This window comes from Nitrosomonas sp. (assembly GCF_019752095.1).
Classification (GTDB): Bacteria; Pseudomonadota; Gammaproteobacteria; order Burkholderiales; family Nitrosomonadaceae; genus Nitrosomonas.
Genome location: NZ_JAIEMO010000034.1, coordinates 1 through 57,671, shown reverse-complemented (window position 1 = coordinate 57,671; position 57,671 = coordinate 1). Strand labels below are relative to the sequence as shown.

Here is a 57,671-nt window from a genome sequence, read left to right as displayed (position 1 = left end):
ACATGCAGCAAAAGCTTCCAAGGGTTTAATGAAATATCGTGACGAACCAAACGGAGAGGAGCAATGCAGTAACTGCATGCAATTCATTCCGGGTAAAACACCAGAAACTAATGGCGAGTGCAAAGTTTTGAAAGGCAGTGTTAGTCCTAATGGGTGGTGCACTGCTTATGCCAAGAAAACATAACTGTATCTATAATGTTGCCATTTAATTTTATTTCATCCAAGGGTCACGCCCGCTGACTGGTGCGAAGCATATGCTCGCAGAAGTAAGCAGTCCAATCCCTCAAGCATTTTTCTTTATTCGCCAGTTTGTTGAAAATAAGCTTAGTGTGATAGTTGAAATGAAAAAAAGTTTGAGCTTGCACATCAATATCTCGGTCGGTTGCGGCCGAGATATTGATCTTGGCCTTTATTCCTTTCTGCTAGGCGGTTTTATTAGAATGTAAATAGATTCCGCAAAAAATAGTTTCCTCTATCGGCGCTAATTGAATAGCGCTGGATCAACTATTAATTTGTTTACAACTTTCTTTACACCATCCACGGAATGCGCAATATTGTGCACAATCTCTTCTTCGGCTTTTGATTTCACGGCACCAGTAAGTACCACAACCCCATTATTATCTGTATCTACTTTGATGTGCAAAGAATCAATATCCTTTTCTCCAAGTAACTTGGCTTTAATTTGAGTAGTAATAGCTGAGTCTGTAACAAATTCGCCTACGCTAGAATCAGCTGCAGAAACAACGGCAGGAATAAAGAATATGCTGATGAAGAACAAAGTAACAATTAGTTTTATAGATTTCATTTTGTTTACCTCGATTATTTAAAATCTAAATATATCGCAGTTGTCAGGCGCAGTCTGTGCGCTTACCAACTATAGTCGTTTTTACTTATGGCCGTATTACTGGCCGTCTAGCTGATACAATTGCCCTGATTGCATCAAATGAAGAGGGAAAAATAATTTATCAACATAGGAAAGCGAATCGGCACCTGGCAGCGTAATGCCGGTATCGCAACCTGTCATCGCATTTCAAGCACAAGAGAATCGCTCTCAATGCTATTTGATGCGGTCGATTAGTCGCAAGTTGCTGCATGCGTTTCCAGCAAAGCAAACTGCATTTGCTATGGTCACAAAGCGCAACGTTTAAACATTGTTCCAGATACCTGCGATGCAGCTATTAATTATGGGTGGATTGCCGCAAATAAACTTTAGAGCAGAGATATCAATACCGTTACTAAATTATTTTGGTGGAAGGGCAATTATGCAAGCTGCGATATTAATCCGGACAAAACTAAATGATCAATTTGTAGTTTGTTATCCCTACTCAACTATTCCACTAAAAGAAAGAAGTACTGCACATAACGATTTTAATTTCTGTTGGCAAATAGCTTTGAGCAATAATCTTGTGGAAGCAGGAACTGAGGAACTTTATTATTATTCTTTTATTGATCTAGATGATCCAATTTATAAAATATTAACTTAAAAATAAAAAGTTTTTTAAACCCTTACTAGTAGCAAATCTTTAAAGGGGGCCTCGAGGCTTTGCTGCTTGCCGCAAACGCAGGGGTTCTATCATAAGCTGCTTTAATCCTCTGCACGTTCAAGGGTCGCGCCGCTGACCAGCGCGAAGCGTTTTTACTAAACTATTTTAACCGTTATTAATGACAAGTATCCAGCACGTAATTTTCGTCTTCAGAATGTAAGGTGTTTTTTATTGCTTGATAACATTCGCACGAATGCACTTCAAGTGCCTGGCGATCTAAAATGTGAATTTCTCCCCGTTTGTAATCGATTATGTTCGCTTTTTGTAGATTACTAGCTATTTCAGTAATGGTTTCGCGACGCACACCTAAAAGATGAGAAATAGCTTCTTGGGTAAATGATATTTTGCCTGGAACCCAATCATTATGAAGTAGCAGAAATTTACAAAATTGTTGTTCTATCTTATGAAATCTGGCGCAAACGGCATTAAATGATATTTGCGTTGTGAGATTCTGAATGTAATTTAACAATTGGTATTTAAATAATTCTGCTTTATTAAATTGATCAAGTACTGCAGTTCTTTTCATTTGGTATGCCCAGCCGTCATGTACAACAAGGGCTCGATGAATGGTGGGACTGTTACTTAAAATAAGGTCGCTTCCTACTGCGCCATTATTACCGATAGAGGCGATTTCTGACGATTTGCCATCTAATGTTTCATACATTAAAGAAACGATGCAATTAACTGGGAAATGGATTGATTCGATATATTCCGATGACTCATAAATTACTTCTCCAGCTGTTAAGTTAACTAATCTACACTGATCCATTACCGCAGTGAAATCAGATTCAGGTAGAGTATTTAGAAGTTTGTTATTACAAGGAAGTACAGTAGAAGTCATGACATCTTGCCCTTTAAATTTTTAAGAATATCTGTTCAAGGTTGAACAGGCTTAATATGGTTTAAAGAAAGATAAATGCTGATCTATGAATACGTGAAATAGCTAAATTTTCGAAATTGAACGTGGCTTTTAATTGCACGCTTACATAATATTTATGTAATACATCAAAGTATGTGCGACACCGAACATACAATGCTGACAAAATATGGCAAGTAGTAAATCCTGCTTTAAGATTTATGAAATCATTAGTGATTTTAAAGCTGCAATGCTCTTAATAGATAATTTAAGAAAGAGCAATAAACTTAACTAGCCACTGAGCCCGCCGGTAACGATGTGCGCAATCCTACGGTCCTTAATATCCTGCCCAACTTCCTGGGGCATTACCGCATTATTTGAGTCTTTCTTGCTGCTGATACTTCCAACTGGTGTAATGATAGGCGGTGCATCCGGTATTGATGGCATTGCTGACGATATTGAGGGGATGCCGGGTGCCGGTGCAAAAACCGATTTGGCCTCACTGAAACTGATGGGCGAAGAGAATGTGTTGCTAGGTCCAGGCATGGAGGCACCCACCACCGAAGCGTAGCGCTTATCCAGTGCGGTCCTGTTTGTATTGATGTACTCTGCAGCGGTGCTACTGTTCTTACCGTAGTTCAAGTTCATCTTGTCTTGCGTATCGCGGGATAAATCACTCTTAGATATCCCTTTTTCAGCACCCCGAATGACTTCTTTAGCGGCTTGAGGTCCTATTTGGTGCATCATATAAAGGTTTTCGGCTGTGACCGGCAATCCACTTTTGCTTAAAGATTCTATGTTCTCCAAAGCAAGTTTCATGCCGCCTTCAATGTTTTGATCGACATCAAAGCGGTTGTTGATACCAACACCTGAAGCTGTTTTCCCGGTGAACTGAAATACACCAATAGCGCCAGTTTTACTAATAGCGCTCGGATTTCCGCCGCTTTCCATAGCCGCTATTTTTTGCATCATAATCGGATCAAGATCATGCTTTTTTGCTTGCGCTGCTATCTTTGCCTGAATCTCAGGCGGCATTCCATCCTTCATGTTCGCTGATGTATTGACCGCGCTTGTTTTTAACGACCTCACGCGCTGCGCTTCTGCCTCAGTGTAGCTGCCATACTTACCAAGATCTTCGCCCCCTTTTATGCCGTGGAATGTTTTTTTGGTGCGAAATCCCGCTGGCATTACTGATTCCAGAACGGAACCGGCACCGGCTTCTACGGTATCGTATGCCCGGCTCATTGCTGAGGACACATAACTTTTTGCTGCCTGGTAGCCGCTCTTTACGGTATCTACGGCTGGTGTTAGTGCCTTATTAATGTCAATTCCTAACTTATCCTTAACGAATCCCGTGAAAGTAGACCAGGCAGACTGAATTTTTGATGACACTCCATCAATTAGTAATATTAGTTTATTTGCAAGATTCTTGAATGGTTTGGAGACTGCCGCCATTGTTTTTTCGTGAGCAGCAGAGAGTTTGGCCATTAACCCTTTGTCGGAACCAACCAATAATGCTCCAATTCCAACTATTGCCGGGAGGACGTATCGCAATAACCAACTGCTGTCCCCACCTTCACCGCCGCCTTGTGATGCCTCAGTGTGTTCCTCAATATTGCCCAGGCTTCTGTTGGCTACTTTGTTGAATAAAGTTTCCTCATTCCGAAATAATCTCAATTCACCAAAAATACGGCGAAACCATCGTTCCTTGCGCTTCTCATCAATCCCATTGCCTACTGATAGCATTTCATAACCGCGTGATAACGGCTGAGAAACTTCGTTGAATGCTTTAATAGTAGGGTCAGTATCCTCCATGCCGTCGCCCATATCGCCAATTGCACTCACAATTTTGTTTGCTGCATCGCTCAAAACCCTGCCGCCTTCCTCATTGGAGTAGGCAGAACTTTCAACACTTTCATCCCTGACGTTACGATTTTTGAAGCGATCATTTTTCTTCTCAAACCGCCCAGTGGCCGTATTTCTGTTTGCTGACGTGGCGTTTTTATTTATCTCATTTCGAGTGATGGCTTTTCGTTCGAGAGGGCTGCCCGGCTGCAAAAACTTACCCGCACCTATTTCATCGTTATGTTGCTTAGTTATTGGTCTTCCGAGCGAGGATTTACCGGCACCCCTGGCTAGTGGAGTAGCGAGTTGATGTATTGTTGATGATGGAGCGGATGAATAAGATTCGGGTTTTCTGAGTAGTGCCTTGGGTATCTTAGCTTCGCCACTACTACTGCCGGTCAGAGCTGTGCGAATTGCTCGTAAGTCATCTTTAATTTCATTCCAAAGTGTGAAGGTTTTATCAAGGTCGACGGATTCCCCAATCAGAAAACCTTGATTGTCATGTTTAACGGCCATTGTTAGATTCCTATGCTTTTATAAAGGTATCGATTTGCGAGAACGTCATTTGTACCTCTGCCATGGCATCCTCGCGTCTGGATAGGCTGATTTCAAGATTGGATGGACGAAACCACCCGATGCTTTCATACGCGCCGTAGAGCGTGCTGTCACGAGTAACAAATGAATGAACAATATTGAATTTGATGGCATACATTGAGGGCAATCCAACGGTACCATCCTGCGCTACCGCATTGCTGTGATGAATCTCATACCATTTCTTGATGGTACCGAACTGATCATCCATAGTTGAAATACGCATTTCAACCGGTTCACCTGTTTTAACTGAATCGATAACTGATCCGCCTGTCCTGTGCTTGTCTCCACCCACGGTAAGCGGTGCGTACTCAATCTCTGTAGCGAACATATTCAGCCAGGGCGATACCCAGTCACCCATCAATTTGCTGGATGCCTCAATCAAGAATAAATTTTTCTTGGCTAACCTGGTTGATTGCATTGTCTCAAATATTCTTAGCGCTTCTGTTGGAGTGATTCCACCAAATAGCGGCGAAGGTCGATTCCAGTACATCGCCTGGGAAGCTGCAGCGCTCATGCCTGGTAGAAGTTTATTGAGCAATCCTGAATCGAGTATGCGCAAACCGGCTGCGTTTACATCGCCGCGCATTATATCCCCCACGACTCCGGCGCCAACGTTTAATCCGCGTCTTGCCGTGATAGGAACGTGCTTATTGATCTGATTAATGACAGCATTTCTGCCTGTGGCCGATATGATGCTGCCGGTTGCCTTGGCCAGTTCTCCATTACCCATCATCGCAGCTGCTCTTTGACCGATGGTGTTGCCTAATGAACTGGCCGCACCCGTTACTGACCCGGTTAAGCCGCCGCGTGAGAGTGATTGCGATACATTGTTATATAAACTCATACTTGCCTACTATTGGTTAATTTCCACCACCACCAAAACCACCTTTATTGCCACCAAAACCCCCGCTAAAGTTACCACCATCACCTTCCGGTTCATCTTTTACTCGAACGATGGTTGCAAACAACTTAGCCTGGTTATCATCAAGCATCATGTTTTTGGTCAGATATTCAGTCATTATTTCTTCAGTAGCTCCCATATCTTTCATCATTTGTATGGCCTGAGCCAGCAGCAGTCCGGAATTCATGGAATCAGATTTTGTGCGCTGTTTCTCTGCCTCAAGTGCGGATATTGAGCCGTAGAAATTGATACTCCAAGGGCGGTCCCTCTCGTTGAACACAATGCCGTACCGCTTCATGGTGTGGATATCAATAATCTGGTTGTACATGTCTGCCAGTGATGAGCGGATCATCCTGGCATTCTCAGCAGCCTGCGCGGATGTTCTAAAGAAGCCACCGTCACCCAGGCCACCCGATAACTGATCAGCAAATCCAAGCATGGAGAGGTCTACACCGATGGCGCCGGACAGCAGTCGCGCGTGAATCATCACATCATCAATTATAATGCTTTGCATGGTGGACTTATCTGCACTGGATATATTTACCAATTGCTTGTCAGCGTACATCGGAAGTATTGAAGTCACCGTTTCAGGTATCGATCTGCCGTTTTCAATGGCTTCTGCCACGATTCCCTTGATATCCTTGTACATCGCAACAACTGATGCCATGAAACGATCTTGCTGCTCTTTGGTCATGTTTTGCATCTGCAATCCGACAATTCTGTGATCCAGAGACGCTTTCCACCGCTGACTGACCATTCCCAGCAGTGTAGAATTGAAGTTGTTGTACGCTTCCTCCGCGTTGTAAAGCAGTGAGCCTCCGGCCATACTGGGCATGAGTGGCAATTCGTTAAGATCATCCTCAGTAATGGCAATCCTTAAAGATTTCTCAACCACACCGTATTGCGGCGTCCATTGGGTGCGGGTCATTTTTAAGCGTGCCATTTGCGACACGTCCAGCCGCTCAAAGTTACGCCTTCCAGTAAATACAGCATAACCAACCGTGCGATTTCCGCGCTCAAAAGGCTGAACCATTGGCGGCCTGACCATTTCATCAGTGCTTACATCGATCACGCCACGGTTATCCGTGTAAACCCGGCCATAAGCATCGCCAAATACCGCACCAATGTACGAAGTCTGAAAAGCAATCCTATTGAATATGGGTTGCAGCTCTTCCTTAGTCTCTTCAACCAGTCGCACCAGCCTTTTATCCTTGGCTGCTGCAGGTGTTGCCTCCATAAACACAATATCGCCGTTCGTTTCATGGCCACCAAGCGCTGACGTGACAAGTAGCTTCAATGCCGATGAGACGACGGCATCAGACTCCATTTCACTCCATTTATTATAGATTTGCTGCCTTGACCTGGCTGATTTCTTGCCCGATCCAAGCAGAGAGGCGACAGTCGTGATGCCTGACCCATAAAGGAAAGTGTTTGCAGGTTGAATTTCCTGAGCAGGGTCCAGGTATTCTGATTTCCAGCGCTTTCCGGGTATTCCAAGACTTGCGAGTAATCCGGGCTTTTTGAACGGTTTATTGTCTGAGGTCGGCATATTTCACACTATGGCAAATGATGCGTAGATATTAGGTTGTATAGGCAGTGAAATACCTTACATTTTCCGCAGAAAGCAGGGTTAACCGGAAAAAACCAGGTAATTAGCCGGTATCAAAGCGTCATTATTAAAGAAATTCACTGAATGGAGTCTTTAATATGCCTACTACCACACCCATGATCCGGTATTCGCTTAAAGAGCGCGGTCGCAAATATACCGGGCAAGCGCGTAACTTTAATATCCAAAAGATTTTCGATAACGTTAATGGCGATGCATGCCAGGAAACCATCGCTTCACGCGGTATGATCGGGTACTACGGGCATTTTCCAAGAATACGCTTTGGCATGCACCCGACGGAGGGCGGTCTGGACGGTGGCAAATACGTTCCAGTGCAACCGGCTTTCATTACCACCCACCTCAAAGTAACAATGGACGGCATGGTAGAGCATCAAGCGGAATTCCTTGATACCGCCGCAGGTCAGGTAGCCGAGAAACTTTTCCATCAGAAAGTAGGGGGTTTTTCATCGGCAATCGATGAGAAAAGGCCGCAATTTTACGGTTTTGATTATGTTCTGCAGCCAAACTTTCTGGATAACTCATTCCGTGGTGTTGCACTGGATGATGCCCTGAGCGGCAATACCGGTGAGCTCACCTATGATGAGGTTTATGAGGCTGAGTTAGAAGAGCAGTCAAAATCAATGATCATCTTGCTAGATAGCATCAATGCAGAACGTGAAGTCACCAGCGCAGTCATTGAGCGCTTGCAGCAAGAAAATGAGCAATTCCTGTCGATATTATCCGGTAAGGGGATTGACGCTAATTCAATCCTTGATTCAGTGGCTATAGCACCGTTAGTTATGCCTACGAACCCTATCAATATGATCCAAAACGATCGTGATTATTTTCACTCAATGGAAAATTTGCCAGGGTTTATTGAGCCTGTCGAAAAGGCCGTTGTTGAGCAGGAAGTTAACCCGACATTCGGTCGTTTGTTCAACAAATTCACAAGGTAATTGACACATGTTTCAGCCGGTAAAGAAAGCGCTGGGCGTGTACATGGGCAAGTATTACGCCAGTATTATCCCTACAACCAAATCATTAAATGAATATATAGCGCGAGGATTGCCCGAAAGTATTGTATGGGCTCCATCGCGCATGGTTGATACGGTTGAGGACATGCTTGGGGCATGGCAACGCGAGGATGTAGATAACACCCCTACAAACCCAGTAAGTATGCCGGTGATCATTATCGCTGTGGCCGAAGAGTACATACCATCCGGTCGCGATTACACCCGCCAGATATCGGAGGAAGCTTTATTCATATTCCCGGACGATTTCAAAGAGCGTGCGTTCAAACTGCAGGCAATCGCCGGTGATTTACGCGCTCAGATAGTATTCGCCGCTCACGATGAGCCAACCGCCAAGTCACTGGCTTCACAATTCCTTTTATACACCGATGTTGCGGCTAACCGCAGATTCGCTGCGAAGTACACTTTTGCCGGATTCGATGATATGTGGCCGGTGCAGATTGAGTCTACCGATTCCCCTGCCATGTCTATCAAGACGGATGCCAAAAATCTCACGATTCTGGCTGTTGATCTCACTCTCAAGGTCTCCACGCCACTGTTCAAGGCACCTGCTGATGATGAACCCAATGACGGCAAAGGCACGCCCGGAAATATTAACGATCCATCCGGGTATCCAGTAGTTGATCAAGTTGATTTTGATGCCAAAACTATTAATAAACAAACCACGGTGACTTAATTATGGATGACTCAACGATGAATATCTTATATGAAATTGACTGGGATTTAATCTCAGAAATTGCTACCTACTATTTTCTCTTTGGTCTGATATTCCTGGCGGGAGTACTACACTATGGTTTCAAAGATCCAGATGAGAAGGCGGATATCGCCAGTAATCTAGGCGTTGTTGTCATGACGATTATCGCCTTCTGGCCGTACAACCTGATCTGTATGGTGCTTTCATGGCCGGTATGGCTAATGCCGGTAGGTGATTTATTCAGAAGGCATAAATGATCCAGATTCAGGCTACGTTCTCGGGCTATGGGGGCCGCGCATGTACGCTGTTTTCAGCCATGGATATCGAAACAAATATTCTTGTTATAGCCGCAGAAGCAGATTACAGAACCGAACGCCGCGATGGTTGTATTGTTTTAACCAACGACCCCGATATACCGCGCGATAGTCTATTCGAGGATCTTGAGCTCAAACAGGCGATATCCGCGTTTTATTCGTTAAAGTCCGGTATCGCCTCAGATGGTAAAAGTTCTCGCTTGGTGATCTCTGACCGCGCCGCACGCGCAAATCCTGAGCCGTCGATTGAGAAGGACGGAATTGATAATTCCGGCCCGGTGTTTCGCGTTGCAGACGGGGTGACGAGCGGCCAGATTGCCGCGCTGGCCACATGCCTGTATGCGACAAGAGCCGCAACCATAGAAAGTACCTTGAATATGTCTGAGCAATTGCTGGCTTTATCGCGCGGCCAGGTGATCACTATTTAGGGCTGCCAATGATTGATAATAATTCTGTTGCCGCCAAGGATTTCTATAAGGAAGTCAGGACATTTGCTGATAAAACCAGGCCGTGGGAAACGGCCATCTTCTACGAAACAAAGCCTGATGAAGCCTACGATCTTTCCCTGGTATCTCAGCGCGTTTATGGTCGCCGTGATGAGTATCTTGCGGTCATGGCCGCTGCAGGTCTGGATATAATCGACCAGGCATTACCACAAAAGCGCATCATTCTGCCAACCGAAGGTCAACTGTACGCCATTAAGCGCCGAACCGGGTTTGAGTCCATCGGAAGTTACAGAGAGAACTTTTCGCCTACCTGGGCGGAATAAAACCGCATGGCTAATTTAATACTCGGAAGAATAAAAGCCAGTATCGGCAATATCGGCAAGCTGAAAGGTCATGTCGGTGAGGCAAAAGGCCGGGCCCAGGAAGATTTGCGGGAACGCGAAGCGGCTGAAAAGTCGCCCCGATCAATCATCCTCACAAAAAATGAAGTCCAGGGTGAATGGGACGCAAGCCGCGTGCTGATGACGACTATGGGCGGCAAGACCAGGCCCATAACGACCAGCGACCTTGCGCAATTCCGTCACAACATGAAGCTGGCACAAAGAAACTTCAACGGCGATGGAATAACCGCACGCCAGGTGATCGATTTATCTGCATCACGACCAATGCCGGGATTTACCCCGGAAACCGATCTGGATCGCGCTAAGAAACAAATAACAATGGCGGTACCGGCTTCAGCCATGAACGGGCAGATCAGATTCATTACCAACGCCGGTCCTGATTCTGACGTGAACAGGCACCATGTTACGGTCAGATTCAATGCATTCTCAGAAGCCGCTAATCGATTGATGTCATCCAAGGTTAGGGATAGCAAAACACCTAAGCAAGTGGCTAATTGGCTGAGAAAGCAGAAACTAGCCTTCGATTGTGATTGTGGTCGCCATCGTTATTGGTTCCGTTATATCAGCACGATAGGAAACTTCAATGCTGGCCGCAAAGAAATGGGGTTTCCCAAGATCAGGAACCCGAATCTTAAAGGCGTGGCGTGCAAGCACGTGTTGCGCATCATGGCCGAGGTGGAATCATCGGGCAATGTGCTCAACTTTCTTGCTAAACATATGGAGAAGTTGCACGCTTCGGCTGATAACACGGCCAAACACACTGCCCGGCAAGCGGAAATCGACAAACAAAAGGCTAGTGCTACGCGCATCAAAACAAGCCAGCAGCGTGCGGCGGAGCGCACAAAAGCAAGGGAAAAGAAGGCCATTCACGATGCAGCGAAGAAGGTCAAGAGAATTGTCAGGAAGCCGGTTGCCACAAGAAAAATTGAAGCGGCTCTGGCATCAGGTCAGCTATCAGCGTCAGACTTGGCGGTGCTGCGTAAATTCAATATGACAGACAAACAGATTGCCGCAAAACTAGGAGGTAGTTAGTCATGCTTAATAATGTACCAGGCGCGGTAACTCGAATGACACGTAACATCGTAATCAACCATCCTAATACATGGGAATGCCAGATTTTCAGAAAGACCGTGAACCGCGTGGGCGATGGTGTATCAGGCGGATTGCCTACCCTGGGCGGCATTGGGGTGATGAGTGCCGATGATGAAGAGGACGTGACTTTCGAATCAATTGGCGTGGGATATGCGCTACAGGCTGAAACATTCATGGCCTCATCAATGATGGACAGGCAGGATGCTAATAATGGTTTTGCCGGTGAGTTCCGCTTTCTGATCGAGCCGGAGGAGCCTTCCGGCATGCCCGGCTATTTCACTATCAAAAAGCGCGATATCGCGTACCTGGTCATTTCTGATGATGTGAAGCTGGCTTTTGAGATTGTTGATATCGAGACGGTAATCAATATTCCGCCGTTTGCCATGCGCTATGTAGCTAATCGCCGTGGTGATCTGGATATTTGATTTGTTAAATTGTTGGGGGACTAAGGGAACTGATGATTTTATCGCGCACTGACTGAATATGATAATTAGCTCTGTATGGGAAGTGCAGTAGTTTTAAGCCAGCAGTTTCACAAACTTTCTCTATAAAAATATCTCGAGCACGTGTTACGACTTGATCATGGCTTTTATCATCTAATTCAATAACTGCAACTACTGAAAGGGTATTTTTATCGCAAAGAACATAATCAAAATGCTTTGACGATATCTTGTTGAATGCACTTTTCCAATTCCCTCGATTTAAATCATTCTCTGGTAAAAGAACGTCAGCAATGCGAACTTTCACAAATATTTCATATTTTTCATTCAATAAAGCTTGTCTTAAAACAAGGTAGAAAGAATGCTCTGCATCCGAAAGCAATTTTCCAAGCGTTTTATACTTGAAAATTTCTAATTTTCTCCTATGTCTCAGCAAAAAGGCAGAGATAGTGAACAAGAATAATAAGAAACCAATATAAATCAGCAATAATTGCTTGGGCTCAATATGAACAAAAGCTTTGGGCAGAATTGTAAAAGTATCCATTTTTTGAAAGTGTCTGATAAAAATAAACAGTTATTTGCGACAAAAAAAAGAAAAATAAACCAGTCTGGAAGTAGGTGTACTATTGAAAAATTTATTGATTTATAGATAATTTGAAATAATAAAAATGTTTCAGTTATTCTTTAATAAAAGGCTATATCGATTTGAGCCAAGCTCCCAAATGGCGATGGGTAGAATAATCAGGTAAATGAGGGTGTCCATAATGAAAGTTAGTCTGCACATGTGTAATTCTCAATTTCTTGTTTTTAACATTATTCCAGATAGGAATGGTATTACCTGCTTTCGGGGGTTCCAAGCCGTTTAAACTCAAAATAAGTTGTGAATCTAAAGAGGTCGATGACCTGGTGGACAAAATCACTTCATCATAGACTTCCTCCCTGAGGACTATAATTCCGCTAACAATAAAATTATTACTGTATTTATCACCCAAGCAAACTAAAGCCCCCGCTGAATTCTCTAATCTATGCTTTTTAATTTCGTTCGAGTGTCTATGGGCAGACATTAAATTTAATTCAAATATTAATTCTTTTGGTTTTTCGCCTCCTAAAAATTTGAATTGCTGTATGCCATTCTCTAGCATTTCAAAACGAGAAAAAATGCGCCACTCTGAGTAGAGTGATGATTGATTGTCATCTCCTTGTAGAGATTCAATATAGTTAACCCATTGCAGATTATTTAAGGTTATATTCATTTAATGGCTGTTCATATAAAGCTTTAGTTTTCTTTCGGCTAGAGCTTTAATGATATCTCTGAGAGTAATAATTCCACGGGGCTTCATGTCGTGATCAACGATTGGAATACATGAAAAACTATGCGTATTAAATACCTGGATCACTTCATCAATTGTTGCAGTTGTTTGGAGTACGACAGGATTACGACTAACAATATGGTAAACACGTTTATTTAATGTTGCGGCATCCCTAAGTGTCTCTGTCATTTTTCCAATATTTGGACTCAACGCCTTAAACAAATCCAGATCTGAGACAACTCCAAAAACTTTTCCTAATTCGATCACCACTAAGTGGTGAATATTCACTTTTTCAAATATTTCCTTAACTACAGATAGTTTGTCTTCTAATCCAATGGTAAGAAGCTTTGTACTCATTAAATCACTTGCTAACATAATAAAATTCCTTGTCAAATCCAGCGTAATTAAATTAAACTTTAGAAAACGAAGATATCGCTATAAAACATAAGCATGTATGTCTCTAGTGTCGGTCTACGACCTCTACAATGATTGTAAAAGTATGTTCCGGCTTATTAATTAGATTGCATGTGACAATTAAATGATGAAACGAACGTACTTATCTTCCTTTTTTATATTTTCTTTGAATTCTTCGATCATATTCCTGAAACCCAAATCAAACTCAACAGGGGAAAGCGTAAGAATGTGAAGAAGGTTTGCAAAACATCCGTACGAGAGTATCCGGCATGGGAACGGGTCAATAACAGGAGGGATAATGTCATTTTCGGCGGGTACATATTTAATCCACAGAAATTCACCCTCAGGAATTTCCGGTTCTTCTTCACAAACAATATAAGGAATATATCCGGATACAAGCGTAATAATTTCGGTCTGACTCAGATTTAAACTGTGAACACCATCTTCATCTTTATTAATTTTTTTCATGTATTCTCTTAAAATAAATCATATAAATAATACGATGAGAAAAATTCATCATCTTAATATTACGGATTTAGTGGGTCGCAAAAATAGTAGGCGTTTTCTTAAATTTTGATAGGAAAGATCTTTTACTTACCCTAAGAAAATATCGTGATAAAGGTAAACCGTTTCAAATAACTGCATAATTACCTTCTTACGGGACATATTTTCGCTCAAGACAGCAGCGAAGTAAGCCTTTCCAGTTAAAACCGGAAAATCCCACGTTTTAACAATTTTTAGACTCTCAAAATACGGGCTTCTATCGGTGTCAGTGCACGTTTGGCGCATTGATTCCGGGAATAGTTGCCCGGTCTTTAGTCCGGGTGTGTGAACAAAACCAGAGGACCAAAGACAATGACCACCATCAAGCATATCCATCAAGAATACCTGAACAATAAGACTGCAGAAGTGGCAGTGTTTATTGATAATCTCAAAGATAATGCCGTTAAGTCCGGTACTTTCGATTCCGCTGCTGCGATGGATTTTATCGATACCGCAAGCAACCAGAATACCGGCACAAAGATCCCGGAAAAGCTGCAAGTTCTTTTGGATAGCGTGGACAGCAAGGATTCAGCACGCATTACCAAGGCTTTGCTTGATAGTGTTAGCGTGTACGAATCGCAGCATGGGATCGAGGCACCTGCTGACGTGATTGAGCAAGCGATTCATTCCGCTTACGCTACGACCGACACCGTGCGCAGACAACATAAGTTACCCACACTCGATTCAGCGGATTCAAACCATCACGATCAAATCTCATTGCAACCTAACCGCGCTGTTGTTGCTATTCTGTCAGCGATGGGCGATGCGATTCCCTTTGCTCACTATCTGCCAGCAGATATCGGATCCAACGAAGGCATTCTGGCGATTATGTCTCACCGTGCTGGCGATACCTTTGGACGTTACTCTGAGGGCGGTTCGCTGGATGGTATCAACTCAGGTGACTCTTATGTCACATCATCGCGCATTAATAGCAGCTTGCCTGATTCTGGCACCGGTGCTGTTACTGGCGCACTGACCACGATCCAGGACACTGATGACACCTGCGCTGGCGGCTCTACCGTCAAATTGTTGCGCGGTCGCTCAATTGTTTATGTGAATGGTATCCCTGCTGCAAAAGAAGTTGATTCATCTGGCACCGGCGCTTCTGCTGTAAGCGGCACGATTAACGTGGCTGGAACTGACTATGCCATTGGTGGAACAATCAATACTGATACCGGCGTTTATGCTCTGACCACCACCCCCAAACTTCCAGACACCATTCCGGTTGTTGTTGAGGGTTTTATCGATTTTGAGCGTGCGCCTGAATTAACCCCGTCAATCGTGACTGCTGTTAATACTTTCCGATTGTATGCAAAGCCCTGGAGAGTTACGACTTACCAAACGATGGATAGTCGCACTCAAATCGCTAATGAATTGGGTCTGGATGCCTACAGTGAAGGTGTGATTTCTGTTCAAACCCAGTTTGCGAACGAACGTCATTACGAAGTTCTGAGAAAAGGCAAGCGTATCGCTGTAAACAACCAGGCTACCTTTGACTTCGATTGGGATGCACGTTCACAGCAATTGAACAAATCGCAAATCATGATCGATCTGGCTTCTGCGTTGGGTGCGGTATCTCAACAAATGGCAATCGACACGATGGATCACGGCTTAACCCATATTTACGTGGGCAAAAACCTAGCTGCAATCATCCAAGGTATGCCGCGTGAAGTGTTCGAGCCATCGGGTATCGCAGAACGTCCTTGCATATTTCGCTTGGGTCGCCTGTTCGGTCGCTACGAAGTGTACTACACGCCGAAAGTGGTTACTGAGACAAGCGGCGCTTCACAAATCCTTGGTTTTGGCCGCGCAACCAGCGTTCCGATGAACCCATTCGTTCTTGGCGATGCTGTGCCTCCAACCGTTCTGCCATTGGCACTGAATGCCGACCTGAAACAAGGCGCCGCATTCTACGCACGCAACTTCACTTCGGTTAACCCGTTCCAGCAAGCAGCACTTGGTTGCGCACTGATTAACATAACCAATATGCCTTAATCAGTAGCCAGTCAATAGCCGAGCAATAAGAGAAAGGAGTACAGGAATGACTATAAGCAAAGTCGAACTTGGCGCTCCTTCCCTCACGGGAAGGGTAGCTGAGTTAATAGCCAAGGTCTTTTCGGGTTGCGATTACCCGGTGAAAGTGAAGGTTAAAAACCGTATGCCACATGATATTACCCTGTCAGAGGTTCGTGGGCTTTATCTGCGTGGCGTTGCCGTTTCTGATGGATCGAATGAAAAAACAGTGTTAGTGGATAGTCTGGATCAGCTCATCCGCATGGCAAGCAGCGTGCAGCAAATAGCTGTCCTGAATGGGCATCAATACGTTGTTATGACTCTTGAGAGAGTGGATGCTCAGGGTGTAGAGAGAGCTTTATTCATAAAGCCAAATGACCCAATAGTTCAGCCTGGACTTGATAAGGAACCTGAAAAGGAACCAGAACCAGAGCAAGAGCCGGAACCAGAGCATGATCAAAAAAATGTCAGCAACGAACAAGACGAAAACAATAAAAAAGTCGACGACGAGGCTGAAACTGAAAAACAAAAAGCAAGCGAACCTGCGCCAACCTTGAATCCGCATAAAAAGGCGGCTCACAAGAAAGCTGCAAAATCGCAAGCAAACGGAGGTTAATGAGCCATGACTACCACGTTCGTTAGACAGCTTGGCTCCGAATCTGGCGTGCAGCTTAATCCGCTGCGCGATAACTCTGAGGTTCCGTCACAAGATAATCAGGATCAGTTATTCGGAATAATGATGCGCTCTGCGCGTGGCCGCATAGATAAGCCTTTCAAGGTAGATCGCGGTAACGCACTCAGAAAATTGGGTAAGGGTGACTTGATTCGCACTTCGGCTTTGAATGAAGCCTGGGTGCATGTGATTGAAGCGCTTAATAATGGCGCTTATGAGGCGGTTGTGCAACGACTGGTAACTGATGCGGCTCAATTAAAATGGGCTGTTATAACCGCCTCAACCGATACTCCGGTATACGCAACATCAAACAAAGCGGCCACATTAACTGCGATTGTTAATGCCGGTGAAGTCACTTCCGTTACGGTCGTTGATGGCGGCAGAGATTTTGATGGAACGGAAACCATCACAGTGGGCGGACCAGGTGCCGGAGCGATTCTTACTCCGGTTCTTACGGATGGCGTTGTTACTTCCGTGACTGTCACTGAGGGCGGAACCGGATATACAACGGCTCCAACGTTAACTTGCTTGCCCGTTTCGGGTGTGCCGTTGGATGATTACTTCATGGCCGTGAAGCATCTCGAATGCTTCAACGATGGAATTATCGTTGAATACCGTGCCGATGAGAAGAAAACCGGCGGCTCTGCGGTCGATAATGACTTCATTACTTTACGTATCAGAGACAAATCCGGCGTGATGATTCATGAATTTACCGGCTCTCTCGACGATGAGGCGGTGGATGACTTTGGCGGCTCCGCATACCTTCCTGATGTGATATCAGCTCAAACCGATCTGATTGAAGTATTGGTAGGCGTGACCGGGGCGAGTGCGGTAGTTGAGCCAAGTTCAGATGCCTATGGATACGACACTAGCGGTCTTGAAAAATGGTCTAAATCGGCTGTTTTGACATGCTTTGTTGAAGGTGGCACCGCTTATGCTAACGATGATTATGTGGCCGCACGGCAAAAGCTCCAATACACGCCATTCAACTACACCTATATTTCATCGGGCGGCTCTCAGTCTGCCGCGCTATTAGGGCAGCTTGCTCAGTTATCGTTTGACACCAATCGCCAACTGCGTTTCGATGTGCCTGGAAACCTTAACCCGGCTGCTGCGATTGCCTTTGTTGAGCAATTGAATCTTGGGGCAAACCAGGCTTCGCACCTGATCCATGCTTTTTGGGCGCCAGTCAAATCAAACGATCCTGCAGGTGTAAACCCGAATGGATACTTTGGTACCGCTACACTGAATATAGCGTATGCGTGCGGTCGCAATGCTCAAACAGACTCACGAGGGTTCGCGCCAAAGAACTACCCAGTTGCGAACAAGAACTGGCCTATCCGTCGTTCCCGCATGGTACAGACTTATTCGCCCAGCAATCAGGAGTTGAATGCCCTGGCCAATGCCAAAATTAACCCGGTAACCTGGGAAGTATTCTCTGGCGGCGGTCTGTTCGTGTTTCGCGATTCATTAACCAGCGCACCGGTCAAGGACAGCTTGAGAAAGCTGATTTCAACGGCTGACATGGCAAGCAGTATTGACGATGCGGTAACGAGACTTGGCAAGGATGTATTGCAATTGCCTATGCAGATTGCTTTGAAGCGATTGAAAAACGCTTTGACGCAATTATTCGAGGGCGCTGTCGCCTCCGAATGGTTGGTTCCAAGTAATGACCCTGGAATGGATGGTCAGGCGTGGAGATTCGAGGTGGTGCCAAACGAAACTCACCCCTATGACCGTATCGATTGTTCTTACTGGCTTAGATATGACGGTGTTGCACGCCAAATTTTTGTCACTCAGACACTAACCCGCTAATCATTGTTAAACCCAAGAGGACTGAAATATCATGAATCAATTAAGAACCAGCGAAATGTTGCGTCGACAAATCATCGACAACCCCAAAGTATCAAGCAAACAAACATTGGACGCCGCTAACGAGGATGACGGTGCCAAAGAACTGAACGGCGCCGACAGCTTCACTATTGCTGATATCACGATGGCCGCTGCTGCAGTGATTCAGCAATGGGTGGAAACTGACGATCTTGCCAGTGGTGAGAGCTCAGCTGACCGGCTTCTGGCGATGATGATCGGCATTGCTGACGAAAACAAGGACGGCGAGATTACCGAGGATGAGCAAGCGGTACTCGATGTAGCACTCAATGCTGCCTGGGATTACCTGACAGGCAAGGGTGTAACCGAAGAGGATGCTGATTCACTGCTAAATGATTTTGACGGTGATGTGGCCGAACGTGTTCGTGACCTGGTTGCATCAGCGCTGCCGGAAGGTGAAGATGAAGCCAGCGCAGATATTGATGACTTTGTGTTCGGTGATGACGATCAGGAACCGGCCACCATGGACGCTGCTTACAAAAAGAAAATGGTTATCCGCAAGGGTAAAAAAGTTCGCATCAATAAACGTATCTCCGGTACCGTTCGCTTGAGTGCTGCGCAAAAGGTTGGGATTCGTAAAGCACGGATGAAGAGCCATTCCGCTACGGCGCGTATGCGTCGTGCTAAATCAATGAAGCTTCGCAGAAAAACCGGATTGAAGTAATCAGCCACAATTTCGCGTTTAAAATAATGGCGCTGCCGCATTAACACGTGGCAGCGCCATTTTACATAGGTATCTTGATATGAATCAGCCGCCCAGCCTTGTTTCCAACTCTCTGTCGTCTCAATGGGATGGATTGTCGCCGCACCTGATAGCAAGTTTCTATGAGGTCAAGAAAATAAGAGAGGGTGTGTACGCGAGATCCAAGGATACCGATCCTAAAGCTGTATTTGCACCGCTGACCGAAGCCAGTATGGAATTGTCATTAAATTGGCAGAGTCCATTTGAACATGCCGGACCTGAGTCACGCGCGCCAACGTTGCTGGCAATGCTTCAATCCGGGGCGTTGCAGCCGGTTATTGATGCCTTTTTAGGTAATGAAAATCCTGATCAAAGTGCTATCGGGATAGCGCAGCAGCGATCAAATGATTTTGTACGTCAATTCGAGGGTAGGACCGGCATAACTAAGCTGAATTCCACCCAGGTGTTCAACGGTATGCCGCCGGTCAAGATTCAGGTAACAGCAATATTCCGAGCGTGGAATGATCCGGCTAAGGAAGTCGAAGAGCCTTTCAATAAACTAATGGAGTGGGCATTGCCGGTCAAATTATCGCCGGATGGATCGGTTCTTGCACGATCGGCGCAAGCGGCCAGAGGAAATAGCGGATTCATTGATGCATTGGTGCCGTCAATTGCGCCTACGACCATTGCACTGCGCTACAAAAACCGCATTTATTCGCCATTGGTGATCGAGGCCATAAGTGAACCGATGAGTTCGAGCATTGATGCAAAGGGCAGGTATGTTGAACTGCTGGTGCCTATGACGCTTGCCACTCTGACAGCTATCGATCGTGATGATTGGGTCAATTACAACGCGCTCAAGCTGTAAGCGGAAAAAGCAGCAAATCCTGAGATTCAGATTGCGCACAATCTCATCTATCGAAATTAAAGGTGAGAATCCCGGTGGTACATTTCCCAATCCTGAGAACAAGGCGTTTAACAGTTCAACTCAAAGAGCTGTCAATTGGCGAGTCCATTGCTATTGCTGCCATGCCTTCTCAACTTGAAGAAGCCGTAACGACCGCATTCTTACTTAAGGCAGTAGCGACCGTCAAAGGAATTGAAAACCCGTCAGACTGGACGGTTCAAGAACGAATGATGGTTGTCTGTCATTACCTGGCTGCTGTTTCGGATGATGGTCCTGATTTCTCTGTGGGCGATGGCCGGTATTCCGATTATCTGGAAGGATCGGCGGATATCCCTATTCCAGAAGAAAAGATCGAAGTGGGCGATGTTGGCGGTGATGTCTGGTTTATTCAGCACATGACAGGCGCTATGGCGGAGTCAATTGAGCGAATATCAGGTGAAGTCGAGGGTGTAACCGGGCGATTGCATTGGCTGCTTGGTGGAATGGGCGCTCAATTGGTGCGCAAAGATGAGGAAATCCTCAGTGCATCCGATGGCGAGGGTGCCTACGATGAATTTCTGACCAATAGAATTCGCACCATATCAGGATATCCGGAAAGCGATTTTGCAACGCTATTGAATGCATACATGGCTGGCCGCGAATCGTTGCATCATCTATTTAGAATCGAATTATCAAATGACGGATTCGTAGCCTTACCAAAAGGAGGGGCGGCAAGTAATTTGCCACCCGCGCGATTTCCGGTTCGTTCCTGCGTCTCAAGACTGGCGAAAGACCTGGGCAGAGAATCTGATGAACCAGGCGTCTAGCCTCAGCATTTATTCCCACACCTCGTTGACCGAAGCTTTATCGATGCCGGTCAGTGATGTGAACAAGTTCTTCAAGGGCAAGCCATTCGAGGACTGGAAAAAGGGCAGGGAGTCAGAAATAAAAACTCAGATCGCCATCGTAAATCGACTCAATGGCGTAATCAGTGCGTGCGGCATTGTCGCCAAGACCATCGCTAACTCAGTAAGGAAATAATTCCAATGGATATGCATACAAAATTAACCCCTCATTTTACATTGAATGAATTAATCCGCTCTTCCACTGCAAGTGAACTGAGTATCGATAACACCCCACCACAAAGCGTTTTGAGTAACTTGTTATTGCTTTGCACCCACATATTGGAGCCGGTCAGAGAGCATTTTGGGAGGCCGGTCAGAATAAACAGCGGTTACAGAAGCCTTGCCTTGAATACAGCAATCCACGGCAGCAAAACATCACAGCACATGTCAGGGCAAGCGGTTGATTTTGAAATAGATGGAATAGCGAATTATGACCTTGCAGTCTGGATATCAGAAAACCTCTCCTTTGATCAATTGATTCTTGAAAACTACGTTAGCGGCGGCGACCCCAATTCAGGTTGGGTGCATTGTTCTCTATTGGATGACGTCGATAGGAATCGAATGCAAACACTTACGATTCATGGCAAAAATAAACAAATCGGATTAATCAAATAGGAGAAATGTCATGTCGGATAACAACTGCCCACACACCATGAATATTGGATCGCTTGACGCGCGTGTTTCTGCCCTGGAAAAGCAGGTTGATGCGAATTCAGCATCATTTGAAAATCGATTAAGTGCGCTCTCTCTAAAAATGCAGATCAACGCGGATCATGTGCTGGCAGAGAAATCACAGAAATCGGGCTTCTTTCGTGGCGTACATATCACGGCGACATTGACCGGCTACTTCGTTCTTATGGTTTTACTGCTAATCGCTGGAAAAGTAACCGGCGGCATAGATCAGTTCATCAAGATGATAGCTTCGCTCGGATTCAAGATTTAGGTAATTTCTCAACCCATCAAAGGAAATGAAATGTTTAAAACGATATCGATAATACTTTTTCTTGTTTGTTTCATGATTCTTTCTGGCTGCAGCACGGTATTAAAAAATACCAGTGATCTTGCGAATATTGCGGTTGCGAATGATCAGGTCATGTCCGGCCAAGTGGCTGAAACTATCAAGAGCGTTAATCTCAGCAGCACTGAAAGCCTGATTGTCGATCACGCCATCAATCAATATTCCGGCTTTGTGGATAAGTGGAAATCTTCAATCAACTATCTTGATTCTAGCGAACCATTGTTTACTGAATTCGTGGCCGATTACCGCAAGATTGTAGCGCAATACCGCGCAGTCAAAGAGCAAGTGGTAAAGCCGCATTGGAGCGAATATACAGAGACAAACCGCGCACTGCTTAACGAATATCACGGGCGTGTGGATAGGATTGATCAATCGGTTAACGGGCTGATAGATGCTGGCAATAGACACCAGGCATTGCTTGACGCGCTTTACCTTGGGCAGGTGTTGGCCGGTATAGCGGGTAATTTGCTGTGACTGAAATAATCGATTTATTCGTCGACAAGGAGAGCGCTGCAAGATTCTCGTTGTTCGCGGCATCCAGCATCATCGGAATGCTTTTTGCGTACATAAACAGATGGGCTGAGGGCGACTCAAAAGCCACGCTTGGGATTTATCTGTGGGGTGACAAAAAAGCGGTAGTGAAAGCGGTCACAGCGTTATTCATGTTGTGGTCAGGTGCCGGTGGCTTATCTTATCTGGATGGGTTAACCGGGTTCAAAATACTTTTGGCAGGTTTTGGTATTGGCTACCTTGTGCCGCAAACAGTTGATAAAAGGGGGGTTGCAAATGTCGCAGCAGCAAATACCAAGAGCCAGTAAGTTGCGCTACATCGAAGGCCAGAAGTATCGCTCAGTCGAGTCTTTTTGGGCGATGTGCAACCTGCGGCCACATAGAGAAATCAACCTGTACAACATCAACCTCACGCGCGATGGCATGTTTTATCTGACCCCTGGCTACTCTTCTGACGGTCCGAGCGGTCCTACCATCGATACCAGGGACTTTATGCCGGGTGCTATGGGTTGGCATGATCCTTGTTATGAATTACTCAGGCACGAAATGCTGCATATCCAGGTTGACATCATTCAGCCGCCATCACGACCGGGCGAGGGCGTTATTTACCATACCGACCCAGGCGACAGAATAATAACAAATGCATCACATGAGCAAATACGCGAAGAGGTGGACAAGTTCCTGGCGGATATCCTGCTTTTAGATAACATGTGGAAATTCAGGGCGCAGTATGTTTATGACGGCGTTCGCAAAGGAGGGCTGTCATCCGCGACTGTTTGCACCAAGGTGTATGACGCGCCTTAGTACGCTATTCATGGAAAAGGCGGCTCAATGTAACATCCTGACAAGTAGGAAAAACACACATTAACTAACTTTGCCAGCCATTACCATCAATTAAATTAATATTTGGAAAGACAGAGTGCTTCATGAGTTTTTATCTTATAGCTGTTTTTGTTATTCTTTTTGTCGCTCTGATATTTCTTGCGCATGAGTTTTTAAGGAATCAGGGCGATTCTCCTCATGAGATAAGGAGGTTGAGGTTTTATGTTGTGACTTTTGGTGTGGTTGTAATGATTCAAGGTCTTTCTGTGATTTTTCTTGGGATTTCTGAAATTTCCAGTAATCATCGGATTGAAGCATTGGAGAAACGGATTGATTTTTTTGAAAAGCCAGACTCTGATAGGTAATCCATAGACCACTCGCAGCCAGGATGATAGTGATAACTTTAAACCAGAAGTCACAATCCTTAAGCCAATGTGGCATATTTAATCTTTTTATCGACCGATCACTAAGCTCACAAGCAATCAGCGTTTGACTTGATGATGACAAATGCTTATCAGCGTAAGACTCTCCAGATAGAATTGCTGATAGTTCATCATCAGTCTTGCTTTTTATCTCTTCAAAAGTAAAACTAATAAACTCTATTTCAGGAATTTCAGTTATGTTTGGAGGCTCCCTAATTTCCGGGATTTCTGGTGGCTTTATATGGAGTTGTGGTATTGAAACTGAAATTATATCAACTTCACCTTCCTTGGTGGTGTCCCGTTTGGCATCAGGAAAATTCGAAAAATAACTATTTCTCACATTTTTACCTATATTCCCTCTGCATAAATATTGCGGTTAATCCATGTGTTCATAGTAATTAATTCTACACTCAAATAATCTTCGTGGCCGCCATGTAATAACGGAAAACCGCCGGGTTTTTGTTTATCCGTTTGAAATACAGTTAGGTATCTGAAACCGACACTGACCTAATGAGGATAAAGACATGGCCGTCTCAAACACCGCTTATCTAAAGCAGTTTCATGAAACATCCAAAGCAATGGGCGCCAAGATCATTTCAAGCGATTTTACGTGCGAGATTGATGGTTTTGAGCAGAATTACCTGCTTTGCAAGCAAGTTCCCTGGGCGGTTGTTTCGCCAGCGGGTGAGATTGAAGTGCCTGGACCATTGGGAATGGCAACGTATCAACCGCAACAGGCTAAAACCTACATGCAGGGGCAGGTTGCATTTGAAGAAACAATCGCCGGTTCGATCGACAACATGATGGTTAATCTGTTGACGGGCGGCGGCAAATTCAATGCCACTGTATACGAGGGAACGCCGCAAAAATTCCTGCGTGCCAAGCGTTACATCGATTGTTTTATGCAAATCGACAACACTGACCGCGACTGGGAGAACAGATCGCAGATCATGATCTTTACCGGTACGTTATTTTTCCATTACTACGGCGAAGTTATCCCAGGTAACTCACTGGATTACAGTTAATAGTTTCAGTTTTTCCAACCAACCAAAGAGGTATTAAGAATGAATAAAGCACCATCATTCCTTGGCGCGCCATCAGTAACGCCACCAGGAGCAACAGAAAACCAGCAAATCTCAGCAGCCGATGTTGAGTTGAATTACGTGGGCAAAGCTACGCCAATGATCGAAGATGGCGCGGATCAGGCCATGGGTGTAGTTACGCTTGTGGGCGGAGCTGCGGTTGTGGCAAACGAGAAGGTAACTGCCAATAGCCGTATCTTTCTGACATCGCAAGTAGGCGGTGGTACGCCTGGATTCCTTCGCGTATCAGCACGCACGGCAGGTACCAGCTTCACGATTACTTCAAGCAGCGGAACCGATACCAGCGATGTAGCTTTCCTGATTGTTGAGCCAAACGCTTAACGATGGACACTATTGCTGCACTGGTCGATAACTACCTTACCGCAGAGCGGCCAGTCAGCGTAGTTCTTGACCCTGCAACCGTGCTTGCCCAGGCGGTGGTTGCTGCCAAATTTTATACCGGGTTTGCGGAGCTCGTTACGAATGATGTGATCGAGCCGCCATTCCCTGCTGTTACCGAAGTTACCGAATTAAGCAATTCCGAATGGACAGTCATAAAACCGCTGTTTGTTCTCTATATTGAGCGAGAATCAGCCATTCATCAAGAGGCTTCGCGGGGTTTGGGACTGGATGTTTTTGGGCGATCTACCAGCGAGATTGCCCAGGATATCGCTAATCTTGAACTGAATATGCCAATGAATGCCTTCTATCAGCCTATCGTTACCGTCTAAAGATACCGTGCCGTGATTATTTATCTATCCAATGGCAAGCAGATACGCGGCGACCTTATTAAGTCCGCTGTTTTGCGTTCCGATATGTCGCCGGTACCTGTCACGTTGGAAGCTGAAATCAGGACTGACGATGATTTCTCAAAATTCCTGACCGAAGGTCAACTATTGGCTGTTGGCGGCGAGTCAGGCGATGCACTGCGTATCATCAAATCGAATAGAGTAATAAACAGAGTGGTTCAAGGTGATCGTGAAATGTCAGCCATTCAAATCACGGCTATACTGGATTCATGCCATCACATAGTTTTTGTACGAAGCAGAGCGATTATCAAAGAAAATTCCACGCTATCTGTCATTTACCGAGCGGCAGGTGCCAATATAAAGGCCATTGATGCCGATTTCCCGGTGCCGAGATTCTATTGCCCCATAGGGGATACACCCAGTTTTCATATCACGAGAGCTCTACAGGAAGAGGGTGGCGTTGTGCGCTGGAAAAATGGCCGGTTAAGGTTCTTTCGTTTGCCTGATTTATTCAAGCAAAAAGAAGCTATGACACTGCCCAACAATGCATCTGACGATGTAGATAGCGGCTTCCTGAAACGCCATGAAATACCCTGGTTTTATTCCCTGGATGAATCCGGGGCGGTTGTACTGGGCAACCAACAAAAGCCGCGTAGCGTGAGGTTTTCGCCATTCAAAAATGTGCAACGACTGCGCAATATGTCGCGGTGCCTTGTGCAAAGCAAGATATCAAAGATCAATCTGAACCCTAGACTAGCTGCCGGTGACTTAATCAATTTTGTGGACGGGGTACCGCTTTGCATCATTACCGCCGCGCACGTGTTCGAGAACGATACGGATGGTAGCGGTAGCAATCAATACACCCGTTTGTGGCTTGGAAGTTTGGAGGAATAATGCCTACAGATAATTACGGCCAGATGCCGGGTAGATATCCTGCGATTGTAAGATCGTACAGCCAGGAACGTCGCACATGCAGAATAGAAATACCCGGCATTACCGATGGTTCTGATGTGTTGCCCGAGGCCGAAATTGAATATCCGATTGGCGATAAATCACGGACTGGCGCGAATGCCACTGAGATCGAGATTTTGCCGAACGATACGGTATGGATTGCTTTTATAGGCGGTGATTCCAGATATCCCATAATTACCGGCTATCGCAACCCTCAATCGGGAAATTCCGTTGATTGGAGGCGGTTCCATCATGCGAATATAGAGATCACAGCCGATGGAACGATGAAATTGAACGCTGAAACGCTGGAAATCAACGCAGCCAATGTGATTGTAACTGCTAATACCGCCATTCATGGCAGCTTACTGACTCACAATAATGTAAATGTGGGGTCAACTCACACCCATGGCGGGGTTCAGTCCGGATCATCGAATACTGACGTACCAGAATAATTTTTAATGATTCAAGGGGGGATTGCAAGGTGGAAAAAATACTCTTTAGTTTTGCCGATTTAAGTGTCAAGGATAAAGCTGCCAAAGAAGCGGAGAAATATTTCGCGCGTGCCGGTGCGCACGTTATTCAGCAAGATGTTTTGACTGCCGCCAAGCGTGCCGCCGGTATCAGTTTCCGTGAAATGTTGCTTACGTTTGCCGATTCACAGAAAGTAATCTTACGAATAAAACAGACCGGCGATATCTTCCAGGTGTTGCTGAATAACAAGATTCTACCCATCAAGAACCAGGATGACCACGTTAAGGCGATATCAGAGATTGTTGCTGCAATGGACTCAGGTCGCACCAAGTTCCAGAAGTTACTCGCTGCAGTGAAGATCAAACCCCCTGCAGGGATACGCACGGCTGCACCGAAGATGGAGCAGGTTTTAGCGAGTAAAAGGGATGCTTTGAAGGTTGCTATTAGCGAGGTCAGAGCTGAGATTGATAAATTCAGACAAGGAATGGTCACATCATGAAATTAGCAAAATTAACGATTGTTTTATTTGTTTTGGCAGTAATTGTTGGATGTGATAACCCGGCTTATGCCGGTGAAACAATTAAGCCGGGGTCAATCATAAAGGTTTATGACGGCGATACCTTTACCATCAATATTGACGGCGACTGCCCCACCATATTGTGTAGTAAGATCCCGGTGCGGATAAATGGCATAGATGCACCTGAATTGAGAGGTAAGTGCGATCAAGAGAAATCTGGCGCCATTGATTCCAGGGCATACCTTGCACAATTATTATTAAACTCCCAGGAAATCGAATTGCGCAACGTTGCCAGGGATAAATATTTCAGGATAAATGCGGAAGTATTTGCGGATGGAATTAATGTTGGCGCTGACATGATCAGCAAAGGACTGGCGCGACCATATAGTGGCGGAAAGCGAAGCGGATGGTGTGACACTGGTTAATTGTTATTGCTCTGAAAGAACTTATATGGCCCCATGCTAAATTAACTTAAACTTTGAGTAAAATTTAATTCTTGAAAATGCTTTGATAACTAATCTGATTACTCCGATCCAAGAGGGGCCACGAATATACCTTACGTGTATCTTGAGTTGATTACTTAATATCTTTGAGTTTCCTTGAATAAATGCTGACTAGATCTGATATGTCGAGGTGATAAGCGTTGATCATTCTTTGTATATGAGGAGAAGATATATCATTAAAGTCATGCGATTCGAACGACTTGAAGAAATCTCGGCATGCCTTAACAAATTTTCTCAGATCGGATTCACGAACACCTTCAACCTCATGCGTAAATGCAGCCGCACTTTCTATTTTTCCTGCAGGGTGAATAATTAAACGTTTAACCTTCATGCCAGGATAGTGCTTTTCAAACCATGCACTGGACCGATTCATTTGTTCTGCCTCGCGCTTGTTGATTTCTGCGCGCAAGACCTCTACCTCACTTTTGCACTCGATTAACAGATATTGCTTATTATCAAGGGCCCACAGGTTGTCCGGTCCTTCCTTCCATTCTGCGTCAGGGCGTTCACCAGTAAACCCTAATGCTTTACTTAGTTCGTTGAGTGACCGTTCAAATTTTTCAGCTTTTATTCCAAAAACGAGATTGCTAAGGATGTCGGAAATAGTGGTATCCAAATCCTGATAGGTACTGAAACCACTGATCCATTGGACTATGCGTTCAGCTCGTCCATGACTGATGATTGTCAGTTTTGTCACAGTTACGCCAGTTGGTGGCTTGAGCAACAGGTGGTTCTTCTTATGAGCCGCTACTTGAAGTCTTTGAGATTCTGCGCGATCCGACATATAGAGGTATCGAGCACATTCTTGCAAATACCAACCAGTATCATCTGAATGTATAGCATTGCTGTCTAGCAGCGTTTGTATAGATTTGCTAGCTCCTGCATAATCGCTTGCCATATATTGTTGTTCGGCAGATAATTCCGCTGCGTAAATATTTAAGACGGCTTCATTGGCGCTTGTAGGAACAACTCTTGCCATCTGTTCTGCATAGTAGGCCTTCCAATCAGGATCACGCTGGATGCATTGCTTTATCAATGTCTTGAAAGCTTCTTCTGGTGTGCTATCTTCTTCGATATCTTGCTTTGCCATCTCAGCGATTTCAAGTCCAATTTCGATCTGAGTTGCCACTTGTGCTGAGAGATATTTGCGAGATCCTTTTTCGCGAAGAAGTCTAATGATATCCGATCCTATGATGACAATTACAGAATAGTCTTTCTCACCCCGCACACTTCGACCTATACCTTGTTCAACTGATCGAATTGTTCGCATGAGTGTAGCCTCACTGTTCAGTCTGCACTGTTCCTGGAGTAGATCAATTAGACTCTCCGAATATGGGCGTGAATCAAAAATCAATATGCGACAAACTTCATCCGGTAAATCAATTCCATCATAACGATTGACAAGAACTATGGTATTTTCAAATTCGCTTTTTCTTAATGTTGTAATAGCATCGGCAACAAAACCTTTTTCGACAATCTTGGCTCCCAGAGATTCCCAATCCTTTGTTCGCGCGAAGCTTGGTACCAATGCCACTATTCCATAAGTACGCTTTGAATTTGGTTTGCCAAATGTATTTACGATCATTTCACGATCAAGATCGTCATGAATGAGAGATGGCAAAATTACCATTTTTTCACCTGACCAAGTTTCCTTTGTATAGATCAATGGTTGTGTGATCGTGTCAGTTTCTAACTGCAATCCTTTAACAAGAAAGGCATCGTCGGTTACGGTGGCTGACATGAACACGCGATGCTTGGCCTTAGAATAAGACCCAAAATGTGCAAGCGGTGCCACATAAGGCTCAATCTCAATAGCCTGACTTGATATGACGCACTGGCAGTGTTTTAGAATATTCTTAAGTAAAGGCCAAGCATATTTAATATAGTTGCTATTGGAGTGCTTTGAAAGGATGGTTGCAATTTCGCTTTCTCGTTCTAACCATGCCCAATAGGGCACAGGTAGATAAGCATCATATTTGCCATTCACGATGTCCGCATAAGTGCCAACACCTTGTTGCTCCAAATCATTGCTGAATAAGGTTCTCATAGCGCTATATGCTGGTTGATCGTATGGAATTCTAATGCGACAAGCCTCACGAATGCGGTCAGCACAAGCGTGAGCATCATCCATTAGTACTGTATCAACATTAATTGAATGGCGATTCAATCCAAATTTTGTTAAGCCATTGAATAACTTTTGTACAGAAGTCACTAGAATGCTGCCGCAATTCAAAAATTCGTCTGGTAGATCATCCGGTGCTGTGCAAGTTTTTATACCAAACTGTTTTGCTTGTTCGCAAGTTTGTTCAATAAGAAAATGATCAGGGCATAGATATACAACAGGTTCAGATCCAGCATTAAGTCTTGATTGTAGCATTAGGAGACCAATGAGTGTTTTCCCTTGCCCCGTATGGAGTTTGACGATGACATCTCGCTTTGTTTGACAGTTCTTAAACCAGTCACTTAAAACAGATTCTTGTGCAGGTCGAAGCGGTCCCTTATCATGCGTTCTGTCAAGTGTGTTGTAGAGTTCTAGTGGATTAGTAGGCTTTTCTGTCTTCTTGCCCGCTAATCGCTTCTTGAAGTCAGCCAAAACAACCTCCTGTTCTCTAAAAATTAAATAAGCATAGTACTTCTTTTTGTGAAGAGATGCGCTCAAATTCCACGACTTAAATACACACGTTTGAAAACTAATCAGTATTAACAGTGTCAGGGGCCTCAAACCGTTTTGAGGATAGTTTGGTCAATTAAACGTAACAACTTTGTTGCAGTTCAAGCAAAAAATATGGAAGATAATGGAAACTATATAATTAGTTGTTAACTGGAAGATACTATGGAAATGGCGAATATTGTTCTTGAATACTTAAAGATACTACTTAGTGCGCCAATGGTTATATCTATTATGACAATTTTAATCATCCTTATTTTTAGAGAGGATATAAAAGCATTAATCCTGCGAGTGGCCAAAATTCGACTACCTGGCGGCACTGAAGTTAGCACACCGCAATCAAACAGAAAAGAAAAGCCCAATACTGGAGCCAAATGTTAATGATCAGGTTTCTGTCACAGGATTACCCTCTGATTTAACGCCACAACAAAGGTCAATTATCGAGCAGTTAATACGATCTCATATTGCTACCGCATATGTCTGGGAGTATCGGTATTTAAATCATTTTCTTGTCCGAGGCACCCAACACGTTCTTGATTGGCTCATTGGCCTTCCACAATCCACGACGTATGCTTATTTTGAGTCAGTATGGATACCAATTATCCCGTCGGCGAATGAACGGAAAGCAATTATATCTGCATTACAGGCACATCACCTCTTACAACTTGAGGAATCAGGGTTAATTATAGTAACACCAAAGGGTCGCGAGTATGCGGAATGGCGTGGTGTGTTACTAACAGATGGGACAACAGGACGCTCCTGATGTCGTACTTTTTACCCTAAGCATTTTAACCATGAGATCAGAGAATCAGATGTATGATATTGATCACTCCTTCAGTAACGCACGTGAACTGATAGAATGCTTTCTCGAAGAGAATATATTTGAACCGAAAAGTATCTTCGATGTTAGCGAAAAATATATCAATGGATACATTTATAGAGGTCAAGCGAGAATAGATTGGCCACTTCTTCCTGCTGCACATCGAACATATGACGCTCTAGAGGAATTTACTCCTCAGCCACCATATAAACCAATACTTGACGGCGGTAATACTAGGGAATACTTAGGTATGCATTTGCATGCTGAATTGCGAGCTGTACTACTTTTTCTAGAAGCTGCTGATCGAGTCGGAATATTTACCCCGCTTGATTATAGCCACATTTCTCTCCATCAAACTTTACTTAACTTAATACGCTCAGGTCGCCCAGATGAAGAAGTCGAGCAATTCCTAGAGTTTCCTGACCACCGGTTTCTTCCAAGCGTGGCGCTAGCTCAGCACCATGGTGTCCCGACCCGTCTTCTAGATTGGACTGAATCACCGCTAGTCGCTGCGTATTTCGCTGCTGAGAAAGCATCCGCTTTAGCTGGTACCAATCGAATGGATGCTGAGTTCGCTGTTATTGGTCTTGCCACACCATTGCTCGGCACAGTCAAAAGTATTAGTTCTGTATCTGCACCACGAGCAAATAATTCATTTCTACGTGCACAACGAGGAGTATTTACCCTAATAAATAATGCCAATCGGTTCTTTCTGATGAATGGAAGATGGCCAAGCATAGAGGATGCAGTAAGTGCTGAGCGTGATCCAGGAACGCACTATATAAGATATCCTCTAATTCGTTTCTCTCTTCCGGCATCTGAGGCTGATCCACTTCTACGATTGCTATACCGTTTAGATGTCTCAAGACTTACGCTTATGCCATCTCTTAACAATGCTGCGGAGTTTTTAGCTTACAAGAAAGCGTTATGGCCGGTAAAATGAATTTTGCACTATCTCAATCGTCTAATTTTGATCTAATGCTGACTGTACAATTTATCGTGTCTTGAATCCAAAAGTGTCAGACTGCATGTGAACCCATACATTATAGAAATATCCGTTATTTAAGCCCGGTGATTTCGGGCTTTTTGCATTGTAGAGCGGAAAACAGACCGAAATACTGCCCTTAAAGCGGCTTACCATGCCGTTCATGACACATTCCACTGATAACCAATTCATTGATATTGAAAACGCTGCCCATGGCGGCGCTTTTGGTCGCAATTCAATTCCAGAGCCAACCGATTCTCAATGCCTGGCGGGTAACTACAAAGTAGGCCGCGTAGTAATTCATGGCTTGCCAGTAGCTATCGAGCAGCCGCGTGGCACATACCGAACCGGCATAGATCAAAAGACCGGCAAGCGATGGACTTCGCGCGTTGCGGCTCACTACGGTTACATTGGCGGAACCAAAGGCAATGACGGTGAATGCGTTGATTGCTTTGTCGGTTTTTACCCTCAATCTGAGTTTGCCTACGTTGTTAACCAGTATGTGTATGGCCGTTTCGATGAGCATAAGACCATGCTTGGTTTTCCGGATGAAAGTTCGGCTCGCAATTCGTACCTGGCAAGCTACGAGCGTGGCTGGAATGGCATGGAAAGTATCGTTCCACTATCAATTTCTCAATTCAAGTGGTGGCTCAAGAACGGCGACATGAGCCAGCCATTGCGTGCAAACAATTTACCCTATGAAGGATTAGAAGCCATGAATAAAAGAATCTATTGGAATAGCGATGCTTTGCCTTACGATCAAACACTTGATCAGATCTTGTACCAGATACGGCAATCTGATTCAGGTGAAAACTTGTTGCTTGATTCGATCAGTATCAACGACATTATTGAAGATTCTGACGGTGCACTGGCACTGGATGCTCTCGTTACTCCGTATGTGAAGCTGGAACGCAAAATGGAACTGCTGCGCGGCATTATGGAGCGTGCTGGCAAATCGGTAAAGCCTGTATCTATGCAAGTGACCGATCCATTTAGTCAGCGTGGCACAGCGAACGTGGCGGTGATATTTGAATTGTCTGACGGGCAAACGGTATCCATTTACTTTCACAATCCCGATGTAACGCCAAAGAAAATGGCGCCTGCGGATGAGGTTATTTCCTGGAAATGGTTGCTTAACAAGAAAGATATCACGATTGTGGTGGCACCTGAGCGCGGCCAGGACTTGAATGTGCGCGAAGTTGCACGTCGCATTATGAAGCTCGCAGAAAAGAACAGCACAGCCTTCGCGCGTGCGAATTCAAAGCGTTCTGAGCGGATGCAGAACATTCAGGGTTTGAAAGAAGAAATAACTGCCCTGGAAAAAGAACTCACCGCTGCACAGCATGAATTGGAAGTGATCAAAGTTGAGGCTGCTGACAATTCAAGCCGGAAAGAAAATTTGCAAATCGATGTTCGTGAATCACTATCAAAAATGGGTTGGAAGGGTTTCGAGGAAGGTGCGGCTATGACTATTAATAATTTCCGAGCATCAAGTGAAGGCAATGGATTCAATGTTGAGCGGCTTGATAATGATTCTGGTACTTGGCTTGATCTTGGCACTGTTGCTGTTAATACCAATAAAACAGCAGGTCAGATTGCAGATGAGATTGTTTCCATGACTGCCAAGGTAAACGAGACGAAAGAAGAAGAAATAAATCCGGTGAGTCCCGATGGATACGCCAGGATCTTGTCCGATCCTGCGCTGCAGGTTAAATACCAGGATACGCTTGATTCGTTTTTCCAAGGGCGGGTTGTTGCGGTGCGCAATAGCTTGCGTGAATTTGGGTGGAGTGGCGAGAGAAACGATCCGGTTTTAAGTAAATCCTCTGGAGATACCTTTTATCAAACTACATTTGATTATAAACAGGTAGGTGCGGGAGCGAATGTTGTTGGGATAATCGCTGTTGTTAAGTCTGTAACCGGATTTGCAGAGAGTGCGAGTGTGAATCCAGAAATTCGCATAACTGACGATCTAACCCAAACACCCGAGCAGCTTGCCGCTGAAATCGATGCCTCCGTTCCAATTAAAGCGGAACCAGAACCAGAACCAGAACCAGAACCAGAACCAGCGCCAGAAGTAATAGATCCAGTTGCAGAAACCGAAGCGGCCACTGAAACCCAGAGCGGCGAAAGTGAAAAAATCCTTGAAACGAAGGAATCCGCTGAAATAGCAGCCGCAAAAGCTTTCCTGAAATCCGTAGTTGACGGCACAAGCAATGCCAGCGACCTCATGAAATTACTTGATGAGATCGAGGCATCCGCTCAAGCGCTGATCGATGCCGGTCTTGGCGCTGCAAGCGATGAATTAATAGGTGGCGCCGCTGAAAAATGGGCTGAATTGGACCAGCAGGCAAACGGATAAGAAAATGACTCTACTGGCTCTTGATGATGTGAGCGGGTCTGAAAAGTTAAAACTCGTTCTTGAACTCGGGATTATCCGAAAGAATATGCCGGGGGTTGCCGGGGTAAATAAACTTAACCTGGTCAAGCGCGTGCGTGTAATACGGCAACTTCTGTCGATTGCTATCAAACCGGTTGCAAGCCTGTCAATTGATCCAACTAACCCTGTGGAATCAATTAAAACGCTAACCGATTACCTGCGCAACGGAATTTCTGCGGTACCTGAGTCATTGCGCGGAGCCGAAGCAAATACCGTAGAAAAGATAATCAAAATGCTCACAAGCGAGAATAACAAAGAGGGATATCAGGACGCTAAATCAGAATGGATGGATGCTTTTGCTGATCTTCGCGTTCCCATTGGCTTTTCTGCGGAAATGGCCGCTTTTGACCACTATAAATCAACTGGCAATGTTTTTGATGTTGATATAGATAGAATCAAATCAATTGAAGTGGCGATCAAAGAATTGTCAGATAAACCGCCGCAAGACACGCCTGAGATTCTTGCGCAGCAGAAAGCCGCTCAGGAAGAGTATGAGAAGTTGCGACTTTCCTTGACGGACCTGTTAGCGGTAAATCAAGCCAATGGATATGACAAGGAAGCAATTGAAAAGGCTTCAAATATGTTCGAGGTTGCTTCCATTAAAAAGCAAGAAGTTTGGGAAAAATTGATATCCCTTGATAGACAAAGGCATGAGATCAGAAAAAATCAGGTCAAGGAATTGAAAGAAAGCCTGGAACCAATCGGCAAGAAAATCATAGAAACTATCCTTGGCACCTCAAAAGTGACCCAAGAACAGGCCGAATCCTGGGCGAACAGCCAGGTAATAGGGAAATCAGCAATAGCGAGACTCAAAAAAGCAGGGTACCCGGAAGCGGATGTGCGCAGGGATATGGCTGAGTTCTATCGGATCTCAGGCGGCAAACTGAGGCTCATAAAGATTGAATCTGAGCGCAGTGGACGCGCGCACGCGAAGGGTATTGGTCATTTTGAGAATGCATCAATCAACCCTGGCAATCGCTTCAATAAAACTACTTTATGGCATGAAATGGCCCATCATCTTGAAGCTGATCCCGCCGCCAAGTATGCGGCCAATGGCTTTTTAGTGAAAAGACGTGAAGGCGACAAGGTGTTTTCATTGAGATCGTTGACCGGCAATCGTGGATACGCAAGCAATGAAGGCGCCTACAAGGATGATTTTATCGATCCATATGTGGGCAAGGTCTACAGAGATCAAACCACCGAAGTATGGGCAATGGGAATTCAGTATTTGGCAAATCCATACGACGCTGCAATGCTGGCATCCAAAGATCCGGAAATGGCGGCGCTGATGGCTGGATATTTACAGGCCGATCTAACCCCGGCCATGAAGCTGCTTCAATCCATTCAGGACAAGGCAAAGGACGTATCTCAAGATATCCGCGATAAAGAGCAATCCGAGTACGAAAAAGCCATACAAAAGCTTTCCGAGGGCATTGAGATTGTTAGCGATAGTTGGTTTAGCGATCTTGATCCGATTGACCAGGGAAATCTGCTTGGCAAGTGGGGTGGGCTGAATGATCCAAAAGCCAAATACATTGGTTCTTGGGGTGGCTATCGAATATTTACCGGCAAGTTCAAGAATGTTTCAACGAGGCGGATTGCTAACGGGTTTGGAGTTGCTTTTACACATCAAAACGGTTCATTCGTTTATCCGGAACAACCTAATCGCAGAAATATACCGCCTTCTGTAGCGGTACATGGCGATATGACCACTTTAAAAGCCTTTCTGCGTATATCGAGAGCGCATGATAACAACATTGTCGGCGTTCTCTACAATAGATTTAGAACTAAATATGCGGTTATAAACGAAGCCGCTAATTTACCAGGTGAACAATCATGATGAATAACGTTTATAAGGTTCTTACGCCAGCCGGTCATTTCGATGCGATCTTCGCTGAAGATGAGGACATTACGATTGAATACAGCGGCGATGAATTGGCAATCAGCTTTTTTAAAGACTGGTTATTCATTAATCAAATTAGTGGTTCGCAAGGATATTTACTGGATAGCGATAAATTGACGCCCGCCGATTTATATGGATTCTGTCAGCCACTAAATAGCGGGATAGAGGTTATCCCTCCATTTGATGATTTTATGTCGTATACGCAAGAGGATATCGCTATGCAAACTGATAAAGCGGTCGCAGAAAGTAAGATTTTGGATGGAGTGTACTCAGATGCAGACAAGAAATCGATAGCGGCGACCAATCAACTGATCAAGTTCTTCCGTGAATTTATCGCGTCTGACTTTGAAAAAGCCCAGGTGCCAACAGCAATTTATGGATGGACCGCTACCGCGCAGGTAATGGATAAAGAGGATGCCAAGCGCAGATTGCGCGAGCTCATCGATATTGCAATCAATCGCAAGGCAGGCATGGAAGATATCACGCCAAAAAAAAAGCAGAGACTTGATGATTATCGACATGATGCGCGTGTAATCAGCGATTACCTGACAAAGAGAATCCGGCATACGGGTGCAAGAAACCTTCTGCGCGTGCCTGAAATGAAAAAGAAATATCCGTACATTGATAATCAGCCACGAGAAGGATTTGACTCTATTGAATCTGATTCTAATGACCGGGCAACGCTGGACGCTGCAATTTCCGGCACACAAAAATTAAAACTGGTTAAAGAGCTCAGAGATATCCGTGCAGGAATCACTTCGGCCACGTCAGGCATCGAGAAATTGAAAATGGTAAAGCGCGTTAACGAGATACGTAAAGCACTGGGAGTAAAGGTGACAGCGAACAATGATAACCAGGTAGAGAAAGCAGGCAACAATATCGATGATGTTAATGCAGTCATGCCGCTGCTCAAGCGTTTTATTGGAGAAGCGCAATTCTCTGCGGTGATGTCAGGTATTCGGGGCGAAGAGGGGCAATTCTTTATAGATAAAATGATTGAAATAGCCAATACCATCCAAAACATGCCGCAAACTTACGGCCAGGATGGTATGGACGATAAAGCGATTGCATATCTGCACTATTTTAAAGGTTCCGGCGATTGGTACATTACTGAAAAAGACATGGAGGATGAACAAATCCAGGCGTTCGGACTTGCCGATATCTTTGGTGATATGGGCGAATTGGGTTACATCAATATCGAAGAAATAATTCAGCACGGAGTCGAGCTGGATTTCTATTGGACACCCAAAACCCTTGGCCAGATTGAACACGCGGACAGTGAAGATGAAACTCAGGGCACCCAGGCCGGTGACGAATCGAGCGAGATTAATGATCCAGCCGAAATGACCCAAACTCCCGAAGATGCATCGCCAGAGGATAACGCCAAGTCAGGGTTTATTTCAGAACTAGAATCATTGAAAGCAGAAACTGACATCAATCGATTCAACGAGCGTCTGGATGAGATTGCCGCCAGGATTGAGCAGGCGGGTTTGATGGAGTCTTTAGATAAAGAACTGAATGATGCGGCTGATGTTCTCACCGCATTATTGTCGGCAGCGGAGAGTGGCGGCAAATGATAATAAAACGCCCTATGTATATTAGCGCTAAATTATTCTTGATACGATCTGACAGTCGGCTATCAACCAATTGTGGACGGTTCCGTTATGGACGAGAATCACAGTATTTGAATAGAAATCCACAATCGAGTTGGGTTTGTAATTGCATGGTCCAGTAGGTACAACTACAATATAAGCTATGAAAAAATACACAGCAATCGATTTATTCTGCGGTGCCGGCGGGTTGACATGTGGGCTTGAACAAGCTGGTTTTCGTGTGCTCGCTGGTGTCGAACTGCTTAACATTGCCGCAGAAACCTACCGCCACAACCATAAAAAGACTCTATTACTGGAAGGCGATATTTGCAACCTATCGCCGACTGAAGTCATGTCTGCGTTGGGATTAAAGCCCGGAGAATTATCCTTGCTGGCTGGTTGTCCGCCCTGCCAAGGCTTCTCGTCACTGAGAACCAGAAAGAAACATGCCAGCGCCGAAGATCGGCGCAACGAACTTGTTTTCGAATTCGTTCGCTGGGTAAAGGTGTTTTTACCGAAGTGCATAATGATGGAGAATGTCCCGGCGCTTGCGAAAGATACAAGAATGACTTACGCAATCGCGCAACTTAAAGATTTAGGCTTTCTTATCGACGCAACAAGCTTACGTATCGACGATATCGCCGACTATGGTGTCCCGCAGAGACGCAAACGCATGATTTTTACAGCCAGTCGATTCGGTAGTGTCGAACAACCGAAACCGTCCGAAATAAAAGCCACGGTAAAAGAAGCGATCGCCTGGTTACCGAAAGCCGGTGAAAGCGGCGATCCGCTGCACGACTTACCCGAAATGCGTTCGGAAAAGATCGGCAAACTGATTTCTTTAATTCCCAAAGACGGCGGAAGCAGAAAGGACTTGCCGCCAGAATATTGGTTGGAATGCCATAAACGCTATCCGAACGGATTTAGGGATGTATACGGCAGAATGCGGTGGGAAGATGTTTCGCCGACCATAACCGGAGGATGTCACAATCCTTCGAAAGGTCGATTTTTACACCCGGAAGAAAACAGAGCGATCACTTTAAGGGAGGCGGCATTGCTGCAAACCTTTCCTAAAGATTACTATTTTTCCTTGCGCAGAGGCAAAGACTCGGCGGCGCTAATGATTGGTAACGCCTTGCCCCCTGAATTCATCCGGCAGCAGGGCCAAGCTATCTTGACACATTTGGAATCGGTCGATTAGATTTTTTGTACCAATTGCTCGATTTTCGAGGCTTTTTGATGTGCATTCAAATATTCCTGATACACTCTGAACGCATTTTCAATTAAGCCCTTATAGGTAACGATTCTGGCATTGGCGCTCTGAAGCATGTCTTTTTGATCCTCATCCATCGCAACATCCTTTTCGAGCAAAAGGCATATATCGATAGCATCTACCGAAGCGTGGAAAGTATCGGGATGGTCGATAAGAAACTGTTTCACGGCATCTTTATATTTCTTAGCCTGTTTCAATAATTTATAGAAATCCGGTGTTATACCGGGCTTTTTTAGTTCGATAATAATCTGGCGACCAGCGCTGTTTCGGTAAGCGATATCGATTCTGGCTCCGCTGTCTGCATCCGGTTTCGCTTTCTTTAATTCATCGGTCAGCGTCAATTCAAGATGCTCGGAACCTTTAATTCTGTCCCAGGTCGGATCGAGAAGCCATAGATGCTCGAATAGATACTCTTGAGCGACTTTCTCAAGCTCTTTTTTATCAACGATATCTTTAAATTTTTCGATGATATGCAGACGATTATTGGTGATATCCCAATAATATGTTTCCTCCATATCGTCCAGCGAATGAAATATTGCTTGAAACTCAGGGCTTGTAACACTGCTGATTGTATCAAGTCTTGCCAATTGTTTCTTGGCCTTAAGTTTCTCAAATCCGATAACCGTACTTCGATATAAATCTTTTTTGTATTCGTCGTTTTGGTCTTGGTTGGAAGAGAATTGATTGTTGTAAACACTCATAATCAACTTTTCGGCCGACTTTCTGTCACGCTTGTCGGTAAGGGTGTTAAGCCACTCTTCCACAAACGGATTCTTATCCGGCAGATTCTCGTACCCAAGAGCTTTACGCCAATCGTCCCAGGCACTTGCCACTTTTTGCATCTGAGTTCTTAAATGGCCGAGCAACCCCATAAATTTCGGGTCGTTCTGCTTGATGGCTTCCCGGCTGGCCGTTGCTCTGTCTACCTCATCCTGATCCAAAAAATCGGCGTGAATTTCGCCGACCAAATAGCTATTGAAATGATCGCTGTTGCTTAAAATCGGCAACACGTCTTCTTGAAAAACGCGGCCGTTGGCGAAAACAGAAATTTGGTTAATGTTGGTGTCCTTTTCCTTCAACTGTTTCGGTTTGGTAACCGATGCGATATACCCGCGAAGCGCCAAGCCGCAGTCGTACTGAACCGAAGGGTCGAGCACCATTATTCTTTGGACTTTCGTATCTTTATCGACGGCAAGGTTCTTACACAGTTTTAAATTGTCGTCAGCTTCGTCGCCGCCGAAACTCCAAAAAAATTGGACGTCGTCGTGAAAACCTCGGTCGGCGATTGTAACTTTGTCTTCGTTAATGTAAATTTCGAACGGCAAATCTCCGCTGTTGCCGATGATGCTGAAGCGTCTGGATAGCCGCAGTTTTAAATTAGACTCCGTTGTCGAGATAATCGATTTATTCAGTTCCGACAGCCGGATAACGGTGCCGTGAGCCCCGTTCAGCTTATGCGAAGGCGTTATAGGTTTAAGCTTATATTCTTGATGGTCATTAATAGTGCTTTTTAGCTCTGGAACGTTTACGGATACACCTAAAGCCTCTTTCTCTTTTTGCCGTGTAGAAATATCGACGATGTCGGCCAGCGAAAACATGGCCAATTTTCCGATACCTTTCCTACCCATCACGCGCCGCATTCCGGTAAGCGTAAAGTCGGAAAAATTCCGTCTTGCATAACCGACGTTTAAAAACTTGCCCTGCAAATCGTCTTCGGACATGCCGTGGCCGTTGTCTGCAATGGTAATGATATGCTGGCTTTTATCGATGGAAATGGTAACTTCCGTCGCTTCGGCATCGTAAGCGTTGGCGATGATTTCCGTTAAAACGGCAGGCGTGCTGCTGTATAACCCCAGTCCCAAATGATTCAGCACGTTCAAATCGATCTTAAAAGCGAATTCCGTCATTAAATTATCCTTAACAATGATGCGTCGTCGGACGACTAAGTATTCAAAAAATTGATTATTGTTGTTTTTAAGTCGTCTTCATCTTTCATTTGGCATTGCCAAATAACCAAAACACTCCAACTCATACTATTGAGAAGGCGGAACGTTTCCGCATCGCGTACTTTATTCTTTTCCAACTTAGGAAGCCAAAATTCTTTGTTCGTCGCAGGTGCGCTCCCGCGCGTGCAATCGTGCCCGTGCCAAAAACAGCCGTGCACGAAGATAACTTTCTTGCGGCCCGAGAAAACTAAGTCCGGTTTGCCGGGCAGGTTTTTGGCGTGAAGACGGTAACGGTATCCAAGGGAGAAAACCAGCTTGCGGACAGCGAGCTCCGGAGAGGTGTTCTTGCTCCGAACCTTACTCATGATTTCGCTGCGTTTTTCTTTTGTGATTGTATCCAAAATAGCCACACGACAAAGTTAGGGGGCTCGGAATTATGCACAAAAATTGATTAAACGTCCGCTTAACACCAAATTATAGTTATGTTTTATATGCAGGTATAAGTCTGTTTCGGGTCGAATACTCACTGTACGATTCGGTCCTGCTTTGAGTTCGAAAGTATCTTATCACGTGTGAGCCAATACAAGTCTATGCTGATAACATCAAGCGACTTTGTCGTATCTTAATTACCAAGTTATACCTTCAACTTCTACCAATGAAATACGCGCTTATAAGGATCAATAGCACGTAGTTGTTCCCCGGAAAACCAAGCAAATAAGGCGTTGCTACGTCTTTATGATAGCGATCATAAATTGCCATCATCAGGACTCAATCAATGATTTCTTTCGCAGAAAAAAGATCCGTTCAGAACACGATATTAGAACAGAACAAGGTACTTGCCAGCAATCCATCATTTAGCGACAAACGGCAAGCGCAAAAGGTCAAATCTGAGGCAATGGTTAGACTTGGTTTGGTTAGCCAGGCATCTACCGAATTTGTGACGCCACAAGAATCAGATCAATTCCCAATTCAGCAAGACATTGAAGATGCTATAGCCCCGCGCGAACCTACCTCCCAATACTACGAGTTTGATCCAAACCGCAAACAATCTCAAAGAAAGCAGGATAACCAGGCCGCCATGGAATTACTTGCACGTATTGACGCGGGTGATATCGATCCTAAGAAGCTGACGGGTGAACAGAAGCTAACGCTGGCCAAATATTCCGGCACCGGCGGAGCATTGATCGGCGCTGATGGCAAGAAAGGCTCGGCTTATGAGTATTACACTCCGAAACCGATAGCTGAGGGTATCTGGACCCTGCTCGAAGAACTTGGGTTCAAGGGCGGCAAAGTTCTTGATCCAAGCGCCGGTGTGGGTATCTTTGGTGCCACGGCACCGTTGAGCGCGGCTATTGATGCGATTGAATTGAACGATACATCAGGCAGGATTAATGGCCTGGTGAACGATGGACCGGGTTATGTTGCAACTGTATCGCCGTTTGAAAAAGTAGCAGCTGCGACTCCTGATGAACATTACGATGCGATTGTAACCAACGTGCCTTTTGGTGGCGTTGCTGATCGTGGTGGTAATCAGTTACATGATGACAGATACCAGAAAGAGCCGCTACAAAATTACTTCATATTAAGGTCGCTTGAGAAACTAAAACCGGGTGGTTTGGCTATCTTTATTACGCCTCCTCGATGCGTGTCCGGCAAGGGTGGTAAAGAAGAAGAGCTGCGCTTGAAAGCAAGTTTTATGGCTGAGTTTATGGGTGCTTATCGTCTGCCTAATTCGGTTTTTGGTACCGCAAGTGCGGATACTATGACCGACGTAATTGCGTTCCGTAAATATGACCGGGAAACGCTGGATAAGATTGCTGAATTGCGCGAACAATCGCCTCAAACCCTGATTGAATCCAATGTGCAGTGGACCACTTTCATTGAAGGCCAGTATTTCAATACCGAAGGCAAGCGCTTTATCCTGGGCGAGTTTGTTGCAAAGGATCCTGAAAAATTCCGTGACGTGGACCGTGTTATGAACCCGGCCAGTATGCCGGAAATAGCCAGAATGCTAAGAAGATTCCCTGATTCCAGAATCGAGTGGGATTTGCTTGGAACCATCGAAACATCACCGATAGTTTACCGTGATGGCGACACCATTACTCAATCCGGGCAAACACTGCAAATGCAGGATGGCCGGTGGGTACCAATGGCTCGTAATGAAGAGAGCGTTGACATGGCGGGATTGCTTGGCAAGTTGGCAAACCCCTATTCCGCATTTGAAAACAGAATCCAATGGGCTGATGCGTCGAAATTATTCGATTACATGAATGACACCTCACAGGCGCTGGATATTCCTGGCTGGATGCGTGCCGCAGTCAATGAGCTCATACGCCTGCCGGATCATGGAGACCGCGCAAAATACTGGAATGCTGGCGTCGTGGGGTTAGCTGTATTTCAGGTGCTTGATGAGCGTTTGAGCGAAGAAACCGGCGTTAAGTACATCGATGAGTATCCCGCTCTATCCGATGCCATGCAGGTTTCCTATTCTGCAGCAAAGAGTCGACCTTCAAGTCTTGGAGGACGAATCCGCGATGCCATGAAGAGAATGGGCAACCATTACCAGAAAAAAACCGGATTCTCTGCGGTATGGCGCGGCGATGTGCAGCAGTCGGTGACACCTCTTGAGATAACGGCTGATTCAGGATTCGAGGGATTACGTTACAAAAGCAGATCGATATGGGCATCGATGGATGATGCCAAAGGCATATTTGGCCATGATTTCAATCCGATTGAGGATAGCAACTGGTGTATTTCTCCCGATGGCCGGCATGTCACACGCGCGGATGATTACTACACCGGCAATTATGCCGATTTCCTGCGTCGGTCCGATGCTGAGATTGCACAGGCAACGGATGAAACGATACGAGCCAAGCTGTTGCGTCAAAAGCTGGATGCCGAAAGTCGGTTGGATAAAATCGATGTTTCCAAACTGACCTTCAATCTTTTTAGTCCATACGTGTCATGCGAGGAAAAAGCTGAATTCCTGCGCCGGTTTGTTCATCCTTCCGCTTCGGTTGTGTTTGATGAAAAAACCGGGCACAAGAATGTTGATATTAACGTTCCCGGCAGCAAACTTTCTGACAATGAAAAATTGCTGAATCGTATTGGCGACTATCTCAAAAACGGCACAATTACCCTGGGCGGGGCAAAGCTTGATATGAGCGATGCTCAAGGTTTGAGCATTCTGCGCAAGAAAGTGGTGACTGCCAATGAACAGTTTAACGGTTGGGTTCGCGGCAACAAGGCCATCATGGACAGGATGCAAGCCAAAGCAGGTGATCCTTCTAAATTGCGCTTCAGACAATCTGATGATGAATCGCCGCTAGCGATCGCAGGAATGAGTGGAGATATTACGCTGCACGGCTACCAGAATGCTTTTGTGCGGCGTATGAGCCGCAATTTCGAGGGTATTAATGGACATGGGGTCGGACTAGGAAAGACCTTCGTTGCACTATCTTCTATTCAGTACGTGCAAAGTATCGGGGTCAAGAATAAAACTTTCATCGTGGTACCGAACTCAGTTCTGTCAAACTGGCGTAAAGAAGCTGCCAGAGCGTATGCCAGCATGGATGATTCGCTATTTATCGGTTTGCGTTTCGATAAAAATGGCAAAGCAACGGTCAGTTCATCCAATTTTGATACTGACCTGGTATCTGTCATGGAAAACAGGCACCGCAAAATATTTATGACACTGGAAGCCTTCGAGCGCATCCGCTTGCGCGAAGAAACAATTCATGAATATGAACTATTCTTGCGCAAAGCTGATGCAAGTTTCTCGTCAAGCGAAGATAAAAAAGCTGATGAGCGTGCGAAAGGCAAGCAATCCGGCCTCATGTCAGTCTTATCATCAAAGACCGGCAGCGCACCATATCTTGAGGATCTGGGTGTAGATAGCATTGTGATCGATGAAGCGCATATGTTTAAAAACTCAGCCGAAACAATCGATTTTAAAAGCGCAAAGTTTCTATCCATGGCGCCGGCAGCAAAGCGCGGAGTCGATGCGCAAGCCAAAGCCTGGTACATACGCGGCAAATCACCATTGGGCGACGGCGTACTGCTGCTGACGGCCACCCCGATCACTAATAGTCCACTGGAAATCTACTCTATGTTGTCGCTGGCTTCAGGGCATGAGCGTGTAAATGATATGTGCCTGGGCATCAAGGGTGCAGATGATTTCATGAACATATTCGTGCAGAAAGAAAATCAGGATGACGTGACGATGGATGGCGTGGCGCGTACCACGGATGTGTTTGTTGGACTCAATAACGTTGAGGTGTTAAGAAAAGCTATTGATGAAACCGCGTCAATCAAAAATGCAGATGATGTGGGCGAACAAATTGTGGTGCCTGACCGTGAAGATAAAGCCTCTCAAGTAACTTTGACCGGAGATATTGTCAGTCGATTGAAATTGTACAAATCAGCCTTTCGTTTTGCGATTGATGAGTTAACTGAAAAAGTTCCTAACCGGGGTAACAAGGATGCTTTTAACGAGGTTTCCAGGCACTTTGGCGAGGACATTGACCTGATCGGCCATCCATTCAATCTGATTAGCAAAATGACCATGCTGATAGCCGATCCAGAACTTGATCAGCGTGCAACTTTCTATACCTTTATTCAGCCCCAGGCCGATAAAGCAAAGGCGGTTATTGATACATTCAACGCCAAGAAAATATCAGAAGAGCGTGCCCGGCCTGGTCCCATGACCACTGAGGATGCAATTATTGGCAAAAAGATAGTGAAAGACTCTTCGGGCGACGGTTATGAGTTGCTAAAGATCGCGGTTCGAGCTCGTATCATTGCTGGAAACAGGATTGTTGTCGATACGATTGACCCAATCAGCCAAAGTGCGTTTGAAGATATGGCCGAAAAGCAAGGTCTTGACCTGGATGTGTCGGTACCGCCAAAACTGGCCGCTATGCTGGAAAACTTTCAGAATGAACAGGCAACCCCGCGGGGAGTTGATGAGAACGGCGGCACGTCATCCATTGTAAAGCAAATCATATTCTGCGACATTCTGCCATTGCATAACAAGATCAAGCGATTATTAGCGAAGCGTGCCGGGGTTCCATCGAGCGCGATAGCGATTATTACCGGCAAAACAAATAATTCACCGGATGAAATTCTTGCGGTCCAGGATGGTTTTAACGCCAACGGAGACGGCAATAAGTACCGGACTGTCATTGCTAACGAAAAAGCTGAAGTGGGTATTAACCTGCAAAAAGGTACTCAGGCCATTCATCATTTAACCATTGGATGGACGCCGGATAGCCTGGAACAGCGCAATGGTCGAGGCGTGCGGCAAGGCAACAAGACTCAGCGCGTTAACGTTTACCACTACGACGCGGACGGCACCTTCGATACTAGCAAACGTTCGATGGTCAACAAAAAGGCCGATTGGATTGGTCAGGTCATGGATATCGATGGTGGTGGATCGGTGGCCGTAACCGGCGGGTTGTCGAAAGAACAAATGGAAGCATTGATTGATACCGTTGGTGATTCAGATGCAATGAAACGCCTGCAGGAAACCATTGCCGCAAAAGAGGCTGAGGCAAGAGCTACGACCAATCGTGAAAAACAGATGATCAATATCGACACGATACGCAAGCAAAGAACGTTCCTCAAAAACAATCCAAGCCCGGCTGAATTCGTTATCCGCAGAATCATTAGCGTGTTTAATTACGAGAAGCAGATTTTGGTTTTGAATGACCGGATTAATAACCCCAAAGCAACCGAATCTGCAGTTGCCAAAAACAAGCAAATATTGTCAGAATTGAAAGCCAGGGTTAATGGCATGAGAAGGCAGATAGAATCATCCGGCAAAATTTACCAGGGTCATCGCAGCCAAAATCAGAACAATCAAAAGGATGAAACTTCAATAGATGATTTCTTTCAGGCCGCTAGAAGGGTTAGCCGACTGAATGATGAAAAAATGGAAGAAATGCTGAAAGGCCAATTGTATCCAAGTTTCTATGTTGACTCCATCGATGACAGTGAAATAGAGAATGAATGGCAAATGGAAGTTGATATGGCTCAGTCCATGATCGATGAGTCAACAGCCAATTTCGTGCGTCAAGCCAGTGAAAAGGGAAGTTACCCGGCTGAAATCGCCAAAGCCACGGCTGAAAGCGATGCTTTTGTAGTTGATGGCAAGCCTATCGTTACCGGCACCTTCTCTCGTCAGAATGACGGTTCACTGGCTATATTCGACGTTTCAAAAGGATACGCCATGAGAGGCATCAAGGACGACAACGGCATCCGCAGGATACCGCTGGTCGAATTCGTTCGGGGCGGTGGAGAATTAATTTATCCTGGCTCCGCTGATTACGACACCCTCTTGAATGACGCGGCCAGTATCGAGGATGAGATCAACGAAAAAGGGTTTCTGGATAACGGTCTCAGCGATATCGTTCCAGAAATAGCGCAGCGAAGAAAAGTTGAAATGATGGCTTCCTACTCGACCCACGGCTACATGCTGCCGCAACCATACTTCCCTTTCGTAATAACGAAAGACAATACAGTCGTAAGGCGGCATATCAAAGAATCACAAAAAACTATTGTGAAGTCGATTCAATACGGATCATTTGTGGCGCCAGCAAGTCTTGCGGTAGTTAAAACGGACGGAATCGACAGTTCTAGCATGATCGCTGCAATGCGTGAATATGCGATTGCCAACAATTTAACCTTAACAATAGATGACTTTGATGGATCTCCTTACAATCTTAGTGCAGCCATCAAGAACCTTATTTCTGCGGATGATTTTGAGGCTGCTCTTACAGGTAGAACGCAGCAGGAAATACGCGAACAGGTAAGTGATTACATGCGCAAAACACTTTACTGGTTCGATTATGAGAACAAGGACCCGTCAGACGATTACTTGCCCCATGAGTTTCGTGTGATTGTAGCTGCCGCAATAAAACGATTGACGGAAGTGAACGCTTCGCAGCAGACCGACAATGAGACTGTCACCATGCAAGACGACGCGGGTGCCAAGATAATCGGCATCCGGATTGATACAACTTCATGGCCTATCATTATGGAGTGGAAGGAATACATAAAAGAGGCGGCTGATGAGGTTGGAGATGGTCGATACAAGTGGGATAAGTTGAACAAGGCTTGGAATGTTTATCAGCCGGTATGGGATAAATTAATGGCTGACAGGCCAAATACAGCGCCAGACATTCTTGTTTTGGTAGACGGAACGCTCTCAAAAATCTAACAAGGGATATTTACAATGAAATTCACTGAATATTTATTTGACGCAGATGTTATCAGCGACATTATCCATGAGCGCAAAAAGAATCTGGTTGCAAACCGTGGATTCTCAAACTTGTTAGCCTTCGGTTTAGGTGTTATCGCTGAAAGGCTTGGTAAGGACCGGCTGAGATACCGGGATTACGGTCCTTACTGGTGGGCTCTCAAGGATGTTATGAATGCAAATGGATATCGTCTTGGAGACCAATCCGATCCACTGATAAAAAATGTTTATCACGGCGATAATGATATCGAAACCATGATTATGGCCGATGAATTTCGCACTGAATATCTGAAATCACAGATGATTCATAGCAATCAGTTCATGCTGGACAGTGAGAGCGGTGAATTCTGGACGATCTTCGATATTGACATGGAATCCCCCGCACGTAAGTAACCCAATACCCGCAATTCCCCTGATAACTTCAATTTCAGGAAAACCGCACCAAAAGCAGTAGCCGTACACCCTTAGTATTCGGTGCATGGCTACTATTACCGGTAACGACATTCAAGACATGGTTTCCCATTGGTTGAAAACTCCAACCAATGGCTACCTTGGCTCTGATTACGGCCAAGATATCAAATCACTCCTGCAAAACCCTCAATCAAGCGGTGAGCCCGAGGCCGTGCTGCAGAAACTACGTGTAGATGTGCCGGTAATACAGTCCATCCCTGACGGATCAGTCAATTTATACAGCGTGCAAACTCCTCCTGATCGACTTGATTTGGTAATTGAAGTTGCCGGTCAAGGCATTCAGGTTCCGGGCTTGTGAATATTTTTATTTCTTAATTCAAGGAAGAACCATGCCTACTGATTACCTCGATATTGAAGGAAACGAAGAAATTGCAGGATTACCATCCCTTTCATCAACCCCAGGTGCCACCAATGCGCTGCCATGTGGCTTCTATGATGTGATCGGCACCGTGCCTTTCGCTTTAATGGTTGATGAGGACGTGAGCGCATTAACTTATGCCAACAAAAAAGGTTACTTGGTACCAGCGAACCAGACCGCAACCGTCAGAGTTAGAAAGGATCGCAAAATCGGATTTGTTTCCAGTGGCGATGAGGGTGTTATCCATATCCACAAGGTATCGCAGTAAAGAGATCGGTTTTATATCACTTTTTATCGTCAACAACTACCTTTGAGGTAAGACATGCCTAGATTTATCAATATCCCCGCAGCGGAAGGGATAGCCGGACCAACCGGACCTAAAGCAGGGCCGCCCTTTATCTATAGCGTCAATACGGCTGACCAGAATCCCGGTGGAGGCTATTTCAGATTGAGTGATGCAGATGTCAGCGGCACCAATTTTATGTATTTCAACGCCACTACCAGTGATGGCTACGACATGACTGATGACTTCGGTGCTTACGAAGTTGGCGGCAGATTGTATTTTGAGCAAAGCGTTGGAAATAAACGCGCTACCTTCCTGATAACGTCAATAGAGTTCAAGACCACTTACTGGAAAATTGGTGTCGTTTATATCTCTGGGGTTAATTTTGTGGCAGGTAATTATGTTTTAACCTACTACGATACCGCAGAAACCCGTACTTATACCGATCTTGCTGATCCATCTTTGCCGCCAGCCGTCTCCAATCCGGGCATGGCAGTTATTCTTGATAACATAAGCGGTAACGCTACCGGGCAAAAGTGTTTGGCAGTGTCAGACGGCAGTGTATACAACGTGGTTGGAAGGGTTGCCATACTGCATGATAACGAAACCCATGCTCTTGTTTTTCCTAATACCAGCATAACCTGGACTGCGAGCGATGTGGATGGATTCACCAAACTGGTTGCCAGTGGGCCGCACGGGCTGACAGGCGGAGTGTGTGATGGTAAGGCGAATTTGCATATCGGTACGGCTTCAACCGGTTTTGAGTTAAATGATCTGCTGGCCATAACTACCATTAACAATACCACGGACATCCAGACCAGTTTTCCCTGGCCTGGTGGAACCCCGGATGCACCGATTATTTCCGCAGTTGGTGCCACGGGCCAACTCAAGCCCACAAAAACACCTCCGCTTAGAGCGAATAGCCGCATTATTATTGATGCTAACTATATCGCTTCTGGAAGCGGGGCTAAAACGGTTGTTGTCAAGTTGGGTGGTAACGACATCTTTACTCCACCCAACATCACCACGGCAACGACTCTGCATATTCCTGTTGAGGTTTACAACAAAAACGCAACAGACTCACAGGAGACTCGCGTCAGCATAGCTTCTGCCACAGGTTATGGAACAGGCGCACCTGGGGCAGCGTTTGCTGTAGAAACAAGTAGCGGTGCGGCAGATATAACTTTTAATTTTAGCGCTGCTTCTGTTAACGAGCTGATAGGTGTTCGCAGCCGCCTGATAGAGTTGGTGCACTAATGGCCGCCGGGTTATTCTCTCGATCTGCACGCCGGATCAATCGAAAAGAGGTATTTATACCTGGTTTCGGAATCAAGTTTCCACGCTCCGCGTATAACAACCTCGATAGTGCTGGCGCATATAGCTGGGGTGGCATCGGTGGCCTCAAATCCAAACTGGACGGCAATCCTAATTGGAGATTCGTGCAGCTTGAATTGAGCGCAGGTGAAATTGTTATCGCACCCGGCGTTTATGACTGGGCCAAGCTGGATAGCAGGATCGATGATCTGAGAAGTCGCGGTGTTAAGGCTGGATTGATGTTTCAGCAGCGCGAGTTTGATGTTTCACCCACCACGGGCGGCAACGACGTTCGATTGCTACTTCCAGATCATCTGGTATCAGTACAGGGAAGTTGGAGCGGAACGGGTACTGCGCACACCCGTTATGCCGGATGTTTGGGCATAGAGCCGGGACAAGGGCAGGGAAGCGGCAACAGGGGTTATGTCCTGCAATACAGCGATACCATGATTCAGGACTGGCACAGAGAGTGGTTCGCCGCTGTCGCTGCCAAGTATGACGATGATCCGGATGTTATGTTTGTCGGTACCAGTGAGTCCAGCTACGGAACGGTGACCATACCATTCGGCCATTCATTGAATCCTGAATCCATTGCCAGTATGCAAGCGGGACGGATTCAGATGGTGCAGGATTTGAAAGCCGCTTTCAAAAACACAGCGGTTTATCACGATCTAAACCAGACGAAGCAACTGGCTGAGGATTGGTATCTGAATCACGCTCAAAGTCAGCATGTTTGGCTAAGTGCAAGCAATACGCACTGGAATGCCTCTACCAACGCGGTGGCCTCGGGAGGAACGCCAAAGGGTGCGCTACGCTACTACCAGGACTTCAATGGGATTTTGCCGAAGTTTACGCAGTGGCAAGGGGATGATTTTGATGAAATCAACCCGGCAACAGGCGCGCTTCATACCATGCAGGATTTCCATGATCGCCTGACCAGTGCGTACATTGGTGCAAATATGTGTCTGATCCAATACAAATTAACTGCTCCATCGGGGCGGGTATTTTCGGATTACGACAACTTTATCAAAACGCTGCCATTGGACGGTGGGCTGATAACGGTACGGCCGCTGTACATTCTATAGCTAAAAAATGCTCACAAAATCAGACTTCCAGAAAGCAATTGCTGACTCGATAACGAATTATCCTGATATTGCAGCGCTGTATCAGGCCGGTGATCCGCGCATAATACAAAACCTCGATGCCATGGCCGCAATGCTGGCCATGTTTTCATCCCAATTAGAGACCGCAATGGCAGAGCCGTTTGAGAAGGTGCGCGATGGCACCGTTCTGGCGGATGCCGCGTTGCGTGGCGTGATAAGAAAGGCAAGCCCGGGGCGTGTCAGGGTTTCGGTTAAAAACAACAACACAACTGCATTCACGGTGGACACCGGCAGAACAATCATTGATTCAGCCGGATTACCTTACATTATTGAAACAACCGCTGTTGTCGCCGCTGGCGGTACCGGCACGTTCGATGCCATACAATTAAAGAAAGAAATCATAACTCATACGGTTTCCGGTAGCGCTCCCTTCTATCCAATAGAGATACCGGCGCCAAGCGACGATAGTCACCTGAGCGGCATTTCTGTTAGCGATTCAGGTGGAGAGTACGTTTATCGTGAGCGCTATACCAACACATGGCCGGATGAGCGAGTATTCCACGTTGAAGCGGATGACAGGCAGAGCATTTATGTGCGTTTTGGGCAGACCGATATAGTTGGTATCCAGCCTGCTGACGGAAAAGTAATAACCGTAACAATTTCCCGTACAGCCGGTGAAATATCGCCAGCTTCGGGCTCGCCATTCTCTTTCGAGTATCTGAATTCTCCCACTGAATCGTTGGTTGATCTGACCATGAGCGCTCTTCTCGACAAAGGGCAGAATCCACCTAGCATGACTACCTTGCGCGACCTAGTTAAATACCCTTCCGTCTACAATCACAACGCGGTTTTCCTGGGTGAGTTCGATTTTGTGGTGCGGCGTGCATACAGCAATACTCAATTCCTGTCGGTCTGGAATGAAGTCATCGAGGAAACGATACGCGGGGCGAGTGTTGACAATATCAATACGCTATTTGTGGCGTGCGTGTCAGCTGACGGTACAGAAACCGTATTGGTAGAGACTGATCCAGAAACGCCGGTTGCCCCATCGTTTATTAATGAGTTGGATTTAACGGCCACTCAAAAGGGCGTGCGTAGCGTAATCCTGGCAGCCGATGACAGTTACCGGGTTAGATTCATGACTCCGGTCCGGTCAGAAATACCAATGACAATTACTGCGACCATATCAGCAGCTTATGTTGCAAGTGATGTGCGGTCTAAAATTATTGAAACAATCATTGCTGAATACGGCGAATCTCAGCCCGGATCAAGGCGCGGCACAGTTAAACCACTTTACAAAAGGGTTTACGCTCTACTGAAAGAAAAAATACCGGCTTTATCCGATGCTAATGCGGATATCAAGGTAAGTATTGCCGAATACGCAGGGGAATACCGGCCGGAACTATGGAGTTTTGTATCGCCTGCCAGCCTAACAGTTACCGTTACGGCGGTTAATGTCCTGCCGCCGGCGTGGGGTAATTAATGGATTTCCCTAATGCGAAGTTGCCCAATCTAACGCCGCTCAAAAATAGTTTTGTTGCCGATGATATTGAAAACGATCTGCGCAATTTATTCATCGATCTGTTTGAAGAGATGATTGCTGGCACTGCTTTTGATGCAAACGTTTTGGGCAATGGCCAGCTTGGCTCAATGGACTTGATACGAAAACTGGTAAACGTTGATGGATTGGCTTTGATCGATGGCGCAAGAGAAGAAACCGCAACCCGCTATCTGTACAAGGCATGGAAATCAAGAAACAAGAACGGGCGCGGCTTTCACTTCCTCAAAACATACCTGCAACTGTTATTTCCGAACGCTTTCGTTGTCGAGCAAATGGCTCAAGCTAAGGCTGAAGATTATCCAACTGATCTTATGCCTCTTGCAAGGTCAGATAACACGCGGTTTTCTACAAGCAGGGTCAGAGTGTCAATTGATGCCTCCAAGACTACTTGGGAAAATGTCATCAAAATGGACCCTATACTGCGTTCTATAATCCCTGCAAGATTAGTTCTTTACTTCGCTTTGCTTACAACTTGGAGAAAAACTAACTACATAGGAGCCGCAATGCTTGGTGGCACGATATCAACCGTTTATCCGGCTGCATCGCAACCTTCTGAACATTCCTGGCAATTAAACACTGGCGCGGCAATGGTAAGCGTCTCGATTAATGTAATCTATCCAAAACCCTAAATTCATGGCCAATATTTACTACACACTACTTACTGACGTTGGAGCTGCTGCAATGGCTTACGGCGCGGTTAACGGTGAGCCTGTTGTCTTATGCGATGTCGCCCTTGGCGATGGTAACGGATCGGTGCCAGCGCCAACCAGAACATCCACGGCACTTGTTAATGAAGTTTACAGGGCGGGGATAAACTCTATCACGCTGCATCAAGACAATCCGTCTTGGTATATTGTTGAATTGGTTGTGCCGCCCGATGTGGGTGGATTCACTGTTCGAGAATTCAGGATCGATGACGCAGCCGGAAACGCCATTTATATCGGTAACATGGCGCCTGAAACAAAGCCTGTTTTACCCGAAGGCATGACGCGGGATAGCATTTATAGGTTAATTGTTGAAACCAGTAATGCAGCAACCATCAATTTAACGGTCGATAACAGTATCGTGATAGCGACGCATCAATATGTTACCGATAGGATGGACGAGCATTTAGCCGATGCTGACCCTCATCCTCAGTACGCCAAAGATACTGACTTGCAAGCTCACGTTGAAGCATCCGACCCGCATCCTCAGTACGCAAAAGATACTGATTTGGCTGATCATGAAGCCGATGTCGACCCTCACCCACAATATCTCACTGCCGCTGAATTGGTTGCGTATCTTGCGTTAACAAGAAAACCGGCAACCAGATCCTATTTTGCAAATATTTAACGGAGATTTATAAAAATGGCGTCAGGGAAAATATGGTCAGGAACGCTACCGAATGCCTCAAACCAGGATACGGGTGCAGCTGCTGCAGGAAAGATTCGCACGGCCAGCATTAACGTTGTCAATAACGGTGCTACCGATGCTCATTTGAAAGTTTATATCTCAACATCAGCATCCCCAACTAATGCAGATCTGATAGAAGCCGACAACATGTTGATACCGGCACACGGCATATACAAGGTTACTGGCGAGATAGTGGGCCCAGGGGAAAGGATTGTTCTACGTGCAGATACTGCAAACTGCATAGCGCGAGTCACGGCGTTTGAGGAGGATTTATAAAATGAGATTTTTAACGGGCGAATCGAGCTTAGGTTCAGTTCAAGAGCAAAGTAAATTAATCAACGCAACCAAAGTTGTGGGTGCTGGCTATATGGGCGAATTCGGTAGTGGCCTGTGGCAGGTTTTTGGGGCGTCAGGAACTTTCATTGCTCCTGACGCTAATATTCGAGTGCGTGTGGTTGGTGGTGGAGGTGGCGGCAAGGCTGCTGGTGGCGGTGGTGGCGGTGGCGGGTATGCTCACGGAGAATTCGCCGTTACTATAGGTGCCAGTTATACGGTCACTGTTGGGGCCGGTGGCGCGGCTACAGTATCAGGCGGAACAAGTTCTTTCGACTCTCTTATATCCGCTACCGGAGGCGCTGGAAACTCTGGCTCAGGATCGGTTGCGGGTGGGAGTGGAACGGGTGGGGATTTCCAGGCCAATGGCGGAGCATCTGGAGCCACTGCCGGGAGCGGCGGAGGGGGCGCTGGTTCGCAATTGGGAACTGGTGGAAAATCTGGCGCTTCACCTGCGTCCGGTGGTGGTGGTTGCGGAGGTGGAGACACCGGAGCTGTTGTTAGTGGAGGTGGAAGTCCTTTTTCGACTCTGGTTTCATCGCCCTCTGGTGGCGCAGACATAGCTGGTGGAAGGGCTGATGCAAACGGCGTTGTTGGAGCGGTTAATCCGATTGGTGCCTCAATAAGATTCCCTTTTGATTGCTTTACTGGCGGTGGCGGTCATTACGAAACAGTGGGAACCTCTGGTGGTAACGGAGCTGGCGGTGCTGGCGGTGGAGATGGTGGTGTCGGTGGCAACGGTGGCGGTGGTGGTGGTGCGAACGGAGGCTCGGGCAGCGGAGGTAAAGGTGGCGTAGGAGGAGGTGGCGGAGGAACATCTACAGCCGGTTCTGGCGGAGCAGGTGGTAACGGGATTGTTATCGTAGAATGGTAACTATTAACGAGAGTTGCGGAAATTGCATCTATTTCCTTGATTCTGGCAATGAGGCTGGATTTTGTAGAAGGGGTCCGGCCACACCTGTTGTGATCGATAACCAAGTAATTTCACACTTTCCTTACATGCTTTCTAATGGATGGTGCGGTGAATTCAAAACAAGAGGCGAGTTAAAAAATGAGTAAATTTGCGCGACTGGTTAATAATGTAGCTATTGACGTTGTGGGTGGTAATCCGGCTGATTATTTCCATCCGGATATCGCCGCTCAATTCGAGGCGGTTCCGAACGAGGTTGAAGCCGGGTGGATATTTGATGATGATGTTTGGTCTGCCGGAGAATCTAACTCTACCCCGGAAGCAGAAGTTCTCCAACCTATTGGTGTGATTAAGTTTAAATTACTCTTTACATCACCAGAACGTATCAAAGCCAAGGAGCTACGAGCAACCGATCCGATTATTGATGACTTTTGGTCAATTCTGGATGATCCTAGAACGGATAAGGTGGATATGAGTCTGGCATCGATTCAGGATGCGATCGAATATACTTTGACTGTGATCAATGGGGCAGGTTTAACTACTGACGTGGAAGCACGTAAGGCGGCTATTTTGTCAGGGCAATTAATTTAAAGATTGCCTTCCAAGAAAAACCCGCTTCTGCGGGTCATTTTGTATACCAATTTAGCAATAGAATGGATTGTAGCTATATGGAATTGCGGAACAGACTATTTTTTTGCGGAACAGATTGAACTTTGCTGAGCGCGTAATCTTGGTGTAACTTATTGATTATTGGTGCCCGGGGCCGGAATCGAACCGGCACGGGCGTTTCGGCCCGAGGGATTTTAAGTCCCTTGTGTCTACCAATTTCACCACCCGGGCGATAGAAATTTTAGATCGATGGAGGCGGGGGTCGGAATCGAACCGGCGTAGACGGCTTTGCAGGCCGCTGCATGACCACTCTGCCACCCCGCCATT

Annotated in this window: 60 protein-coding genes and 2 tRNA genes (1 of these 62 running past the window's edge); 46 read left to right on the top strand and 16 right to left on the bottom strand. The window is 45.7% G+C overall.

The features are described from left to right. A protein-coding gene (locus K2Q13_RS10310; RefSeq protein ID WP_292920992.1) for a high-potential iron-sulfur protein crosses the window boundary here: on the top strand, positions 1–184 show its 3' portion. It extends 98 nt beyond the left edge of the window; only the last 184 of its 282 coding nucleotides appear in the window; its start codon lies off the left edge, out of view; its stop codon occupies positions 182–184. A gap of 297 nt (positions 185–481) precedes the next feature. Here the strand turns inward: K2Q13_RS10310 and K2Q13_RS10305 are convergent, their stop codons facing one another. Together K2Q13_RS10305 and K2Q13_RS10300 are read right to left on the bottom strand one after the other, a co-directional pair. Continuing rightward, positions 482–805, bottom strand: a complete 324-nt coding sequence (locus tag K2Q13_RS10305) for a BON domain-containing protein (protein WP_292920991.1) — start codon at positions 803–805, stop codon at positions 482–484. Positions 806–901: 96 nt separating this feature from the next. Then, the gene (locus tag K2Q13_RS10300; RefSeq protein ID WP_292920990.1) at positions 902–1,024 is read right to left on the bottom strand and encodes a hypothetical protein; all 123 of its coding nucleotides are present in this window, start codon (positions 1,022–1,024) and stop codon (positions 902–904) included. Positions 1,025–1,169: 145 nt separating this feature from the next. Between K2Q13_RS10300 and K2Q13_RS10295 the strand changes: the two genes are divergently transcribed. Next, positions 1,170–1,484, top strand: a complete 315-nt coding sequence (locus K2Q13_RS10295) for a hypothetical protein (RefSeq protein ID WP_292920988.1) — start codon at positions 1,170–1,172, stop codon at positions 1,482–1,484. A gap of 175 nt (positions 1,485–1,659) precedes the next feature. Here the strand turns inward: K2Q13_RS10295 and K2Q13_RS10290 are convergent, their stop codons facing one another. The 4 genes from K2Q13_RS10290 to K2Q13_RS10275 form a co-directional block, all read right to left on the bottom strand. Further along, entirely contained in the window at positions 1,660–2,385 is a 726-nt protein-coding gene (locus K2Q13_RS10290) for a Crp/Fnr family transcriptional regulator (RefSeq protein WP_292920987.1), read from the bottom strand. 306 nt (positions 2,386–2,691) lie between these two features. Then, a complete protein-coding gene (locus tag K2Q13_RS10285) occupies positions 2,692–4,761 on the bottom strand; it encodes a transglycosylase SLT domain-containing protein (RefSeq protein WP_292920986.1) in 2,070 nt (689 codons plus the stop codon). A gap of 10 nt (positions 4,762–4,771) precedes the next feature. After that, a complete protein-coding gene (locus K2Q13_RS10280) occupies positions 4,772–5,683 on the bottom strand; it encodes a hypothetical protein (RefSeq protein ID WP_292920985.1) in 912 nt (303 codons plus the stop codon). Between the two features lie 16 nt (positions 5,684–5,699). Beyond that, positions 5,700–7,289 carry a hypothetical protein gene (locus tag K2Q13_RS10275; RefSeq protein ID WP_292920984.1) on the bottom strand — a complete coding sequence of 530 codons (1,590 nt, stop codon included), beginning with the start codon at positions 7,287–7,289 and terminating at the stop codon, positions 5,700–5,702. A gap of 158 nt (positions 7,290–7,447) precedes the next feature. Between K2Q13_RS10275 and K2Q13_RS10270 the strand changes: the two genes are divergently transcribed. From K2Q13_RS10270 to K2Q13_RS10240, 7 genes are read left to right on the top strand one after another with little or no spacing between them, the layout of a single operon-like run. Continuing rightward, a complete protein-coding gene (locus K2Q13_RS10270) occupies positions 7,448–8,302 on the top strand; it encodes a hypothetical protein (RefSeq protein WP_292920983.1) in 855 nt (284 codons plus the stop codon). A gap of 7 nt (positions 8,303–8,309) precedes the next feature. Beyond that, complete coding sequence (locus K2Q13_RS10265) at positions 8,310–9,053, top strand: hypothetical protein (protein ID WP_292920982.1); 744 nt, start codon at positions 8,310–8,312, stop codon at positions 9,051–9,053. 2 nt (positions 9,054–9,055) lie between these two features. After that, positions 9,056–9,328 (top strand): hypothetical protein, encoded by a 273-nt coding sequence (locus tag K2Q13_RS10260; RefSeq protein WP_292920981.1) that lies wholly within the window; start codon positions 9,056–9,058, stop codon positions 9,326–9,328. Between the two features lie 59 nt (positions 9,329–9,387). Further along, positions 9,388–9,813, top strand: a complete 426-nt coding sequence (locus tag K2Q13_RS10255; RefSeq protein WP_292920980.1) for a hypothetical protein — start codon at positions 9,388–9,390, stop codon at positions 9,811–9,813. A gap of 8 nt (positions 9,814–9,821) precedes the next feature. Beyond that, positions 9,822–10,154, top strand: a complete 333-nt coding sequence (locus K2Q13_RS10250; protein ID WP_292920979.1) for a hypothetical protein — start codon at positions 9,822–9,824, stop codon at positions 10,152–10,154. Positions 10,155–10,160: 6 nt separating this feature from the next. Further along, entirely contained in the window at positions 10,161–11,264 is a 1,104-nt protein-coding gene (locus K2Q13_RS10245) for a hypothetical protein (RefSeq protein WP_292920978.1), read from the top strand. Positions 11,265–11,266: 2 nt separating this feature from the next. Further along, positions 11,267–11,749: a hypothetical protein gene (locus K2Q13_RS10240; RefSeq protein ID WP_292920977.1), complete on the top strand. Its 483-nt coding sequence runs from the start codon at positions 11,267–11,269 to the stop codon at positions 11,747–11,749. A gap of 4 nt (positions 11,750–11,753) precedes the next feature. Here the strand turns inward: K2Q13_RS10240 and K2Q13_RS10235 are convergent, their stop codons facing one another. The 4 genes from K2Q13_RS10235 to K2Q13_RS10220 form a co-directional block, all read right to left on the bottom strand. Beyond that, a complete protein-coding gene (locus tag K2Q13_RS10235) occupies positions 11,754–12,308 on the bottom strand; it encodes a DUF2726 domain-containing protein (RefSeq protein WP_292920975.1) in 555 nt (184 codons plus the stop codon). Positions 12,309–12,459: 151 nt separating this feature from the next. Beyond that, positions 12,460–13,017, bottom strand: a complete 558-nt coding sequence (locus K2Q13_RS10230) for a hypothetical protein (RefSeq protein WP_292920973.1) — start codon at positions 13,015–13,017, stop codon at positions 12,460–12,462. Next, entirely contained in the window at positions 13,018–13,449 is a 432-nt protein-coding gene (locus tag K2Q13_RS10225; protein ID WP_292920972.1) for a CBS domain-containing protein, read from the bottom strand. A gap of 159 nt (positions 13,450–13,608) precedes the next feature. Next, entirely contained in the window at positions 13,609–13,956 is a 348-nt protein-coding gene (locus K2Q13_RS10220) for a hypothetical protein (protein ID WP_292920971.1), read from the bottom strand. A gap of 387 nt (positions 13,957–14,343) precedes the next feature. Between K2Q13_RS10220 and K2Q13_RS10215 the strand changes: the two genes are divergently transcribed. The 12 genes from K2Q13_RS10215 to K2Q13_RS10160 all read left to right on the top strand — a co-directional run bounded on the left by K2Q13_RS10215 (position 14,344) and on the right by K2Q13_RS10160 (position 23,412). Then, entirely contained in the window at positions 14,344–16,026 is a 1,683-nt protein-coding gene (locus tag K2Q13_RS10215) for a hypothetical protein (protein ID WP_292920970.1), read from the top strand. Between the two features lie 46 nt (positions 16,027–16,072). Then, positions 16,073–16,660, top strand: coding sequence for a hypothetical protein (locus K2Q13_RS10210; RefSeq protein ID WP_292920968.1), 588 nt, complete (start codon positions 16,073–16,075; stop codon positions 16,658–16,660). A 6-nt stretch (positions 16,661–16,666) separates the two neighbouring features. Further along, on the top strand, positions 16,667–18,532 hold the full coding sequence (locus tag K2Q13_RS10205; RefSeq protein WP_292920967.1) for a hypothetical protein: 1,866 nt from the start codon (positions 16,667–16,669) through the stop codon (positions 18,530–18,532). A 31-nt stretch (positions 18,533–18,563) separates the two neighbouring features. Further along, positions 18,564–19,271, top strand: a complete 708-nt coding sequence (locus K2Q13_RS10200) for a hypothetical protein (protein WP_292920966.1) — start codon at positions 18,564–18,566, stop codon at positions 19,269–19,271. Positions 19,272–19,350: 79 nt separating this feature from the next. Next, positions 19,351–20,157 (top strand): hypothetical protein, encoded by an 807-nt coding sequence (locus K2Q13_RS10195; protein WP_292920965.1) that lies wholly within the window; start codon positions 19,351–19,353, stop codon positions 20,155–20,157. A 74-nt stretch (positions 20,158–20,231) separates the two neighbouring features. Then, the gene (locus tag K2Q13_RS10190) at positions 20,232–21,002 is read left to right on the top strand and encodes a hypothetical protein (RefSeq protein ID WP_292920963.1); all 771 of its coding nucleotides are present in this window, start codon (positions 20,232–20,234) and stop codon (positions 21,000–21,002) included. After that, entirely contained in the window at positions 20,986–21,216 is a 231-nt protein-coding gene (locus K2Q13_RS10185) for a hypothetical protein (RefSeq protein ID WP_292920962.1), read from the top strand. Before K2Q13_RS10190 ends, K2Q13_RS10185 begins: the two co-directional genes overlap by 17 nt. A 5-nt stretch (positions 21,217–21,221) precedes the next feature. Continuing rightward, positions 21,222–21,695 carry a D-Ala-D-Ala carboxypeptidase family metallohydrolase gene (locus tag K2Q13_RS10180; RefSeq protein WP_292920961.1) on the top strand — a complete coding sequence of 158 codons (474 nt, stop codon included), beginning with the start codon at positions 21,222–21,224 and terminating at the stop codon, positions 21,693–21,695. A gap of 10 nt (positions 21,696–21,705) precedes the next feature. Then, a complete protein-coding gene (locus tag K2Q13_RS10175; RefSeq protein ID WP_292920959.1) occupies positions 21,706–22,023 on the top strand; it encodes a hypothetical protein in 318 nt (105 codons plus the stop codon). 30 nt (positions 22,024–22,053) lie between these two features. Then, entirely contained in the window at positions 22,054–22,572 is a 519-nt protein-coding gene (locus K2Q13_RS10170) for a hypothetical protein (protein WP_292920957.1), read from the top strand. Next, the gene (locus tag K2Q13_RS10165) at positions 22,569–22,916 is read left to right on the top strand and encodes a hypothetical protein (RefSeq protein ID WP_292920956.1); all 348 of its coding nucleotides are present in this window, start codon (positions 22,569–22,571) and stop codon (positions 22,914–22,916) included. Before K2Q13_RS10170 ends, K2Q13_RS10165 begins: the two co-directional genes overlap by 4 nt. Then, entirely contained in the window at positions 22,840–23,412 is a 573-nt protein-coding gene (locus K2Q13_RS10160; protein ID WP_292920954.1) for a hypothetical protein, read from the top strand. The genes K2Q13_RS10165 and K2Q13_RS10160 overlap by 77 nt, the downstream gene beginning before the upstream one ends. A 150-nt stretch (positions 23,413–23,562) precedes the next feature. Here the strand turns inward: K2Q13_RS10160 and K2Q13_RS10155 are convergent, their stop codons facing one another. After that, positions 23,563–24,192, bottom strand: a complete 630-nt coding sequence (locus K2Q13_RS10155) for a hypothetical protein (protein ID WP_292920953.1) — start codon at positions 24,190–24,192, stop codon at positions 23,563–23,565. A 184-nt stretch (positions 24,193–24,376) separates the two neighbouring features. On the opposite strand from K2Q13_RS10155, the gene K2Q13_RS10150 reads away from it, so the two are divergent. Genes K2Q13_RS10150 through K2Q13_RS10120 form a run of 7 tightly spaced genes read left to right on the top strand, consistent with a single transcriptional unit; the run spans position 24,377 to position 28,047 of the window. Continuing rightward, entirely contained in the window at positions 24,377–24,877 is a 501-nt protein-coding gene (locus K2Q13_RS10150; RefSeq protein WP_292920952.1) for a hypothetical protein, read from the top strand. A gap of 39 nt (positions 24,878–24,916) precedes the next feature. After that, positions 24,917–25,276, top strand: coding sequence for a hypothetical protein (locus K2Q13_RS10145; protein ID WP_292920951.1), 360 nt, complete (start codon positions 24,917–24,919; stop codon positions 25,274–25,276). 2 nt (positions 25,277–25,278) lie between these two features. Continuing rightward, a complete protein-coding gene (locus tag K2Q13_RS10140) occupies positions 25,279–25,665 on the top strand; it encodes a hypothetical protein (RefSeq protein WP_292920950.1) in 387 nt (128 codons plus the stop codon). Positions 25,666–25,677: 12 nt separating this feature from the next. Further along, positions 25,678–26,577: a hypothetical protein gene (locus K2Q13_RS10135; RefSeq protein ID WP_292920949.1), complete on the top strand. Its 900-nt coding sequence runs from the start codon at positions 25,678–25,680 to the stop codon at positions 26,575–26,577. Beyond that, on the top strand, positions 26,577–27,086 hold the full coding sequence (locus K2Q13_RS10130; RefSeq protein WP_292920948.1) for a hypothetical protein: 510 nt from the start codon (positions 26,577–26,579) through the stop codon (positions 27,084–27,086). The genes K2Q13_RS10135 and K2Q13_RS10130 overlap by 1 nt, the downstream gene beginning before the upstream one ends. A 29-nt stretch (positions 27,087–27,115) precedes the next feature. Next, positions 27,116–27,604 carry a hypothetical protein gene (locus K2Q13_RS10125; RefSeq protein ID WP_292920947.1) on the top strand — a complete coding sequence of 163 codons (489 nt, stop codon included), beginning with the start codon at positions 27,116–27,118 and terminating at the stop codon, positions 27,602–27,604. Then, entirely contained in the window at positions 27,601–28,047 is a 447-nt protein-coding gene (locus K2Q13_RS10120; RefSeq protein ID WP_292920945.1) for a thermonuclease family protein, read from the top strand. Before K2Q13_RS10125 ends, K2Q13_RS10120 begins: the two co-directional genes overlap by 4 nt. 151 nt (positions 28,048–28,198) lie before the next feature. Here the strand turns inward: K2Q13_RS10120 and K2Q13_RS10115 are convergent, their stop codons facing one another. Then, the gene (locus tag K2Q13_RS10115; RefSeq protein WP_292920943.1) at positions 28,199–30,718 is read right to left on the bottom strand and encodes a DEAD/DEAH box helicase family protein; all 2,520 of its coding nucleotides are present in this window, start codon (positions 30,716–30,718) and stop codon (positions 28,199–28,201) included. Between the two features lie 240 nt (positions 30,719–30,958). On the opposite strand from K2Q13_RS10115, the gene K2Q13_RS10110 reads away from it, so the two are divergent. The 6 genes from K2Q13_RS10110 to K2Q13_RS10085 all read left to right on the top strand — a co-directional run bounded on the left by K2Q13_RS10110 (position 30,959) and on the right by K2Q13_RS10085 (position 39,734). After that, complete coding sequence (locus K2Q13_RS10110) at positions 30,959–31,174, top strand: hypothetical protein (protein WP_292920942.1); 216 nt, start codon at positions 30,959–30,961, stop codon at positions 31,172–31,174. A 359-nt stretch (positions 31,175–31,533) separates the two neighbouring features. Next, positions 31,534–32,556, top strand: coding sequence for an FRG domain-containing protein (locus K2Q13_RS10105; protein WP_292920941.1), 1,023 nt, complete (start codon positions 31,534–31,536; stop codon positions 32,554–32,556). Positions 32,557–32,752: 196 nt separating this feature from the next. After that, positions 32,753–34,960: a hypothetical protein gene (locus K2Q13_RS10100; RefSeq protein WP_292920940.1), complete on the top strand. Its 2,208-nt coding sequence runs from the start codon at positions 32,753–32,755 to the stop codon at positions 34,958–34,960. Positions 34,961–34,964: 4 nt separating this feature from the next. Next, the gene (locus tag K2Q13_RS10095; RefSeq protein ID WP_292920939.1) at positions 34,965–36,878 is read left to right on the top strand and encodes a hypothetical protein; all 1,914 of its coding nucleotides are present in this window, start codon (positions 34,965–34,967) and stop codon (positions 36,876–36,878) included. After that, on the top strand, positions 36,875–38,518 hold the full coding sequence (locus K2Q13_RS10090) for a DUF2958 domain-containing protein (RefSeq protein ID WP_292920938.1): 1,644 nt from the start codon (positions 36,875–36,877) through the stop codon (positions 38,516–38,518). The genes K2Q13_RS10095 and K2Q13_RS10090 overlap by 4 nt, the downstream gene beginning before the upstream one ends. A gap of 178 nt (positions 38,519–38,696) precedes the next feature. Beyond that, complete coding sequence (locus K2Q13_RS10085; protein ID WP_292920937.1) at positions 38,697–39,734, top strand: DNA cytosine methyltransferase; 1,038 nt, start codon at positions 38,697–38,699, stop codon at positions 39,732–39,734. Here the strand turns inward: K2Q13_RS10085 and K2Q13_RS10080 are convergent. Beyond that, entirely contained in the window at positions 39,731–41,713 is a 1,983-nt protein-coding gene (locus K2Q13_RS10080) for an ATP-binding protein (protein WP_292920936.1), read from the bottom strand. The genes K2Q13_RS10085 and K2Q13_RS10080 overlap by 4 nt on opposite strands. 35 nt (positions 41,714–41,748) lie before the next feature. Then, the gene (locus K2Q13_RS10075) at positions 41,749–42,162 is read right to left on the bottom strand and encodes a very short patch repair endonuclease (protein WP_292920935.1); all 414 of its coding nucleotides are present in this window, start codon (positions 42,160–42,162) and stop codon (positions 41,749–41,751) included. A 365-nt stretch (positions 42,163–42,527) separates the two neighbouring features. On the opposite strand from K2Q13_RS10075, the gene K2Q13_RS10070 reads away from it, so the two are divergent. The 12 genes from K2Q13_RS10070 (at position 42,528) to K2Q13_RS10015 (ending at position 57,326) form a co-directional block, all read left to right on the top strand. Next, the gene (locus tag K2Q13_RS10070; RefSeq protein ID WP_292920934.1) at positions 42,528–48,971 is read left to right on the top strand and encodes an SNF2-related protein; all 6,444 of its coding nucleotides are present in this window, start codon (positions 42,528–42,530) and stop codon (positions 48,969–48,971) included. A gap of 15 nt (positions 48,972–48,986) precedes the next feature. Continuing rightward, positions 48,987–49,403 carry a hypothetical protein gene (locus K2Q13_RS10065; protein ID WP_292920933.1) on the top strand — a complete coding sequence of 139 codons (417 nt, stop codon included), beginning with the start codon at positions 48,987–48,989 and terminating at the stop codon, positions 49,401–49,403. Positions 49,404–49,488: 85 nt separating this feature from the next. Continuing rightward, complete coding sequence (locus K2Q13_RS10060; RefSeq protein ID WP_292920932.1) at positions 49,489–49,779, top strand: hypothetical protein; 291 nt, start codon at positions 49,489–49,491, stop codon at positions 49,777–49,779. Positions 49,780–49,810: 31 nt separating this feature from the next. Further along, entirely contained in the window at positions 49,811–50,107 is a 297-nt protein-coding gene (locus tag K2Q13_RS10055) for a hypothetical protein (protein WP_292920931.1), read from the top strand. Between the two features lie 54 nt (positions 50,108–50,161). Beyond that, positions 50,162–51,379 (top strand): hypothetical protein, encoded by a 1,218-nt coding sequence (locus K2Q13_RS10050; protein ID WP_292920930.1) that lies wholly within the window; start codon positions 50,162–50,164, stop codon positions 51,377–51,379. Then, positions 51,379–52,521 carry a hypothetical protein gene (locus K2Q13_RS10045; protein ID WP_292920929.1) on the top strand — a complete coding sequence of 381 codons (1,143 nt, stop codon included), beginning with the start codon at positions 51,379–51,381 and terminating at the stop codon, positions 52,519–52,521. The genes K2Q13_RS10050 and K2Q13_RS10045 overlap by 1 nt, the downstream gene beginning before the upstream one ends. A 7-nt stretch (positions 52,522–52,528) precedes the next feature. Then, on the top strand, positions 52,529–54,022 hold the full coding sequence (locus tag K2Q13_RS10040; protein ID WP_292920928.1) for a hypothetical protein: 1,494 nt from the start codon (positions 52,529–52,531) through the stop codon (positions 54,020–54,022). Beyond that, positions 54,022–54,729: a hypothetical protein gene (locus K2Q13_RS10035; protein ID WP_292920927.1), complete on the top strand. Its 708-nt coding sequence runs from the start codon at positions 54,022–54,024 to the stop codon at positions 54,727–54,729. The genes K2Q13_RS10040 and K2Q13_RS10035 overlap by 1 nt, the downstream gene beginning before the upstream one ends. Positions 54,730–54,733: 4 nt before the next feature. Beyond that, a complete protein-coding gene (locus tag K2Q13_RS10030; protein WP_292920926.1) occupies positions 54,734–55,432 on the top strand; it encodes a phage tail protein in 699 nt (232 codons plus the stop codon). A 15-nt stretch (positions 55,433–55,447) separates the two neighbouring features. After that, on the top strand, positions 55,448–55,768 hold the full coding sequence (locus tag K2Q13_RS10025; RefSeq protein ID WP_292920925.1) for a hypothetical protein: 321 nt from the start codon (positions 55,448–55,450) through the stop codon (positions 55,766–55,768). Position 55,769: 1 nt separating this feature from the next. Then, complete coding sequence (locus tag K2Q13_RS10020; RefSeq protein ID WP_292920924.1) at positions 55,770–56,699, top strand: hypothetical protein; 930 nt, start codon at positions 55,770–55,772, stop codon at positions 56,697–56,699. 177 nt (positions 56,700–56,876) lie between these two features. After that, positions 56,877–57,326, top strand: a complete 450-nt coding sequence (locus K2Q13_RS10015) for a hypothetical protein (RefSeq protein ID WP_292920923.1) — start codon at positions 56,877–56,879, stop codon at positions 57,324–57,326. Between the two features lie 160 nt (positions 57,327–57,486). Here K2Q13_RS10015 and K2Q13_RS10010 read toward each other — a convergent pair. Together K2Q13_RS10010 and K2Q13_RS10005 are read right to left on the bottom strand one after the other, a co-directional pair. Further along, positions 57,487–57,575 (bottom strand) — tRNA-Leu (locus K2Q13_RS10010). A gap of 19 nt (positions 57,576–57,594) precedes the next feature. After that, a tRNA-Cys gene (locus K2Q13_RS10005) sits at positions 57,595–57,668 on the bottom strand. Positions 57,669–57,671: the final 3 nt, after the last annotated feature.

Excerpts from the sequence above, each read along its gene's own strand:
- K2Q13_RS10270 (WP_292920983.1), top strand. The coding sequence starts at position 7,448 with ATGCCTACTACCACACCCATGATCCGGTATTCGCTTAAAGAGCGCGGT.
- K2Q13_RS10055 (WP_292920931.1), top strand. The coding sequence starts at position 49,811 with ATGCCTACTGATTACCTCGATATTGAAGGAAACGAAGAAATTGCAGGA.
- K2Q13_RS10205 (WP_292920967.1), top strand. The coding sequence starts at position 16,667 with ATGACTACCACGTTCGTTAGACAGCTTGGCTCCGAATCTGGCGTGCAG.
- K2Q13_RS10085 (WP_292920937.1), top strand. The coding sequence starts at position 38,697 with ATGAAAAAATACACAGCAATCGATTTATTCTGCGGTGCCGGCGGGTTG.
- K2Q13_RS10295 (WP_292920988.1), top strand. The coding sequence starts at position 1,170 with ATGCAGCTATTAATTATGGGTGGATTGCCGCAAATAAACTTTAGAGCA.
- K2Q13_RS10140 (WP_292920950.1), top strand. The coding sequence starts at position 25,279 with ATGGACACTATTGCTGCACTGGTCGATAACTACCTTACCGCAGAGCGG.
- K2Q13_RS10050 (WP_292920930.1), top strand. The coding sequence starts at position 50,162 with ATGCCTAGATTTATCAATATCCCCGCAGCGGAAGGGATAGCCGGACCA.
- K2Q13_RS10185 (WP_292920962.1), top strand. The coding sequence starts at position 20,986 with ATGAACCAGGCGTCTAGCCTCAGCATTTATTCCCACACCTCGTTGACC.
- K2Q13_RS10025 (WP_292920925.1), top strand. The coding sequence starts at position 55,448 with ATGGCGTCAGGGAAAATATGGTCAGGAACGCTACCGAATGCCTCAAAC.
- K2Q13_RS10045 (WP_292920929.1), top strand. The coding sequence starts at position 51,379 with ATGGCCGCCGGGTTATTCTCTCGATCTGCACGCCGGATCAATCGAAAA.
- K2Q13_RS10195 (WP_292920965.1), top strand. The coding sequence starts at position 19,351 with ATGAATCAGCCGCCCAGCCTTGTTTCCAACTCTCTGTCGTCTCAATGG.
- K2Q13_RS10145 (WP_292920951.1), top strand. The coding sequence starts at position 24,917 with ATGAATAAAGCACCATCATTCCTTGGCGCGCCATCAGTAACGCCACCA.
- K2Q13_RS10180 (WP_292920961.1), top strand. The coding sequence starts at position 21,222 with ATGGATATGCATACAAAATTAACCCCTCATTTTACATTGAATGAATTA.
- K2Q13_RS10020 (WP_292920924.1), top strand. The coding sequence starts at position 55,770 with ATGAGATTTTTAACGGGCGAATCGAGCTTAGGTTCAGTTCAAGAGCAA.
- K2Q13_RS10255 (WP_292920980.1), top strand. The coding sequence starts at position 9,388 with ATGGATATCGAAACAAATATTCTTGTTATAGCCGCAGAAGCAGATTAC.
- K2Q13_RS10250 (WP_292920979.1), top strand. The coding sequence starts at position 9,822 with ATGATTGATAATAATTCTGTTGCCGCCAAGGATTTCTATAAGGAAGTC.
- K2Q13_RS10065 (WP_292920933.1), top strand. The coding sequence starts at position 48,987 with ATGAAATTCACTGAATATTTATTTGACGCAGATGTTATCAGCGACATT.
- K2Q13_RS10235 (WP_292920975.1), bottom strand. The coding sequence starts at position 12,308 with ATGGATACTTTTACAATTCTGCCCAAAGCTTTTGTTCATATTGAGCCC.
- K2Q13_RS10225 (WP_292920972.1), bottom strand. The coding sequence starts at position 13,449 with ATGTTAGCAAGTGATTTAATGAGTACAAAGCTTCTTACCATTGGATTA.
- K2Q13_RS10280 (WP_292920985.1), bottom strand. The coding sequence starts at position 5,683 with ATGAGTTTATATAACAATGTATCGCAATCACTCTCACGCGGCGGCTTA.
- K2Q13_RS10150 (WP_292920952.1), top strand. The coding sequence starts at position 24,377 with ATGGCCGTCTCAAACACCGCTTATCTAAAGCAGTTTCATGAAACATCC.
- K2Q13_RS10265 (WP_292920982.1), top strand. The coding sequence starts at position 8,310 with ATGTTTCAGCCGGTAAAGAAAGCGCTGGGCGTGTACATGGGCAAGTAT.
- K2Q13_RS10105 (WP_292920941.1), top strand. The coding sequence starts at position 31,534 with ATGGGACAACAGGACGCTCCTGATGTCGTACTTTTTACCCTAAGCATT.
- K2Q13_RS10200 (WP_292920966.1), top strand. The coding sequence starts at position 18,564 with ATGAATCAATTAAGAACCAGCGAAATGTTGCGTCGACAAATCATCGAC.
- K2Q13_RS10040 (WP_292920928.1), top strand. The coding sequence starts at position 52,529 with ATGCTCACAAAATCAGACTTCCAGAAAGCAATTGCTGACTCGATAACG.
- K2Q13_RS10230 (WP_292920973.1), bottom strand. The coding sequence starts at position 13,017 with ATGAATATAACCTTAAATAATCTGCAATGGGTTAACTATATTGAATCT.
- K2Q13_RS10060 (WP_292920932.1), top strand. The coding sequence starts at position 49,489 with ATGGCTACTATTACCGGTAACGACATTCAAGACATGGTTTCCCATTGG.
- K2Q13_RS10030 (WP_292920926.1), top strand. The coding sequence starts at position 54,734 with ATGGCCAATATTTACTACACACTACTTACTGACGTTGGAGCTGCTGCA.
- K2Q13_RS10130 (WP_292920948.1), top strand. The coding sequence starts at position 26,577 with ATGCCTACAGATAATTACGGCCAGATGCCGGGTAGATATCCTGCGATT.
- K2Q13_RS10015 (WP_292920923.1), top strand. The coding sequence starts at position 56,877 with ATGAGTAAATTTGCGCGACTGGTTAATAATGTAGCTATTGACGTTGTG.
- K2Q13_RS10120 (WP_292920945.1), top strand. The coding sequence starts at position 27,601 with ATGAAATTAGCAAAATTAACGATTGTTTTATTTGTTTTGGCAGTAATT.
- K2Q13_RS10170 (WP_292920957.1), top strand. The coding sequence starts at position 22,054 with ATGTTTAAAACGATATCGATAATACTTTTTCTTGTTTGTTTCATGATT.
- K2Q13_RS10110 (WP_292920942.1), top strand. The coding sequence starts at position 30,959 with ATGGAAATGGCGAATATTGTTCTTGAATACTTAAAGATACTACTTAGT.
- K2Q13_RS10305 (WP_292920991.1), bottom strand. The coding sequence starts at position 805 with ATGAAATCTATAAAACTAATTGTTACTTTGTTCTTCATCAGCATATTC.
- K2Q13_RS10175 (WP_292920959.1), top strand. The coding sequence starts at position 21,706 with ATGTCGGATAACAACTGCCCACACACCATGAATATTGGATCGCTTGAC.
- K2Q13_RS10300 (WP_292920990.1), bottom strand. The coding sequence starts at position 1,024 with ATGACAGGTTGCGATACCGGCATTACGCTGCCAGGTGCCGATTCGCTT.
- K2Q13_RS10240 (WP_292920977.1), top strand. The coding sequence starts at position 11,267 with ATGCTTAATAATGTACCAGGCGCGGTAACTCGAATGACACGTAACATC.
- K2Q13_RS10100 (WP_292920940.1), top strand. The coding sequence starts at position 32,753 with ATGCCGTTCATGACACATTCCACTGATAACCAATTCATTGATATTGAA.
- K2Q13_RS10035 (WP_292920927.1), top strand. The coding sequence starts at position 54,022 with ATGGATTTCCCTAATGCGAAGTTGCCCAATCTAACGCCGCTCAAAAAT.
- K2Q13_RS10290 (WP_292920987.1), bottom strand. The coding sequence starts at position 2,385 with ATGACTTCTACTGTACTTCCTTGTAATAACAAACTTCTAAATACTCTA.
- K2Q13_RS10245 (WP_292920978.1), top strand. The coding sequence starts at position 10,161 with ATGGCTAATTTAATACTCGGAAGAATAAAAGCCAGTATCGGCAATATC.
- K2Q13_RS10215 (WP_292920970.1), top strand. The coding sequence starts at position 14,344 with ATGACCACCATCAAGCATATCCATCAAGAATACCTGAACAATAAGACT.
- K2Q13_RS10080 (WP_292920936.1), bottom strand. The coding sequence starts at position 41,713 with ATGACGGAATTCGCTTTTAAGATCGATTTGAACGTGCTGAATCATTTG.
- K2Q13_RS10285 (WP_292920986.1), bottom strand. The coding sequence starts at position 4,761 with ATGGCCGTTAAACATGACAATCAAGGTTTTCTGATTGGGGAATCCGTC.
- K2Q13_RS10210 (WP_292920968.1), top strand. The coding sequence starts at position 16,073 with ATGACTATAAGCAAAGTCGAACTTGGCGCTCCTTCCCTCACGGGAAGG.
- K2Q13_RS10095 (WP_292920939.1), top strand. The coding sequence starts at position 34,965 with ATGACTCTACTGGCTCTTGATGATGTGAGCGGGTCTGAAAAGTTAAAA.
- K2Q13_RS10275 (WP_292920984.1), bottom strand. The coding sequence starts at position 7,289 with ATGCCGACCTCAGACAATAAACCGTTCAAAAAGCCCGGATTACTCGCA.
- K2Q13_RS10260 (WP_292920981.1), top strand. The coding sequence starts at position 9,056 with ATGGATGACTCAACGATGAATATCTTATATGAAATTGACTGGGATTTA.
- K2Q13_RS10090 (WP_292920938.1), top strand. The coding sequence starts at position 36,875 with ATGATGAATAACGTTTATAAGGTTCTTACGCCAGCCGGTCATTTCGAT.
- K2Q13_RS10220 (WP_292920971.1), bottom strand. The coding sequence starts at position 13,956 with ATGAAAAAAATTAATAAAGATGAAGATGGTGTTCACAGTTTAAATCTG.
- K2Q13_RS10070 (WP_292920934.1), top strand. The coding sequence starts at position 42,528 with ATGATTTCTTTCGCAGAAAAAAGATCCGTTCAGAACACGATATTAGAA.